This window comes from Staphylococcus sp. 11511212, assembly GCF_011394755.1.
GTDB lineage: Bacteria > Bacillota > Bacilli > Staphylococcales > Staphylococcaceae > Staphylococcus > Staphylococcus chromogenes.
In genome coordinates, this window is the sequence record NZ_JAANBQ010000003.1 from 576712 (window position 1) to 634382 (window position 57671).

55 protein-coding genes (2 of these 55 only partly in view) are annotated in these 57671 nt (G+C 37.7%); 2 read left to right on the forward strand and 53 right to left on the reverse strand.

The genetic code is table 11. From position 1 onward, the window contains the following. The 19 genes from trmD to G8Y84_RS04290 all read right to left on the reverse strand — a co-directional run. Positions 1-474 carry the 5' portion of a tRNA (guanosine(37)-N1)-methyltransferase TrmD gene (trmD, locus tag G8Y84_RS04200; RefSeq protein WP_119512737.1) on the reverse strand. Its footprint begins 264 nt before the window's first position, so the window shows 474 of its 738 coding nt (coding positions 1-474); it begins with the start codon at positions 472-474; its stop codon lies beyond the left edge, outside the window. Beyond that, entirely contained in the window at positions 471-974 is a 504-nt protein-coding gene (rimM, locus tag G8Y84_RS04205; protein ID WP_103159280.1) for a ribosome maturation factor RimM, read from the reverse strand. Before rimM ends, trmD begins: the two co-directional genes overlap by 4 nt. A gap of 103 nt (positions 975-1077) precedes the next feature. Then, positions 1078-1353, reverse strand: a complete 276-nt coding sequence (gene rpsP / locus G8Y84_RS04210) for a 30S ribosomal protein S16 (RefSeq protein WP_037573289.1) — start codon at positions 1351-1353, stop codon at positions 1078-1080. A gap of 244 nt (positions 1354-1597) precedes the next feature. Next, positions 1598-2965 carry a signal recognition particle protein gene (gene ffh / locus G8Y84_RS04215; protein WP_107363468.1) on the reverse strand — a complete coding sequence of 456 codons (1368 nt, stop codon included), beginning with the start codon at positions 2963-2965 and terminating at the stop codon, positions 1598-1600. 13 nt (positions 2966-2978) lie between these two features. After that, positions 2979-3311 (reverse strand): putative DNA-binding protein, encoded by a 333-nt coding sequence (locus G8Y84_RS04220; protein ID WP_107363467.1) that lies wholly within the window; start codon positions 3309-3311, stop codon positions 2979-2981. Further along, complete coding sequence (gene ftsY / locus G8Y84_RS04225) at positions 3298-4653, reverse strand: signal recognition particle-docking protein FtsY (protein WP_037573280.1); 1356 nt, start codon at positions 4651-4653, stop codon at positions 3298-3300. Before ftsY ends, G8Y84_RS04220 begins: the two co-directional genes overlap by 14 nt. Continuing rightward, complete coding sequence (gene smc / locus G8Y84_RS04230; RefSeq protein WP_037573277.1) at positions 4654-8220, reverse strand: chromosome segregation protein SMC; 3567 nt, start codon at positions 8218-8220, stop codon at positions 4654-4656. A gap of 3 nt (positions 8221-8223) precedes the next feature. Further along, on the reverse strand, positions 8224-8895 hold the full coding sequence (rnc, locus tag G8Y84_RS04235; protein ID WP_371874978.1) for a ribonuclease III: 672 nt from the start codon (positions 8893-8895) through the stop codon (positions 8224-8226). Positions 8896-9063: 168 nt separating this feature from the next. Beyond that, complete coding sequence (locus G8Y84_RS04240) at positions 9064-9297, reverse strand: acyl carrier protein (protein WP_019165520.1); 234 nt, start codon at positions 9295-9297, stop codon at positions 9064-9066. A gap of 175 nt (positions 9298-9472) precedes the next feature. Continuing rightward, entirely contained in the window at positions 9473-10210 is a 738-nt protein-coding gene (fabG, locus tag G8Y84_RS04245) for a 3-oxoacyl-[acyl-carrier-protein] reductase (RefSeq protein ID WP_105965242.1), read from the reverse strand. Then, a complete protein-coding gene (fabD, locus tag G8Y84_RS04250) occupies positions 10203-11129 on the reverse strand; it encodes an ACP S-malonyltransferase (protein WP_037573267.1) in 927 nt (308 codons plus the stop codon). Before fabD ends, fabG begins: the two co-directional genes overlap by 8 nt. Further along, the gene (gene plsX / locus G8Y84_RS04255; RefSeq protein WP_037573261.1) at positions 11122-12108 is read right to left on the reverse strand and encodes a phosphate acyltransferase PlsX; all 987 of its coding nucleotides are present in this window, start codon (positions 12106-12108) and stop codon (positions 11122-11124) included. Before plsX ends, fabD begins: the two co-directional genes overlap by 8 nt. Further along, positions 12101-12670 (reverse strand): transcription factor FapR, encoded by a 570-nt coding sequence (gene fapR / locus G8Y84_RS04260; protein WP_037573258.1) that lies wholly within the window; start codon positions 12668-12670, stop codon positions 12101-12103. Before fapR ends, plsX begins: the two co-directional genes overlap by 8 nt. 87 nt (positions 12671-12757) lie before the next feature. Next, positions 12758-13207: an ASCH domain-containing protein gene (locus G8Y84_RS04265; protein WP_037573255.1), complete on the reverse strand. Its 450-nt coding sequence runs from the start codon at positions 13205-13207 to the stop codon at positions 12758-12760. A 150-nt stretch (positions 13208-13357) separates the two neighbouring features. After that, complete coding sequence (recG, locus tag G8Y84_RS04270; protein WP_037573252.1) at positions 13358-15403, reverse strand: ATP-dependent DNA helicase RecG; 2046 nt, start codon at positions 15401-15403, stop codon at positions 13358-13360. Between the two features lies 1 nt (position 15404). Continuing rightward, entirely contained in the window at positions 15405-16274 is an 870-nt protein-coding gene (sdaAA, locus tag G8Y84_RS04275) for an L-serine ammonia-lyase, iron-sulfur-dependent, subunit alpha (protein WP_037573250.1), read from the reverse strand. A gap of 18 nt (positions 16275-16292) precedes the next feature. Continuing rightward, the gene (gene sdaAB, locus G8Y84_RS04280) at positions 16293-16958 is read right to left on the reverse strand and encodes an L-serine ammonia-lyase, iron-sulfur-dependent subunit beta (protein ID WP_037573246.1); all 666 of its coding nucleotides are present in this window, start codon (positions 16956-16958) and stop codon (positions 16293-16295) included. Between the two features lie 157 nt (positions 16959-17115). Continuing rightward, positions 17116-18774: a fatty acid kinase catalytic subunit FakA gene (fakA, locus tag G8Y84_RS04285; RefSeq protein ID WP_165806132.1), complete on the reverse strand. Its 1659-nt coding sequence runs from the start codon at positions 18772-18774 to the stop codon at positions 17116-17118. A gap of 12 nt (positions 18775-18786) precedes the next feature. Beyond that, complete coding sequence (locus G8Y84_RS04290; RefSeq protein ID WP_037573243.1) at positions 18787-19161, reverse strand: Asp23/Gls24 family envelope stress response protein; 375 nt, start codon at positions 19159-19161, stop codon at positions 18787-18789. Between the two features lie 406 nt (positions 19162-19567). Between G8Y84_RS04290 and rpmB the strand changes: the two genes are divergently transcribed. After that, positions 19568-19756, forward strand: a complete 189-nt coding sequence (gene rpmB, locus G8Y84_RS04295; RefSeq protein ID WP_037564748.1) for a 50S ribosomal protein L28 — start codon at positions 19568-19570, stop codon at positions 19754-19756. Positions 19757-19904: 148 nt separating this feature from the next. On the opposite strand, the gene G8Y84_RS04300 is transcribed toward rpmB, so the two are convergent. The 14 genes from G8Y84_RS04300 to gmk all read right to left on the reverse strand — a co-directional run bounded on the left by G8Y84_RS04300 (position 19905) and on the right by gmk (position 35361). Then, on the reverse strand, positions 19905-20540 hold the full coding sequence (locus G8Y84_RS04300) for a thiamine diphosphokinase (protein WP_103159274.1): 636 nt from the start codon (positions 20538-20540) through the stop codon (positions 19905-19907). 3 nt (positions 20541-20543) lie between these two features. Next, positions 20544-21194 (reverse strand): ribulose-phosphate 3-epimerase, encoded by a 651-nt coding sequence (gene rpe, locus G8Y84_RS04305; RefSeq protein ID WP_037573241.1) that lies wholly within the window; start codon positions 21192-21194, stop codon positions 20544-20546. Continuing rightward, positions 21194-22069 (reverse strand): ribosome small subunit-dependent GTPase A, encoded by an 876-nt coding sequence (gene rsgA, locus G8Y84_RS04310; protein ID WP_037573240.1) that lies wholly within the window; start codon positions 22067-22069, stop codon positions 21194-21196. Before rsgA ends, rpe begins: the two co-directional genes overlap by 1 nt. 261 nt (positions 22070-22330) lie before the next feature. Next, positions 22331-23608, reverse strand: coding sequence for a cytochrome P450 (locus G8Y84_RS04315; RefSeq protein ID WP_037573237.1), 1278 nt, complete (start codon positions 23606-23608; stop codon positions 22331-22333). 180 nt (positions 23609-23788) lie between these two features. Further along, complete coding sequence (gene pknB, locus G8Y84_RS04320) at positions 23789-25792, reverse strand: Stk1 family PASTA domain-containing Ser/Thr kinase (RefSeq protein WP_165806133.1); 2004 nt, start codon at positions 25790-25792, stop codon at positions 23789-23791. Beyond that, entirely contained in the window at positions 25789-26532 is a 744-nt protein-coding gene (locus G8Y84_RS04325; RefSeq protein ID WP_037573232.1) for a Stp1/IreP family PP2C-type Ser/Thr phosphatase, read from the reverse strand. Before G8Y84_RS04325 ends, pknB begins: the two co-directional genes overlap by 4 nt. Before the next feature lie 5 nt (positions 26533-26537). Beyond that, positions 26538-27632 (reverse strand): dual-specificity RNA methyltransferase RlmN, encoded by a 1095-nt coding sequence (gene rlmN / locus G8Y84_RS04330; protein ID WP_037573228.1) that lies wholly within the window; start codon positions 27630-27632, stop codon positions 26538-26540. Continuing rightward, positions 27629-28939, reverse strand: coding sequence for a 16S rRNA (cytosine(967)-C(5))-methyltransferase RsmB (rsmB, locus tag G8Y84_RS04335; RefSeq protein ID WP_107363455.1), 1311 nt, complete (start codon positions 28937-28939; stop codon positions 27629-27631). Before rsmB ends, rlmN begins: the two co-directional genes overlap by 4 nt. Next, complete coding sequence (fmt, locus tag G8Y84_RS04340; protein WP_107366990.1) at positions 28940-29878, reverse strand: methionyl-tRNA formyltransferase; 939 nt, start codon at positions 29876-29878, stop codon at positions 28940-28942. Then, the gene (def, locus tag G8Y84_RS04345; protein ID WP_037573221.1) at positions 29865-30353 is read right to left on the reverse strand and encodes a peptide deformylase; all 489 of its coding nucleotides are present in this window, start codon (positions 30351-30353) and stop codon (positions 29865-29867) included. Before def ends, fmt begins: the two co-directional genes overlap by 14 nt. Positions 30354-30721: 368 nt before the next feature. Next, positions 30722-33139 carry a primosomal protein N' gene (gene priA, locus G8Y84_RS04350; RefSeq protein WP_069191678.1) on the reverse strand — a complete coding sequence of 806 codons (2418 nt, stop codon included), beginning with the start codon at positions 33137-33139 and terminating at the stop codon, positions 30722-30724. Further along, the gene (gene coaBC, locus G8Y84_RS04355) at positions 33130-34350 is read right to left on the reverse strand and encodes a bifunctional phosphopantothenoylcysteine decarboxylase/phosphopantothenate--cysteine ligase CoaBC (protein ID WP_165806134.1); all 1221 of its coding nucleotides are present in this window, start codon (positions 34348-34350) and stop codon (positions 33130-33132) included. The genes priA and coaBC overlap by 10 nt, the downstream gene beginning before the upstream one ends. Before the next feature lie 178 nt (positions 34351-34528). Then, the gene (gene rpoZ, locus G8Y84_RS04360; RefSeq protein ID WP_037573213.1) at positions 34529-34738 is read right to left on the reverse strand and encodes a DNA-directed RNA polymerase subunit omega; all 210 of its coding nucleotides are present in this window, start codon (positions 34736-34738) and stop codon (positions 34529-34531) included. Continuing rightward, a complete protein-coding gene (gene gmk / locus G8Y84_RS04365) occupies positions 34738-35361 on the reverse strand; it encodes a guanylate kinase (protein ID WP_037573210.1) in 624 nt (207 codons plus the stop codon). The genes rpoZ and gmk overlap by 1 nt, the downstream gene beginning before the upstream one ends. Positions 35362-35522: 161 nt before the next feature. Between gmk and G8Y84_RS04370 the strand changes: the two genes are divergently transcribed. Beyond that, the gene (locus G8Y84_RS04370; protein WP_165806135.1) at positions 35523-37223 is read left to right on the forward strand and encodes an Rqc2 family fibronectin-binding protein; all 1701 of its coding nucleotides are present in this window, start codon (positions 35523-35525) and stop codon (positions 37221-37223) included. A 15-nt stretch (positions 37224-37238) separates the two neighbouring features. Here G8Y84_RS04370 and G8Y84_RS04375 read toward each other — a convergent pair whose 3' ends face one another. From G8Y84_RS04375 to G8Y84_RS04470, 20 genes are all read right to left on the reverse strand, one after another. Then, positions 37239-37652, reverse strand: a complete 414-nt coding sequence (locus G8Y84_RS04375; protein WP_037573204.1) for a VOC family protein — start codon at positions 37650-37652, stop codon at positions 37239-37241. A gap of 343 nt (positions 37653-37995) precedes the next feature. After that, positions 37996-38604 carry an orotate phosphoribosyltransferase gene (gene pyrE / locus G8Y84_RS04380; RefSeq protein ID WP_165806136.1) on the reverse strand — a complete coding sequence of 203 codons (609 nt, stop codon included), beginning with the start codon at positions 38602-38604 and terminating at the stop codon, positions 37996-37998. Continuing rightward, the gene (gene pyrF / locus G8Y84_RS04385) at positions 38604-39296 is read right to left on the reverse strand and encodes an orotidine-5'-phosphate decarboxylase (RefSeq protein WP_037573200.1); all 693 of its coding nucleotides are present in this window, start codon (positions 39294-39296) and stop codon (positions 38604-38606) included. Before pyrF ends, pyrE begins: the two co-directional genes overlap by 1 nt. A 3-nt stretch (positions 39297-39299) precedes the next feature. Then, complete coding sequence (locus G8Y84_RS04390; RefSeq protein WP_165806137.1) at positions 39300-40217, reverse strand: dihydroorotate dehydrogenase; 918 nt, start codon at positions 40215-40217, stop codon at positions 39300-39302. Beyond that, positions 40214-40978, reverse strand: a complete 765-nt coding sequence (locus G8Y84_RS04395) for a dihydroorotate dehydrogenase electron transfer subunit (protein WP_165806138.1) — start codon at positions 40976-40978, stop codon at positions 40214-40216. Before G8Y84_RS04395 ends, G8Y84_RS04390 begins: the two co-directional genes overlap by 4 nt. A 12-nt stretch (positions 40979-40990) precedes the next feature. Then, positions 40991-44164, reverse strand: a complete 3174-nt coding sequence (carB, locus tag G8Y84_RS04400; protein ID WP_103159270.1) for a carbamoyl-phosphate synthase large subunit — start codon at positions 44162-44164, stop codon at positions 40991-40993. After that, positions 44157-45257 carry a carbamoyl phosphate synthase small subunit gene (locus G8Y84_RS04405; protein ID WP_037573195.1) on the reverse strand — a complete coding sequence of 367 codons (1101 nt, stop codon included), beginning with the start codon at positions 45255-45257 and terminating at the stop codon, positions 44157-44159. The genes carB and G8Y84_RS04405 overlap by 8 nt, the downstream gene beginning before the upstream one ends. After that, complete coding sequence (locus G8Y84_RS04410; RefSeq protein ID WP_105962751.1) at positions 45257-46531, reverse strand: dihydroorotase; 1275 nt, start codon at positions 46529-46531, stop codon at positions 45257-45259. Before G8Y84_RS04410 ends, G8Y84_RS04405 begins: the two co-directional genes overlap by 1 nt. 13 nt (positions 46532-46544) lie before the next feature. After that, positions 46545-47420 carry an aspartate carbamoyltransferase catalytic subunit gene (locus tag G8Y84_RS04415; RefSeq protein ID WP_037573193.1) on the reverse strand — a complete coding sequence of 292 codons (876 nt, stop codon included), beginning with the start codon at positions 47418-47420 and terminating at the stop codon, positions 46545-46547. A gap of 19 nt (positions 47421-47439) precedes the next feature. Beyond that, positions 47440-48732 carry a uracil-xanthine permease family protein gene (locus G8Y84_RS04420; protein WP_103159266.1) on the reverse strand — a complete coding sequence of 431 codons (1293 nt, stop codon included), beginning with the start codon at positions 48730-48732 and terminating at the stop codon, positions 47440-47442. Positions 48733-48893: 161 nt separating this feature from the next. Continuing rightward, positions 48894-49418: a bifunctional pyr operon transcriptional regulator/uracil phosphoribosyltransferase PyrR gene (gene pyrR / locus G8Y84_RS04425; RefSeq protein WP_037573946.1), complete on the reverse strand. Its 525-nt coding sequence runs from the start codon at positions 49416-49418 to the stop codon at positions 48894-48896. Between the two features lie 294 nt (positions 49419-49712). Beyond that, positions 49713-50630, reverse strand: a complete 918-nt coding sequence (locus G8Y84_RS04430; RefSeq protein ID WP_165806139.1) for an RluA family pseudouridine synthase — start codon at positions 50628-50630, stop codon at positions 49713-49715. 9 nt (positions 50631-50639) lie between these two features. Then, positions 50640-51119 (reverse strand): signal peptidase II, encoded by a 480-nt coding sequence (lspA, locus tag G8Y84_RS04435; RefSeq protein WP_037573187.1) that lies wholly within the window; start codon positions 51117-51119, stop codon positions 50640-50642. A 119-nt stretch (positions 51120-51238) separates the two neighbouring features. After that, the gene (locus G8Y84_RS04440; RefSeq protein WP_037573185.1) at positions 51239-51445 is read right to left on the reverse strand and encodes a hypothetical protein; all 207 of its coding nucleotides are present in this window, start codon (positions 51443-51445) and stop codon (positions 51239-51241) included. Between the two features lie 291 nt (positions 51446-51736). Further along, the gene (gene ileS / locus G8Y84_RS04445; RefSeq protein ID WP_037573183.1) at positions 51737-54484 is read right to left on the reverse strand and encodes an isoleucine--tRNA ligase; all 2748 of its coding nucleotides are present in this window, start codon (positions 54482-54484) and stop codon (positions 51737-51739) included. Between the two features lie 190 nt (positions 54485-54674). After that, entirely contained in the window at positions 54675-55310 is a 636-nt protein-coding gene (locus G8Y84_RS04450; RefSeq protein ID WP_107371823.1) for a DivIVA domain-containing protein, read from the reverse strand. 23 nt (positions 55311-55333) lie between these two features. Beyond that, positions 55334-56104, reverse strand: coding sequence for a YlmH family RNA-binding protein (locus G8Y84_RS04455; RefSeq protein ID WP_165806140.1), 771 nt, complete (start codon positions 56102-56104; stop codon positions 55334-55336). Between the two features lie 170 nt (positions 56105-56274). Then, a complete protein-coding gene (locus tag G8Y84_RS04460; RefSeq protein WP_107360420.1) occupies positions 56275-56568 on the reverse strand; it encodes a YggT family protein in 294 nt (97 codons plus the stop codon). 11 nt (positions 56569-56579) lie between these two features. Then, on the reverse strand, positions 56580-57188 hold the full coding sequence (locus tag G8Y84_RS11330) for a cell division protein SepF (RefSeq protein WP_105965232.1): 609 nt from the start codon (positions 57186-57188) through the stop codon (positions 56580-56582). Positions 57189-57193: 5 nt separating this feature from the next. Then, positions 57194-57671, reverse strand: the 3' portion of a protein-coding gene (locus tag G8Y84_RS04470; RefSeq protein ID WP_105965231.1) for a YggS family pyridoxal phosphate-dependent enzyme. Its footprint extends 197 nt past the window's final position; 478 of the gene's 675 nt are visible here — the last part of the coding sequence; the start codon falls outside the window, past its right edge; it ends in the stop codon at positions 57194-57196.

Below are 57671 nucleotides of genomic sequence, written 5' to 3' on the forward strand. Positions count from 1 at the left end.
TAAAACATCAGGAATGAGTCGCACAATAGCATCAGTCATGACCATCGCCGGTAATTCTCCCCCTGTTAAAACGAAATCGCCCACGGAAAATTCATCCGTCACTAGATTTTCTCGAATCCGCTCATCATAACCTTCATAATGACCGCAAACAAAGACGAGATGATCTGCTTTTGCGAGTGACTCTGCGTGTTTTTGATTAAATGGTTTTCCTTGAGGCGTCATTAAAATCACGCGCGTCGCATCAGATGTTTCAAGATCACGCATGGCATTAAAGATGGGTTCTGGTTTTAGTACCATGCCTTGCCCACCCCCAAAAGGATAATCATCCACCTGATGATGTTTATTATTTGCATAATCTCTAAAGTTAATCGTCTTTGTCGTTAGAACGCCCTTATCTTGTGCACGCTTCAAAATGGAAGTATTTAATACACCCTCAAACATTTCTGGAAAAAGTGTTAAATAATCGATTCTCATTCGTTTAACAGTCCTTCCATCGGTGTAATGACAATTCGACGTGCATCGATATCGACTTCTTTTACAACATCTTCAATATAAGGAATAAGGTGCTCTTTTTCACCTTTAACGACCCAAACATCATTGGCGCCTGTTTCGAAAATTTCAGTGACGCGACCGATTGGACGGTCACCATCAACAACAGTGCAACCGATAATATCAGAATAATAGAATTCATGTTCTTCTAATTGTATATCCGCGTGATCACGCTCTTGATATATTTTTTGCCCTTTTAAATGTTCAATATCATTGATATTTTGATAACCTTCAAATGTGAGCATATGTAACCCTTTATGCATCCGATGTGTTCGTACTGTTAACGTTAGCGTTTGGCCTTTATCCTCGACTTGAAGGACCTCACCGGGTTGAAAGCGAATATCAGTAAAATCTGAATGAGACTGTATTTTGACTTCGCCTTTTATTCCATGGGTGTTAATAATTTTACCTACTTCTACAATCATAGCTTGCGCCTCCTCACTTACTGAAAATATAAAAAAAGTGAGACGTAAAATCAAATAGTTCCATTTGATTTCGTCGTCTCACCTACTTTCATGAACTCAAGAATTATTTTGCTTTCTTTTGTTCGTCAAAAGTTTTTAAGATACCTTCACGAGAAAGAATGTTGTGAACTGTATCTGTTGGTTTAGCACCCTCTTTTAACCATTTAAGTGCTAATTCTTCGTTAATTTTAACCTCAGGTGCATTGACTGCTGCTGGGTTGTAAGTACCGATTTGCTCGATGATGCGACCATCACGTGGTGCACGTGCATCTGCAACTACGATACGGTAGAATGGATTTCTTTTTGAACCTAAACGTGTTAAACGAATTTTAACTGCCATTTATAATACGCTCCTTTAAATTTTCAATAGTTTTGTTATCTACAAGAAATTATAATAACAGGTCTTTTCTATTTTGTAAAGAGAAAATACTTTACCAATTTAAAAAATCGAATGTTTTTTCAAGCACTCAAATAGCCATCAAAATTTACGAATAAATAAATTTTGATGGCTTTCTAGCTTAAGGTTGAAATTAATTTCAGATTCCATGTATCCGATGACGATGATATTCAATTAGATTTAGTGTTTAAAAAGGTAAGTTCATTCCTTTAAGCATATTTTGCATTTGGTTTTGTTTACCTTTTTTTCCTTTGCCGCCACCTGTAAACTGCTTCATCATTTTCTTCATATCATTAAATTGTTTAAGTAAACGATTCACTTCTTGTAATGAACGTCCAGAACCTGTAGCAATTCTACGTTTTCTAGATATATTCAATTTAGCTGGGTTTTCTCTTTCTTCAGGTGTCATGGATTGAATAATTGCTTTAATATGATCGATTTGTTTATCGCTCATTTTTAAGTTATTGATCCCTTTAACTTTGTTCATTCCAGGGATCATCTTCATAATATCATCCAAAGGCCCTAAATTTTTCACTTGATCCAGTTGTTCTAAAAAGTCTTCTAACGTAAAGGATGAATCGCGCATTTTCTTTTCTAAATCTTTAGCTTTAGACTCATCTACGTCTTGTTGCGCTTTTTCAATGAGACTTAAGACATCCCCCATACCGAGTATACGTGAAGCCATACGCTCTGGATGGAATAATTCTAAACCATCCATCTTCTCACTCATCCCTACAAACTTAATCGGTTTTTGTGTCACTGCACGAATAGATAAAGCAGCTCCACCTCGTGTATCCCCATCAAGTTTTGTGAGAGTCACTCCTGTAACATCAAGTTGTTTGTCAAATGAATCTGCCACGTTGACCGCATCTTGACCAGTCATGGCATCGACAACTAACATAATTTCATCAGGCTTTGAAATTTCTTTAACTTCTTGAAGCTCGTTCATTAATGCTTCATCAATATGCAGTCGACCGGCTGTATCGATAATGACAAAATCGAGATGTTCTTCCTTGGCGTATTTTAACGCATTGTCCACTATTTGTTGAGGCGGAACTTGGTCACCTTCGGAATAAACCGGAATATCAATTTGTTTCCCCACTGTTTGGAGTTGATTAATCGCTGCAGGACGATAAATATCACCTGCGACGAGTAATGGTTTTTTATTATATTTTTTGCGCATTAAAAGGGCAAGTTTACCCGCAGTTGTTGTTTTACCGGCACCCTGTAAACCGACCATCATAATGACAGTCGGCGGTTTTTTCGCCATATTAATACGTGTATTATCTCCACCCATGAGTTCGGTTAATTCTTCTTGAACAATTTTTATCACTTGTTGTCCTGGAGTTAATGATTTCATTACATCAGAACCTAATGCACGTTCTGATACAGTATTGACAAAGCTTTTTACGACTTTAAAGTTAACATCGGCTTCTAGTAAAGCGAGACGTACTTCTCGCATCATCATTTTAATGTCAGCTTCAGTCACTTTACCTTTACCTTTAATTTTCTGCATCGTTTCTTGCAGACGATCGGATAGACCTTCAAATGCCATAAAGTGACCCTCCTTATTCTAAGTCTTCTAATTCTTTTATATAGTGTTCTAATTTTTCAGGTTCATGTAGAGATTGATGCATTAACTGATACAATTCTTGACGACGTGTAAATCGTCGATATAATCCTAGTTTCTTTTCATAATCTTCCACTAAGTCGCCAGTTCTTCTTATATTATCATATACGGCTTGACGACTCACATCAAACGTTTCTGCAATTTCACTTAATGCGTAATCTTCTAAATAAAACAGTCGTAGATAATTTCTTTGTTTTTCAGTCAATAGTGATTGATAAAAATCAAACAAATAATTCATGCGAATTGTTTTAATTAAATCATTCTCTCTCATCCGTCACGTCACCATTTTCACTTTCATCTTTCGCTACGCTTTGTTCAATCATATCTGCAAACAAACCATATACATAACTTTCTGCATTAAACGGTTGTAAATCGTCTAGTTTTTCTCCTAAACCTACATATTTCACTGGAATATGTAGCTCATTTCGGATGGCGAGCACTATACCACCTTTTGCTGTGCCATCAAGTTTAGTTAAGACAATACCTGTCACATCAGTAACTTCTTTAAATGCTTTCGCTTGCGCCAGTGCATTTTGACCTGTAGTTGCGTCTAGACATAATAAAACTTCATGTGGTGCATCAGGTACAGAACGTCCAATGACACGTTTAACTTTTTGTAATTCGTTCATTAAGTTTTGTTTGTTTTGTAAGCGCCCCGCTGTATCGCAAATCAGGATATCTACACCTTTATTTTTAGCAGCATTAATCGCATCGTACATTACTGCAGCTGGATCAGATCCTTCTTTTTGTCGCACGACTTCCACACCTACGCGATCCCCCCAAACTTGCAATTGCTCAATAGCTCCAGCACGGAAAGTATCGCCAGCAGCTAACATGACTTTCTTACCTTGTGCTTGATAACGATGTGCGAGTTTACCAATGGTTGTTGTTTTACCCACACCGTTAACGCCTACCATTAATATCACATTTAAACGATCATCTTCTAAGTTCATAACTTCTGATTGGTCATCTTCTTGATGATAAATTTCAACCATTTTTTCGACTATCGTTTCACGTAGGTCTTCTGTTTCAGTCACATTTCGGCGTTTGGCTTCCATGCGTAGCTCATCTACTAATTCCATAACAGTATTGAATCCAACATCAGCTTGAATCAGCATTTCTTCTAAGGCTTCAAAGAAATCTTCATCAACCGTACGATAATGCGCGATTAAATTATTCAATTGTGTTTGGAAGTTCTCACGTGATTTTTCTAAACCATCTCGGAATTTAGCACCTATTTTTTGTGCTTCGATTTCTTCAAATTCCTCAATCGACATGAGGCCATCCTCTTCAAAATCATCATCCCAACTTTGATCGGTCCAGTCAATTTCGTTGGCTTTTAATTTTTTCTTCTTGCGTGGCTCTGTTTCAATTTCCTCTTGATTAGGTTTTGAATCCAATGGTGTCGATGGCATCTCTTGGTGGTAATCATCCATGGACTTTGATTGAACGCTATCTTGTTCTCGATGAGAGACCTCTTCTTTTTCCTCACGCCACTCTACTTCTTCATGTTGTTGTTTTCGACGTTCAGATTCAAAGTCATCAATTTTATCAAAGTCTTTATCGATATCTTGTCCACTAAATTTATCTTTTAGTCGTTTAAAAAAGCTCATTTAGCTTTGTTCCTCCTTCATAACATCATCTATTGTATTTAAATTCACACTAACGAGTCTAGAAACGCCCAACTCTTGCATCGTCACGCCGTAAAGACGATCACACATTTCCATTGTGCCCTTTCGGTGTGTAATCACAATAAATTGGGTTTCATGGGATAAGTCACGTAAAAATTGAGCGTAACGCACGACATTGGCTTCATCCAGTGCGGCTTCAACTTCATCGAGGATTACAAATGGCGCAGATCTTACTTTTAAAATCGCAAATAATAACGCTATCGCGCTTAGCGCACGCTCTCCTCCACTTAACAGCGATAGATGTTGTAATTTTTTGCCCGGAGGTTGCACTTTAATTTCAATACCTGCCGTTAAATAATCGTCATCTGTTAAATTTAATGCCGCTTCTCCACCTCCAAATAAAGCTCGGAAAACTTCTGAGAAATGTAGTTGTATCGCATGAAACGTCTTACTAAAGCGTGTTGTTACTTCCGCATCCATTTCAGTAATAATTTGTTCTAAAGTTGTTTTAGCTTCTCTCAAATCATTTCGTTGTGTCGATAAAAACGTATAGCGCTCATTGACCTCTTCAAATTGTTCGATCGCATTTAAATTTACTGGGCCGAGCTCATCTATAGTCATTTGCGTTAATTTCACTTTTTGACGTAATGAATCCACTTCTTCTTTAGTGACTTCGTAATGTGCTTTGGCATACTCAAAAGTCATACGATATTTTTCATCTAAATGTTTTAACGCATGATCAATTAAGACGTCTAATCTTGACTGTGCAGATTTTATTTCTTGATACTGGTTTTCAATATTTAATAAGTGCTGATGTATCTCTTCTAATGCAGATTCATTAGATTCTATAAGTTGTTCAGTATCTAAACGTTGTTGACGCAACTCATTTTGTCTTTCTAAGAGCTGGTCTTTTTCATTTTGTCGTGTTTTAATTTTAACATTTAATGCCGTTAATGTCCTCTCATCATTGACATCCTCTGAATTAAGGAGATCATATTGTTCTTGCAATTTTGCCATTTGTGATTGTACTGTTTGCGCTTCATTTTCTAATCGATGACATTCGGATTGTTGTGCTTTTAATCTTTCTTTAATCACCGCTAAATCTGATTTCTTTTGATGGAGGTTTTGTTGTAGTGTTGTCTCTTCTTCTTTAGCGACTTTAGATTGTGCTGTTAGCGCTTGGATTTGTTGATTTAAAGTGTCTAATTGTGTGGCTAACTGGGTTTGTTCTGCTTTTTTTTGCTTTAAGGTCGCTTCACTTTGAGCACTTTCGTAACCATCGTTCATTTCAAATTCGAACTCTTCATGTTCTGCTTTAAGACGTTGTTCAATTTCATAATGTCTATCTTGCTCCAACGATAAATCATGAATCGCATGTTTGAGATGATTGTGTTGTTGCTGGATTTTTACATATTCTTCACTTAAATCATTGTACGCTTGCTTTTGTGATTGGCAGAGGGCTTCTAACTCTTTTGTCTGCGCTATATAAGTTTCTAATTGACCTTCAAGTCGTTGAATATCTTTTTTCTGAGTTAATATTGATTGTTTTTGTTGTGTGCCCCCACCTGTCATTGAGCCACCCGGATTCACTACATCTCCTTCTAAAGTCACAATTCGAACTTTATATTGAAGTGCACGCGCAATCGTATTCGCATTTTTAATATGATCCACAATCATTGTACGGCCTAACAAATTATCAATAATTCCTTGATATGTAGGTTTTGTTTCTATCGCTTTATTCGCAATATTAATAAACCCATCAAATGAAGCTGCTTTTTCGATTAAAGTCTGATCTAGGTATTTAGGCTTAATGACTGATAAAGGTAGAAATGTTGCACGACCTCGCTTTTGTTGCTTTAAATATTGGATAGCTTGACGAGCTGAGACTTCATCGTCAACGATGATATGTTGCATTGAAGCCCCTAAAGCGACTTCAATGGCTGCTGTAAGGTCAGTAGGTACTTGAATACTTTGAGCCACTGCACCGTGAATGCCTGATAAATGTGTCGCATTCAATACACTCTTGACACCTTGATAAAAGTACGTCATTTCGTTTTCTTGCATGCGTAAACCTTCAAGACGAGATTTTAATTGATCTGTATAACGATAAGCTTGATATAATTTATCTTCTGATGTTTTTTGTGTGGCTTTCGCTTCTGTTAACTTTTGTTCAATTTGTTGATTTTGTTTGGCAACCGCATCGAGATGAGTTTCTTTTTCTTTTTTTTGAATTTCAATTTGAGAAATATGTTGTTGCGCTTCTTTAAGTTGTTGATAAGCTTCTGTCAGGCGGGAATCAAGACGCGATTGTTTCGTTTGATGTTCTTTAATCGTGCGTTCCAAAAATCGTATTTCATTATTGACTTCCGATTGTTGAGACATACAAGCATAATAGTCATCTTTTAATGTTTCTAAGTCTGTCTCACTCGTATTTTGAGTCCCATCTAAGCGCACTTCAAGTTCGTGAATTTCTGTCGCAAGTGTTTGTTTTTGATACTTGAGTTGCTCAATCTTTTTATGGACAGCTGACGTTTCTTCCTCTAAAACACGTTGTTGGTGAGTTAAGCTCTCTTGTTCTTCCTCTATACGAGCATTAGATTGTGATTGGTTTTTTTGGCGTTCTTCTATTAATTTATACTGTCCTGTTAACTTTTCAACATCTTCAGTGGATTGAATCAATTCATTATTTAACGTTTCTAATTGTTGATCTATTTGATAACGTTCACCTTTTGTCTTTTGAATTGTACGTGTGACATCAGCTTTTTTAGTTTGGATTTTTTCTTGTTCACTTTTTAAATCATTTAAAGCTTGATCATGGGTTGTAATTTGATTTTGATAGTCCTCGATATCATGTAACGTTACACGAATGTCGCTCTCTTTAAGTGTTTCTGATAATTGTAAATACTCTTTTGCAATCGCTGCTTCCTCTTTTAATGGTTCAACGCGCCCCTCTAAATCATATAAAATATCTTCAACACGATTTAAATTTTCTTCTGTTTGACTCAATTTATCTTCCGAAACTGCTTTACGTTTTTTATATTTAAGAACGCCTGCCGATTCTTCAATGATTTGTCTACGTTCATGAGGTTTTGCATTTAATACTTCATCCACGCGACCTTGGGAGATAATGCTAAAAGCTTCTTTACCTAATCCTGAGTCTAAAAATAATTCAACGACATCTTTTAACCGCGTACGTTCATTATTAATATAAAATGCACTTTCTCCACTTCTGTAAAGTCTTCGAGTGACGGTTACATTTTCAGCATCAATATTGAGGAACCCGAGTTGATTATCAAGTTGCAATCGTACTTCTGCAAAGTTTTGTGCGTTACGGTGTTTCGCTCCAGAAAATATAACATCTTCCATTTTGCTCCCACGCAATGATTTTGCTGATTGTTCACCCAGTACCCATTTAATCGCATCTGTGATATTACTTTTTCCGCTTCCGTTCGGTCCTACAATCGCAGTCACACCTTTATCAAATTGAACTTGCGTAGGTTCAGCAAATGATTTAAATCCTAAAACATCAATAGATTTTAAATAGACCATGACTTACTCCTTGTTCGACAGTTGCAATAATGCTTTTTCTGCTGCTTTTTGTTCAGATTCCTTTTTCGTGCGCCCCATGCCTGATGCCACCGCGACATTATCCAGTAACACTTCTGAAGTGAATTGACGATGATGTGCGGGTCCATCTTCTTTAATAAGGCGATAGGAGACTGTGCTTCGTAACGTTTGATGTGCCATTTCTTGTAATTGTGTTTTAAAATCTACCACTCCACTTAAAGCATTATCCTCAACATATGGAAAAATAATTGCGTTTGCAAACCGTTCGACGACTTCTATACCTTGATCTAAATAGAGTGCACCCACAAACGCTTCAAACGCATCCGCAACTAAAGAAGGTCTCGTACGTCCTCCCGTTTTTTCTTCACCTTTTCCTAATAAAATGAGTTGGTTCAGTTCTATTTTATTCGCAAATATTACAAGTGATGGTTCACACACAATCGTTGCACGCATTTTTGTCAGGTCACCCTCTGGAACATTAGGGTATTTCTCATATAAAAAGCGTGATACCGTCAATTCTAATACCGCGTCTCCTAAAAATTCTAAACGTTCATTATGACTTAAACGTTCCATATTGAAATCATTAATAAAGCTAGAATGGGAAAAGGCTTGTTGATAAATTTCTAAATTACGAAAAGGTAAATCGAGTGCCTTCATCTTTTGTTTAAAATTATGTTCAAATGATTTTATTAATGTCTGCTTTCGTAATTTTGCCATCGAGTCTCCTCCATTATCAGTTTTGTAGTCTCAGTGAATGTCTTGGCTTAACATTATGAATTGATTAGTAAAAAATCTGAGTCGAAAAAACGACTCAGATGAAAAGAATTATTTTTCAAGTGTATTAATGTAATTCACAGCATCTCCAACTGTGTTGATTTTTTCAGCTTCTTCATCAGGAATTTCTGTACCGAATTCGTCTTCTAATTCCATAACTAATTCCGCAATGTCAAGTGAATCTGCGCCTAAATCATCTTTGAATGAAGCATCTTCAGTTACCTTGTCAGCATCAACGCCTAAACGGTCAACGATGATGTCTTTTACTTTATCGAAGTTTTCCACAGTGTTTCACCTCCTTTAAAAAGTCAGTGTATCTCTCAATTTCAACCACGATTGAATAGAAATACTAGACTTTTTTATTTTGCCATTTTATCAGAACAAATACAACCATTCTCCAATAAAATTTCGTATATTTAAGATAGGTTTAGTCATCATTTCACTATTTTGCAAAATGATTTTATTCCATGTGCATACCGCCGTTCACATGAATCGTTTGACCCGTAATATATTTTGCCTTATCAGAAGCTAAAAATGCTACTGTATGCGCAATATCTGTATCTTCACCAAAATGACCTAATGGAATTTGGGCTTTCATGCCATTTTTTAAATCCTCATTTAAAGCATTCGTCATATCTGAAACGATGAATCCAGGTGCCACAGCATTCACTGTAATCTGGCGTGAAGCTAATTCACGAGCCGCTGTTTTCGTCATCCCTATAACACCCGCTTTAGAAGCGACGTAATTGATTTGACCTGGGTTACCGACAGCCCCCACAATACTCGTTAAGTTAATGATACGGCCACCTTTTTGTCGTAACATTTGAGGTGTAACTTTTTGAATACAATTGAAGACACCTTTTAAGTTTGTATCAATGACGTCATCCCATTCTTGTTCTTTCATACGCATTAACAAATTATCGCGTGTGATACCTGCATTATTGACTAATACATCAACAGAACCGAATTGGTTTACAACTTCTTTAATCATGGCTTTGACTTCATCAGGATTTGAAACATTTGCTTGAATCGCAAAAGCTTCTACGCCTTTTTCTTTAATTTGATTAACGACCTCTTCTGCTTTTTCTTTGTTGCCTGCATAGTTTATGGCTACGTTATAACCTTCTTCAGCCAATTGTAAGGCAATACTGCGTCCGATTCCTCGGGAAGCACCTGTTACTAATGCTACTTTAGTCATGATTTAACCATTCCTTTACATCTTCGAGCGTTTGAATCGAAGTTAATTTTACATCTCTATCTATTTTTTTAACTAAACCCGACAATACTTTTCCCGGCCCTATTTCAACAAAGTGATCCACGCCTTGATCAATTAACCATTGAATCGAATCAATAAATTGAACAGGTGAATACAATTGCTGAATCATATGCTCATGAATTGTTTGAGCGTCAGTTTCACCTTTAGCGTGTACGTTTTGCACGACAGGGATTTTAGCGTCTGACCATTGAAATTGCGATGTATAGGCCTCAAAATCTTTTTCAATCACTTGCATCATAGAAGAATGAAATGGGCCCGATACTTGTAATGGCATTACACGTTTTGCACCCAGCTCCTTACCTTTTGCTACAAGTTCATCTATTTTTGTTTGATGTCCTGACACCACGATTTGACCTGGACAATTGATATTTGCCGGCTCTACAATTTCAGTCTCAGTTGAAAGTTGTTCGCAAATTGAACGCACTTCATCAAAGCTCAATCCTAATACGGCGGCCATTCCACCAACACCACCTGGAAAAGCTTGTGTCATGAGTTCTCCACGGCGTCTCACAATTTTGACCGCATCGTCAAACGCTAACACCCCACTCATTACAAGACTCGAATACTCACCGAGACTATGACCGATTGTAAAATCAGCTTGAGGTTGTCCCATCGCTGCATAGAGCGCCATACTATGAGTCAGTAACGCAGGTTGTGTATTTTCAGTTTGATTTAAAATGCCTTGTTCATCTTTAAACATCGTATCTAACAAATTAAAATCAACCGTAGCTTGTGCTTCATCTAATACACGTGTGGCTACTTCATCCGTTTGATATAAATCTTGAGCCATTCCGACTTTTTGAGCCCCTTGACCGGGAAACATAAATGCGACTTTACCCATTATTTTCGCCTACCTTTTCACGCATAGTTTCAACAATTTTCGTTTCAGAAGCGATCTTAGCTTGGCGGATCGCTGAATAGAAGGCTTTGGCATTCGAACTTCCATGTGCTTTCACAACAACACCGTCAAGTCCTAATAACACTGAACCGCCATATTCAGAATAATCCAATTGCTTAGCAAGTCCTTTAATATCATTTTTCATGACCAGTAAGGCTAATTTATTTTTTAATTTAGACATTAATGTCCCTTTGATAATTTTACCTACAGACTTGGCCATACCTTCTAAATTTTTCAATATCATATTACCTGTATAACCATCTGTTACGATGACATCAGCTTCATCTTCTAAAATTGTTTTTGCTTCAATGTTTCCTACAAAATGAAGACTGTCGGAGGCTTGCAATAATGCGTATGCTTGCTTTGTCAGTGCATTCCCTTTTTGTGCCTCTGTCCCGATGTTAAGTAACGCCACACGAGGTTGGCTGATTTCACGCACATTTTGTGCATAAATATGGCCTAATAGCGCATTTTGATACAAGTGTTCAGCTTTAGCATCTGCATTGGCCCCAACATCTAAAAATACAACACCTTTTCCTTGAACAGTAGGAAGTGTTACGACAAGAGCGGGTCGTTGAACGCCAGGTAAACGTCCAACAATAAATAAACCTGCTGACATTAAAGCGCCAGTATTCCCAGCAGATACACATGCGCGTGCTTCTCCATTTTTGACTGCTTCTGCCATTTTTACCATTGAACTATCTTTTTTACGTTTAATGGCTCTTACCGGCTCATCTTCCATTGAAATTTGTTCTGTCGTATGATGCACATGTACACGTGGATGATTAATGTGACATTGTGTTTCATCACCAAATAATAAAATTTCTAAATCTTCAAAATCATGAACTGCTTTTTCTACTGCTTCAAGGACAATATTTGGTGCGTGATCTCCACCCATCATGTCAACAGCAATTTTAACCATATGATTCATCCTCACTTATGTAATACATTTTAAATATGCCTTCAAAAACCTTGTTCTTATTTACAAAGGAACGAACGGTCATTTCGTAGTATTTATTATCGTGATGTTCGACGCGTGCTTCAGCAATCACGACGTCACCTAAATAAACCGGTTTGACGAAATGAATGTGACTTTCTTTTGTGAGCACTGATTCATGTTGGACAAGCGCTACACACAACGAATTGGCTTGCGCAAACACCACATGCCCCCTAGCCACGTTATTGCGAGAAAAAACATCCTGGCGCGTAATCGTATATACAGATTTAGCATAATGATTAGACTGTAAATCAACTACATCACCGATAATATCTTTATCTTCCAATGAGCTAATATTTTGATATTGGTCTTTTGCAACACGTTTTACGCGTTCTCTCAATTCAGGGATACTCAGTTGATTTCTATCAAGTCTTATCGTTTGAATACTCACATCATACATTTCACTTAATGCTTGATCTGTAATAAAGGGATTTTGTTGGATGGTATTCTCAATCATTTCGCGTCGTTCATTTTTGGTTCGTTTCATGTTTTAGCCACCCTTATTTAGTACCAAGTCTTAATGGACTTGTTCTTATTTTAACACGCTTTACTGGAAGTTCAAAATAATTTAATGTTACGCATTCATAGGATAGATACATTTGAAAGTTTCTAAAACGACGTCGTCATTCATAGAAAATTCTAAGCCATAATATTGACATGCCTCATTAAAAAAAGAAATATGGTCCTGTCGCCACGCTTCAACCGTGCGATAACCTTCACCTTCGTTTTGAATATGTCTAATATCTACGTCTTTAAACGAGACCACTTGTACATTTGTAGTAATCGTCATACACATTGGATATCTATTTTCGTCTAAAATCATATTCAATTGTCCGACGAAAGGGAGAGGTTCTTGTTCTACGGTATATAAAACACGCGCACTCGTCGTCGCTCTTTTTTCACCGTCTATTACGCGTTGTCCTAATCCATTAGGGTTACTCCCAAAAGACCACGCAGTATAGCTTTCATGATTGAATTCTGGATATAATTCTATAAATCGATACCAAAAATTTCGTTGTCCCATAAAAATCCCCCACTTTTTTCGTCTTATCACCCAAAATTATAACGATGAAATGTTAACGCAATGTTAAAGCATCGGATTTATAAATAAAAAATGAGTGAAGCAAATAGGTAGCCTCACTCACTAAAATTCAACATATAATAGATAGATTTATTAGTCAAAACTTTGATGAAGCATGTTTTCTTCAATAAAATGTCGCAAGTGATCATAATCTTTAGTAAAAAAAGCCCCTGATTGAATGAGTTCTGCTGCTTCGTCACGTGCTACTTCAAGCATACGATAATCCTCTACAATATTGCCGACTAAGAAATCAGGAAGTCCGCTCTGTTTAACACCAAAGAAATCTCCAGGACCACGCATTTCTAAATCACGTTCACTTAACTCAAATCCATCTGTGGTTTGCGTCATAATTTGCATCCGTTCGATACCTGTCTCTGTTTTAGGAGATGCAATCAAAACACAATAACTTTGATGTTCACTACGCCCGACACGTCCGCGCAATTGATGTAATGTCGAAAGGCCAAATCGATCCGCATCATAAATGACCATAAACGTCGCATTCGGCACATTTACCCCTACCTCAACGACCGTCGTTGACACAAGAACATCAATTTCATGTGCACTAAATTGATGCATGACGAAATCTTTTTCTTCAGAAGACAATTTTCCATGTAAAATTCCAACACGTGCTTTTGGCAACTGCGTTTTTAGATCTTCATAAAGCGCCAATACATTTTGTACATCTTCTAAATGCTCTGAACTTTCGATAAGGGGTGAAATAACGTAAGCTTGCCGTCCCTTTTGAAGTTCGTTTGCCATTTGGTGCAACACTTGATGATAGGCTTCATGTTTTGCCCAAGCTGTTTGAATGGGCTTTCTTCCTTTAGGTAAATGTTTAATAGAAGAGACATCCATTTCACCAAAAACTGAAATAGCTAAAGTTCTAGGGATAGGCGTAGCGGTCATAAATAATACGTTACTAAGTGCGCCTTTTTCACGCAATTTTTGACGTTGCTCGACACCAAAGCGATGTTGTTCGTCTGTAATCACTAAACCGACATTATGGAACATGACATCATCTTGAATTAATGCATGTGTTCCGATGAGACAGTCAATTTCTCCTGTTTTAAGTTGTTCAAGTAACAACTTACGTTTTTTCCCCTTTACAGACCCCGTCAACAATGCCACATTCATCCGTTCTCCAAATAAACCGACTAAACTTTCGGCATGTTGTTCTGCTAATATTTCAGTGGGCACCATAAGCGCGGATTGATACCCTGCCGTTTTTAAGGCATACATACAAATTGCAGCCACTACCGTTTTCCCCGATCCCACATCCCCTTGGAGTAATCGATGCATACGAATAGGTGCTTTTAAATCTCGAAATATTTCATTGACACTCAATTTTTGTCCGTCTGTTAATTCAAAAGGAAGTGACTCAATAAAGTCTTTCACTAATTCTAAATCGTAATTGACTTCAACGGCTTGATCTGATGTTTTTTCTAATCGATTTAACCACTGCATTCTTAACTCAAACATGAAAAACTCCGTAAAAGCAAACGTCCTTCTTGCTTTTATTAGTGCTTGTTTATCACGGGCATGATGGAGCGCATGAAGCGTGTCACTTAAAGACTCCAATTTATATTTTTGTCTTAACGCTAAGGGCAACCACTCATGTATGGTTACATCGTTTAATGTATTTTGAATCATTTCTTTTAAGGGTTTTTGTTTTAACCCTTCTTTAACGCGATAAACGGGAGTGAATTGTGATTCTTCACGTTGGGCAAGGTCAAAAATCATTTTTGTCCCATTAATTTCTTGTTTATGTTTAATCCATTTCCCTTTGATAATAACCGTTTGATGTAACTGCATATTTTTTTTGAGATAAGGTTGATTAAAATAGACGACTTTGACTGCGATGCCGTCAATCATGACATGCACAGTCAATTTCGATTTGTTGCGTCCAAAAAAAGCGACAGTAGGTGTAGAATATATCTCACCTTGTACTGTCACTATAGCCTCATTTTCTGCATCAATGAGAGAAATAAGCGTATTATCCTCATATCTTATTGGTAAGTGCAAAATCAAATCTTGCACATTCCAAATATTCATTTCATTTAATATTTGAAGGCGTTTCGGCCCCAACCCTTTAATATCCTTTAATGCATACGGATTTTCTATAAGGTTTACTTTTGTCATGTTAATCACCAAAAATTTGTTGTTTTAAGCGTTGCCCCGTTGGTGTACCTGCAAGTCCTCCTCTACCCGTTTCACGAAGGGCAGATGGCATAGTTTGTCCGATGCGATACATTGCATCGATAACTTCATCAGTTGGAATGCGTGATTCAATTCCGGCAAGTGCCATATCTGCAGACACAATTGCATTGGAAGCCCCAGCTGCATTTCGTTTTACACAAGGGACTTCGACAAGCCCCGCCACAGGATCACACACAAGACCTAGCATATTTTTCATACAAATCGCAAAACCTTCAGCCGATTGTTGAGGTGTACCTCCTGCAGCTTCAACGACTGCCGCAGCAGCCATAGCCGCCGCCGAACCTACTTCCGCTTGACATCCACCTGCTGCACCAGAAATAGAGGCATTGTTGGCTACCACAAAGCCGAACGCTCCAGATGTCAATAAAAAGTTTAACATATCTGTGCGTGAAAGTTGTAATTTATCCTTAAGCGCGAATAATACCCCAGGTACAACACCAGCGGAACCCGCTGTTGGTGTCGCACAAATTTTCCCCATTGCCGCATTGACTTCATTCGTTGCGACCGCTTTACTGACTGCATCTAATAGCGTGTAGCCTGCAATGGACTTTCCGCTTTCTATATATTGTTTCATAAGGACAGCGTCTCCACCCGTTAAGCCCGTTTTCGAAGTGACACCTTGAATGCCTTCTTCTACCGCTTTCTCCATCGTTTCTAAATTGCGATTCATATGTGCGTATACTTCTTCTTTTGAAAGACCTGTCACTGACATTTCTTGTTCCATCATCACTTCATAAATTGCTTTATTTTCTGCTTCGCATTTTGCGATTAGCTCTTTCACATTTTTAAACATATTATCCCCTCCGTCATCTTACGCATCACCCATTAATGAAACAGCCACAACACCTGGTACTTGACGAATTTCATCAAGAATTTGCGCATTGATTTCATCATCAAGTTCACACGTCATTAATGCTTGATCGCCTTTTTCTTTGCGCGCCACTTGCATACTTCCGACATTGATGCTATGGTCACCAATAATATTTGCCACTTTACCTATCGTTCCGAACGTATCTTGATGAAAAACAAGCAGTGTAGGATAATTGCCACTAATCGCCAATTTAAAACCGTTAATCGCTACGATTTCAATTTTACCTCCACCAATCGACACCCCTTCTACTGAAATATGATGATCATCATCAATCATATCAATAATCGCCGTATTAGGGTGCGAGCGCTCCTCGGTCATCTCGATAAAATTCACGCGCATCCCCTCAGCTTTAGCCGTATCTAAACTTGACTCAATACGACTATCATCTGTATCATAGCCGAGCAAACCTCCAACAAGCGCAACATCTGTTCCATGCCCACGATACGTTTCCATAAATGAACCGTATAAGTATATATCCGCACGTTCAGGTTGTTTGCCAAATAAGTCTCTAGCGACCAGTCCAATACGTACGGCCCCTGCTGTATGTGAAGACGATGGACCTACCATTGTCGGTCCTATAATGTCGAAAACACTTTTATATTTCATTAAAATATTCCCCCTTGATTACATCTCTATTGAAGACAATCACATTATAACAAGCTCTTAGAAACTTTAAAATATTGTGATAATGATTACAAACCTTGATATAACGAAAAATCACAGGTTAATGGATTATACCCATTTCCTGTGATTTTACTGTCCTTTATTCAACTGAAAAGAAATAAGGATAAATTGGTTGTTGACCTTGTTGGATTTCAACTTCAACATCTTCATAGTTCGTTTCCATAAACGACTCAATCCATGATGTTTGTGCATCATCGGCTTCTTCTCCAACGATAATTGTTAAAATTTCACTGTCATCATCTAACATTTTTTCTAATGTATTTTGAAGCGTGATTTTAACATCTTTATCGGAAACAACAATCTTATCTTCAACTAGTCCCATAAATGCATCTTTTTCAATGTTAATACCATCTATTTTTGTATCACGTACTGCATAAGTAATAGACCCTGACTTAACATCTTCTAATGATGTCGTCATGACTTCTTGATTGTGCTCTAAATCAGCTGTACTATCATAGTTAAACATTGCAGCGATACCTTGAGGAATTGTTTTCGTTGGGATAACGACAGCATCAACATCAACTATTTTAGCCGCTTGTTGACTCGCCATTTGAATGTTCTTATTATTCGGTAGGATAATCGCACGTTTACAACCGCTTTGTTCGATAACTTTAACGATATCTTCAGTAGAAGGATTCATTGTTTGTCCTCCACTAATCACGTGTGTTGCCCCCATAGATTTGAATAATTTAGTAATGCCTTCTCCCATTGAAATGGTAATAATAGCTATCTCTACAGGTTCATTTGAACTTTTGTCTGATTCTGTTGATTTCGCCGCTTCTTTTCGTAAAACTTCGCGGTGTTGTTCACGCATATTTTCTGCTTTTACTTTGATGAGTTCACCATATTTTTGACCGAAAGTAAAAACTTCACCTGGTGTTTCAGTATGAACATGAACTTTTACAATTTCATCATCACTAATCACAAGTAAAGAGTCCCCAAATTGACTCATATCGTTTCTAAATTGTGTTTCGTTGAACTTGGCTTTACCTGGAAGAAAACGCACCATCATCTCTGTACAATATCCGTAAACAATATCTTCTGTATTGATGACACCATGAAAGTCGTGATCGTCATTGAAGAAATCCCCAGTATCTACACTTGAAGCTTTCTTTTCGATTTTTTCGCCTTTCATCGCCTTTAAAAAGCCTTCATAAACAAGTGTTAAACCTTTGCCACCACTGTCTACAACACCGACTTCCTTGAGAACTGGCAATAAATTAGGCGTGTTTTCAAGTGAAACTTGAGCCGCTTCATACACATGTTCCATGATCTCTAAACAATTCTTCGTTTCCATTAGCTTTTCAGTGGCCGCATGAGCTGCATCTTTCGCAACTGTTAAAATCGTCCCTTCCACAGGTTTCATCACTGCTTTATATGCAGTATTTACACCTGCTTCAAAACTTTTTACGAACCCTTCTCCATCGATTTCTTTTTCATTTTCCAGTGCTTTTGAAAATCCTCTGAAAATTTGAGATAAGATTACGCCAGAGTTTCCTCGCGCACCCATCAATAATCCTTTTGAGAAAGTTTTTCCTAAATCACCAATATGGCGTGTTGGGTTATTTTGAACTTCTTCACGACCTGATGTCATTGAAAGGTTCATATTCGTTCCTGTATCCCCATCTGGAACCGGATATACATTCAATGCATCTACCATATCTGCATTGTTTGATAAATTTTGCGCTCCCTGTATAATCATTTCGGCAAATAAATCACCGTTGATTTTCATTACCATCCGAATGTCCTCCTATTTGTCTTTCCCGTCATTATTAAACCGTACACCTTGTACAAAGATATTTACAGAATTCACTTTTAACTTTAATGTGTTTTCAAGCGTATATTTCACTGTAGCTTGGACATTTTGTGCAACTTCAGAAATTTTCACACCATAACTTACGATGATATACATATCTACATCTAAAATGCCATTGTCCTCTTTGACTACAATCCCTTTTGCGTAGTTTTCATGGCCTAATATTTCTGCCAATCCATCACGAACTTGTTGACGTGAAGCCATTCCAACGATACCATAGCACTCCACTGCTTTGCCACCGACTACCGATGCAATCACCTCGTTTGAAATATCTATGCTGCCGTAATCATTTGTTATTTCTAATGACATATAAAATCGCCTCCTTATTCAACATATATGGATTTCTTTCATTCAAATGCTCACTTATCGTTACATTTAAATCTCGGCGAACACCTTTATGACATAACGATAAGCTCAGAATTCACCTGTAAAATTACGTCTTAGGTGTGACTCCCAATACAATGATTCATAAATATTTATATCTATCTTACTAAAATTATAACAACCTTGCCATAACGAACTACATAATTTAAAATTTTTGTAAATATATGTAAAGGTTTAATCACAATTTAAGATTATATCAGAAACTAAGCAATGCACAAAGTATTTTCTAGTTATTCCAAGAAGTTTTTATTGCGTTCCAAATTTGAATATGGTATATTACCTTAGTATGTAGTAGCAAAGTGTATTTGTATTTCTTAAAGGAGGTACGATGATGGGTAAACAATGTTTCGTAACAGGCCGTAAAGCGTCTACGGGTAACCACCGTTCACACGCATTAAACTCAACTAAACGTCGTTGGAATGCTAACTTACAAAAAGTTAGAATTTTAGTTGATGGTAAACCTAAAAAAGTTTGGGTTTCAGCTCGTGCTTTAAAATCTGGTAAAGTTACTCGCGTGTAATTATCAGAGGCACCACGCTTGCCATTAAGAGATTAAGTACAATTTAAAACGAACCCCGCGTCTTTATGTGGAAGACGCGGGGTTTTTTGTATATAATCATAGACTTGAGTGATACCTCTTAGCATACACACTCCTCCTAATCATAATTTTAATCTCGACTTCTAATTTGATAAATTAAACCTTCATGTACGGTTACAATTGCATTTTTATCTTTAAATTCATTTGAGATGGTAAGTGTCGATCCTTGTTCAAGGAGAGCTTCATTTAATTCATATTTAAAACCTTTCAATGATAACGACGCCTGATCTGTTGCAGGAATAAAAGAGATGTAGTTGTATTGTTTTTTATGACGTTTTGAATAGGTGCCTGTTGTTAATAACTCTATAATATTATGTTGATCAATAAGTTGAATTTTATGCGCTTTAAACGTTTCATGCTTTAACATTTGCATTGCACCCATAAAATGATCCAAGCGTCCTCCAGTAGCACCGTAAATTTTAATTTTTTTATACCCTAAATCAAGCGCCTTCTTTACAGCATAGGCAAGGTCAGTGACATCTTTTTCCCTCGGCATCACTTCTACATCCATTTGTGCTTGAATCCATCGTCGTTCATCATCAGAAACTGAATCAAAATCCCCTACTGCAAAAACAGGCTGAATCTTTGCCTGTAAAAGGTCATAAGTGCCTCTGTCTACACCTATCCAATCTTCGCCACCCTTTTTTTCAAGTAATCGATTCGGTATCTCCCGAGTACTACACAACAAATGAACTCTTTTTTTCATGAATTATCCCTCACTTTTTAAGTGTCGTAGTGCTTCTTGATATGAATCAAATTTAAAGAAATATGAACCGGCGACAAGCCAATCTGCACCCGCTTCAATCACCTTTGCTGCCGTTTGATGATTGATGCCACCATCAACTTCTATTTTATAGTTAAGTTGGTGCTTCTGTCGATAAGTATGCAAAGCCTGGATTTTTTCTATAGATTGAGGGATAAAAGTTTGTCCTCCGAAACCAGGGTTTACAGACATCACAAGCACGAAATCCACTTCTGATAATATCGCTTCAATCTGATGCCACGAAGTACCTGGATTAAGTACGACACCTGCTTCTTTGCCATGTGTTTTAATCTTTTGAATCGCTCGATGAATATGCGGTGTTGCCTCAATGTGAACGGACACTTTATCTGCGCCTTTTTCACAAAATGCGTCGATATATTGCTCAGGGTTTTCAATCATCAGATGCACATCAATGGGCAACTTTGTTTTTTGACGTAATGCTTCTAACACTGGAAATCCAATCGATATATTCGGGACAAATTGCCCATCCATGACGTCAAAGTGTAAGCCATCTACGCCAGCATTTGTGAGATGTTGTACTTCTTGTTCTAAGTTCATAAAGTCTGCTGATAATAAAGAAGGAAAAATCTTTGTCATTAATATTTCACCTTTCGATTTGAAATTTCATTAAGTAATTGAACATAATGTTGATATCGGAATTCTGAAATTTCTCCGGCCTCTACCGACGCTTTCACGTAACATTTAGGTTCATTGACATGATAGCAGTCCCGAAATTTACATTGTTCTCCATAGCGACTGATTTCTATGAAGTTGTCTCGCAAAGTTTCTTTATCGATGTGGTCAAAATCTAGCGCACTAAACCCCGGGGTATCTGCAATAAACCCCTGCGCTCTAGGATATAATTCGACATGTCGCGTCGTATGTTTTCCTCGATTGAGCGAAGTAGAAATTTCATTCGTCTCAATGTTAAACGTAGGTTGAAATCTATTTAATAAGCTAGACTTACCAACTCCAGATTGACCACTCAACACAGCCAAACCCGGTTCCCATTCTGTAAAAATTTCGGATGCTGCATCATCTTTGCCCACAAATTGGGTCGCATAACCGATATCTTCATAAATGCTCAATATGTTTTCAATTTCGTTTATTTCTTCTTTTGTTGCTAAATCTTTTTTCGTAATGACGATGCGTGGCTTTAATCCATATGAATGACCGATAACGAGGAAGCGGTCAAGTAATTGTGTTGAAAAGTTAGGAGATACCGCACTCATCACAATCACTAATAAATCTATATTACTGACAGGGGGACGCTTCAATTCATTTTTACGTGGATGAATATGATGAATATAACCTGAGGCATGTGTTTCATCATCAATATCCACAATATCCCCCACTATGGGAGAGATTTGCTTTTTCCTAAATAGCCCTCTCGGCTTAGCGTCATATAACGTTCCATCAACATCAACGCGATAGACACCACTGAGTGATCTAATGATTCGACCTGTTTTCACAATTGCACCTCGTTTATAAGATAGTTTTCTATTATATTATAGCAAAGGTGACGTTGAAATCACATTCACAATATAGGCGTGTGGCATGACCGGAAGTTTGTAAAATCACCACTATCCTTGGCTTAACATCATAAATTTAGGAATCAAACCGTTTTCTACACTTACTTATACACGCACACTAAAAATCCTACTCACAAAACATTTCATTTGCGAGTAGGATGTGTATAAAAACAAATGTACGATGTGTCTTTTATTTAAAATTTAACGTTGCACACGTGGGCGAACACGATGAATCACTGGACCGCTTGTCACTTTACCAGGGAATTGATCTAATTTTACACTTAAATCTTGTACGGGTGCATCAAAATCAATTTTAGTTGCAAAATACTTAATCGTTTCTTCCATAATAATGATGGTCATCCATTCTCCAGCACAACGATGATTTGTATAGAAGTCACCGCCACCTTGAGGGATTAAATCAAATGGACTGCCATCCCAGTTTTCAAATCGATCAGGATTGAATTGATATGGATTTTCAAACAATTCAGGATCATGTGTTGTACCAAAAATATCTAGTAATGTAAACGTTCCTTTTTTAATTTTAAAGCCATCAAATTCCACATCTTTTTTGAGTTTACCTGGTAAAAATGGAACAAATGGGAAAATACGACGGACTTCTTGCGCAAATTTGTAGGCATAATTTGGGTCATCCGCGACTTGCAATTTAATACGCTCTTGATCAAATTCAAGCATTGCTTTTACTGCATAGCTCACAAATCGATTGATTGCTGCAAGAGGACGTACCACATTCATTAATTCAACTGCGCATAAATGTGGATCCATTTGATGTCCTTTATAATCTTTCCAATGCGCAAACTCATAGAGTGCTGTTCCTGGTTGGGCTTTCATTTTGCCTTCACGTACCGCGACAATTTGATTTTCTAAAAACTTTTCAACGCGAGCACGCGCTTTTTTCGCTTTACGATAACCGCCACCAAATGTTTGACCCAAGCCTTGGAATGAATCAATCATGATGTCCATATCACGTGCATTGCGCTTAGCTTCTTCAGATGTTTGTTGGAGACCTGCCCATCTAAATCCTATTTTTGTCAAAATATAAATTGACGTTTTATATATATTTACTTCGTCTTGACGTTGCATCTCTTCTGTGTGCATAAACCAGTAGTTACGTGTAAGGTCACGCAAATATTTAAGATTTTCTTCCGTCATGAGTGACATGAAGAGCGCCTTACGATCCACATGAACTTTACCTTTAGTCGTGTGTATCGCACCTTTACCAAAAAGGGTGTTCACAACACGTTTTGGTAAAGTTTTTTCGCGTTGCATAAGCTCATTATCATAAAATAATTCAGCTGCTTCTTTTCCGCTTATCACTGTCATGGGTTTCATACCAATTGCAGCTGTTTCAAAGGCTTTAGTACCAAATTTTTCTAAACGACACGGTACGTATGTATATGCCTCATTCAAAATTTTAAACGTGTTATCTAAGCCAGAATCTTTAGGTAGTTTTTTCGCCACTTTTACGTTCCCCCCGAAATTCATTTTCTTTCATTTTACCCTATTATAACGTGTTTTAATCCCAATAATCTAATAAAAAAAGCCATTCATTCACCTTTTCTATGTCGCTTCCGATTGCATAAAAAAAGGTAGGACTCAGTGACAAAAATGCCTTTTATCACAAAGCTCCTACCTTAGTTTTTATACATCATCATAGGCTATTGTTTTATCATTAACCGTTTTTCCATCTACCTTCACGGTGTAACTCGCTTCACTGTCTTTTTCTATCACAAAGCTTAAATTTTGCGTAATCGAGCGAGTTATTGTGAATGATTCTATAGGTGCCTCACCATTGCTATTTTTATCTTTTTTGAAAATCTCAACTTTTTGAGGTTTTTCTGCTTTACCTGTATACGGTATCGTAAAACTTTCTTGATACGTTTTGTCTTTAGCTGTATTATCCTCTTGACTATCATCATCAGCTGTAGACTCATCTGACTTTTCACCTTTAGAAACGATGAAACGCACTGTACTTCCTTCATCAACTTCTGCTTTCTGAGGTGAGTGCTTGATAATATCGCCTTCTTTTATCTTATCGTCAGCACGTTCAGCATCAACTTGCACGGTTAATCCTTTTTGTTCAAGTTCTTTTTTGACTGTCTCAAAATTTTTGCCTGTATAGTCGTCTACATAAACTTGTCTTTTCCCTAGTGATTCAGTTATATCTACACGGTCTTTTGTCACTGCCACTTTTTGACCTGGACTAATACTTTGACCTTCAATATTACCTTTCGCGATATCGTGTTGCGTGTAGGCAGTGGTGAAGTGAACATTTTTAAAGCCCAAATCTTGTAGCATTTTCTCCGCTGTTGCTTTCGTTTGACCAATTAAATTTGGCATTTCTTCAATGTGTTCACCTTTAGAAATAACAATATCTACTTTCGATCCTTGTTCCACTTTTTCGCCAGCTTCAGGTTGAATTTTCATAACGCGATTTTTAGCATATTCATCACTATAATCTTGCGTAATACGGCCAACTTTCAGTTTATTGTCTTTTAACATTTTTTCTGCCTGATTTTCAGTTTTACCTAGTACATTAGGCACTTGACTATATTTATTACCCATCATTGCAGCGGCCGCAAAAATAAATAGGCTGATGAATAGCAATATAAATATAAACACAAAGGCTATCTTTTTCCCTCTCGACCGCTTCGGATGTGCAGGCGTCACTGACGGTGATTGTTGGGAGGACGAAGTGACAACTGGAATTTGAGTTGTTTGTTGAACAGTTTTCGCTGATTTTGGCTCATTTTTTAATGTATCTTTGTTGATCGCAATCGTTTTCGTTGCACTTTCGTCAGTTTGATAGCGTGCTTCATCTTTTCTTGCTTCTGAAAGTGATGATTTAAGATCGTGATGCATCTCTGCAACAGAGCGATAGCGATACGATTGATCTTTTTCAGTCGCTTTTAGGATGACGTTACTCAATGATTGAGGGACGTCATGTCGTTGCTCTGTAACGTTGGGGACCGCATCTTGAATTTGTTTAATCGCAATACTTACTGGCGTTTCACCAGTAAATGGTGGGTGGCCAATCAGCATTTCATAGAGCACAATACCTAGCGAATATATATCTGATTGTTCACCGGTTTTTTCACCTTTTGCTTGCTCTGGTGATAAGTATTGTACTGTTCCTACGACATGATTCGTTTGTGTCATTGCCGTTTCACTTAGTGCTTTCGCAATACCAAAGTCAACAATTTTAAGGGTTTGATTGCGATCGATGATAATATTTTGAGGCTTTATATCTCGATGTACAATGCCTTTTTCATGCGCATGTTGTATCCCATTAAAAATTTGTTCTGCAAATTGAATCGCTTTTTGCGGCGACAATTGTCCATGCGATTTAATGTAATCTGAAAGTGTTGGTCCTTCAATGTACTCCATCACAAGAAAGAAACAGTCATCTTCTTCCCCTACATCTAGCACACTGACAATATTTTCATGAGATAAAATGGTCGTATTCTGAACTTCTCGTTCAAAACGGGCAATGGTTTCATGCTTTTCATTTGGTGAGACATGTATCATTTTTACTGCGACTTGGCGATTCAGTATTTGGTCCCAAGCCACATAAACATTACTCATGCCTCCGCCACCTAATATATGCTTAAGTTCATAACGCTCGTCTATAATACGGCCAATCATACAGGCTCACCTGCAATTTCTGCAAGTATAAATGAAGTATTATCTTTTGCCTCGTAAGATTTTGCGAGCTCTAAAATCGCCTCTCCAACTTCAGCCAACGTCGCATTCGATTTCAATACATTATGAATCTCTTTTAAAGGTACGTAATCAGTTAAACCATCAGAATTAAGTAGCAAGTATTGGTAAAAGTGGATACGCTTTGTAAACACATCAGGCGACACACGTCGATCTGTCCCCATCACTTTTGTAATGATATTACGGCGTGGATGGTGTAGTGCTTCTTCTTCAGTAATTTGACCTAGCATCACAAGTTGATTCACAAACGTATGATCAATCGTCACCTGATTAAAATGGCGCCCATTGACGAGATACGCTCTTGAATCACCAATATTCGCAACCACAATGTGGTGATCATAAACTAAAGCACACACACATGTTGTCCCCATCCCTTTATATGAAGACTGACTTTCAGAAAGCTGAAATAATTCACGGTTAATGGTTTGAAGTGTATGTTTCAGCCAAGTCTCAGCACGCTCTTGTTCAATATAGTTTTCTTCTTCAAATCGTGATTGCAGGGCCTCTACAACAAATTGGGAAGCTACTTCACCAGCTTGGTGCCCTCCCATCCCATCACAGACAACGATTAATTGCTGTTCTGTTTGATTGAAAAATATACCACCAGCGTCTTCATTTTGTTCCCGATAAAAACCAACATCTGTAAATAATTCTGCGTTTAACATCGTTTCTACCTCGTTTCTGCTTCACGTTCTTTTGCACGTAGTTGTCCACACGCTGCATCTATATCTGAACCTTGTTCACGTCTAATTGTAGCATTGATTCCTAAACGTTTTAATTCTTTTTCAAATTTAAAAATATCATCTTTAGGTGTTTTAACATAATTACGCTCTGGTACATGGTTCACTGGGATAAGATTCACATGACAATTCAATGGCTTAATTAAGGCAGCGAGCTCTCGTGCATGCTCAAGTTGATCATTGACGCCACCGAACAACCCATATTCAAACGTAATGCGACGATTCGTTTTTTCTTGATAATATTGTATGGCTTCCATCAATTTATTCACATCGTAGGCTCTATTAATCGGCATTAATTTTGAACGAATTTCATTATTTGCCGCATGTAAACTTACAGCAAAGTTAATTTGTAATGATTCGTCTGCAAAATCATAGATGCGCGGAATAATGCCTGATGTGGACACCGTAATGTGACGTGCACCAATATTTAAGCCTTCATCGTGATTTACAATTTTCAAAAAGTCCATCATTTCATCATAGTTTTCAAAAGGTTCCCCAATCCCCATAATTACAATAGAGGATACCCGTTCATCTGTCTCATCTAAAGCTTTTTGTACCGTTAATACTTGAGAAACGATTTCGCCAGCTTCAAGGTTACGTTTCAGTCCCCCCAAAGTTGAAGCACAAAAAGTGCAACCAATACGACAGCCCACTTGTGTTGTTACGCAAACTGAATTCCCATAGTCATGACGCATTAATACAGTTTCGATTGTGTAGCCGTCTTGTAATTGGAATAAAAATTTAATAGTGCCATCTCGACTTTCTTGCTTAACCACGGTTTCTAATGTAGTAATGACAAAATTGTCAGCTAAAAGTTGACGTAAATCTTTCGATAAATTCGTCATCTCTTCAAAAGCATCCACACGTTTGTCATAAAGCCATTCATAAATTTGTTTCGCTCGGAAACTTTGTTGACCATGCTCACTTAGCCACTGTTTCATCTCATCATAACGTAAAGAATAAATCGATTGTTTCTCGAAATCAGGTAAAAATTTATTTTTCTTCTTCTTTTCTGCAGTGATCATTTCGCACGTTCCTTTCTTTTAATTTTCGTAATGAAGAAGCCATCTGTATTCAAATCTTGAGGTAACAGTTGTAGGGTGCGCGTCTTTAGTCCATTCACTGGATTGATAAAGGGTTCAAACTCAAACTCAGGATGCGCTTTTAAAAATGTATAAATCACATTTTCATTCTCCATCTGCTCAATGGTACATGTGGAATAAACAAGTGTTCCTCCTTCTTTTAAGGCATGTACAACGTTTTCTAATATTTTCAACTGTACTTCGACGAGAGAAGCAACTTGCGCCTCAGTCATCGTATATTTAATTTCCGGTTTATGTCGTAGGACACCTAAACCACTACATGGGGCGTCGACAATAATTTTGTCATATTTTTTTGTGTATGGCGTCGTAGCATCATGAACGGATGCTGAAATGTTCTTCAATTTTAATTTATTTATATTCTCTTCGATTAACGTAATTTTATGTTCGTGAATATCTGTCGCATCAACGTGACCGGTATTTTTCATTAATTCCGCTGTTTGGCAAGCTTTTCCACCTGGTGCACTACAGCAGTCTAATATCTCTTCACCGGGTTGCGGATTTAATATTTCAGCGACAAACATCGAACTTTTATCTTGAATACTCAATTTGCCTTCTTTAAACAAGGTTGCGTCCATCACGGTTCCATGAGAGATATGCAAACAGACATCTATATGTGTATCTTTTTCTACGGTATAACCTTCACTTTGAAGTTGTTCAACTGCGGCATCCACAGATAATTGCGTTTTATTTACGCGGACGGTTTGTGGAACCGGGTGTTGCATCGCTTTTAAGATAGCTTCAGTTGTTTCTATCCCGTAATGCGTTTTCCAATGCTTCACAATCCACTGTGGCATACTATATTGAATAGATAAGCGTTTAACCTCATCTTTGATAGCCGTTAAATCAGGCAAATCTTCTGTGGTGACACGTCTTAAAATAGCATTAACGGTATTCCCTGTTTGTTGACCTCCACGCTTTTTCGCAAGTGTTACGGCTTCGTTAATAATGGCATGCGTTGGTATTTTATCCATATAAATGAATTGGTAGAGGCTCATCCACAATAACCGACGTACCCATCCTTTAATTTTTGTTTTGATAAAAGGCTTTAAATAATAATCTAGCGTCAATTTGTGCTGAATCGTGCCGTAAACTAATGCGGTCAACAATCCTCGATCTGCAGCACTTAAAGATTCGCGCGTTAACACTTCATTAATCTTCAAGTTACTATAGGCGCCCTCTTTAAATACCGCTTCTATCGTTTCAAGACTTAATGCGCGCACTGTAGTCATTTATCCTAAGTCCTTTCCAACAAGCTCTTCTTGATATCCACTTAAAAAATTGGCTGTTGGCATGCGTTTTTTACCCGCCAATTGAATTTCTTTTAACGCAATACTTTCACTTGAACCTGTTCCGACAATGATTTGTTTTTTTGTCGTTCGAATAATTTTCCCCGCTTCACCTGTTATATCCTTCACAATATCAGCAGCATAAATTTTCATGACTTTATCATCAAAGCGCGTCGATGCCACGGGCCATGGTGAAAGGCCACGAATATGATTGAAAATCGTACGTGCATCTTGTGACCAATCAATCCACTCATCTTCACGTTGAATATTTGAAGCAAATGAAGCTTTCGTATCGTCTTGTGCGGTACGTGGATTTGTGCCATTTAAAATAGAGGGTAACGTGTCACTTAATAACTTCGTGCCTAACGCACTTAATTTATCATGCATCGTGCCCACGTTATCTTGATCTTCAATCGGTAAGGCTTGTTGCGCAATCATATCACCAGCATCAAGTCGTTCTACCATATACATAATCGTTACACCTGTTTCACTTTCTCCATCTATGATGGCTTGGTGAATAGGTGCACCTCCTCGATATTTTGGGAGTAATGAGGCATGTACATTCACTGCCCCATATTTAGGGTGGTCAAGTAACGCTTTTGGTAATAATTGTCCAAATGCTGCCGTTACAATCAAATCATACTCCATATTTAATAATGTGTTTAGTGTCTCAGAGTCACTGAGTTTTTCCGGTTGATATACAGGGACATCATGCGCCATAGCAACCTTTTTTACCGGGGGTGGTGTCAACGTCCGTTTTCGTCCAACAGGGCGATCTGGTTGTGTAACGACCGCAACAACCTCATAAGATTCTATTAACATTTCTAAAATCGAAGTCGAAAAATCTGGTGTCCCCATAAAAACAATTTTATTCTTCGTCATAATACGCCTCCAATTCTTGTTCTGTAATCTCTCTATCCATTATATCTGTAAATAATATGCCATTTAAATTGTCAATTTCATGTAAAATCATTCGTGCGATATCATCATAAGCGGTGAGCTCAACTTCGCGCCCATATATATCTTGGCTTTTTACGGTAATCATTTGACTTCGCGTCACTTCACCAAAACGATGAGGTACACTCAAACAACCTTCTATCTCCGTAACTTGTTTTTCTGACGCCTTTATAAGCGTTGGATTAATCAACTGTAAAAGTCCATCTTGTTCCATGTCTACAAGCGCGATTTGTTGAGAGATTCCAATTTGAGGGGCACTCAGTGCTTGGCCACCCGACTCATACATCGTATCTTCGAGATCTTGAAAAATTTCCGTCAAAGTCGAATCAAAAGTTTCTACACGGTTTGCTTTTTTATGAATGAGTGGATTGTCATCTGTTAAAATTTTCTTAATTGCCATCAGTCTTTCTCCTATTAAAATTCATCATTATATTATAGCTTAAATTGCCAAAAAATGCGATGTAGGTTCACACTTGTTTCCGCATTTGTTGTCATTTGAAATTTTACGCTTCCTTCAAGTCAGGCCACGCATTCTTTTAGCGATAGGACGCTACTATCATTACTTAAAGAAAGTGGAATTAAACGCCTTCGTTTATGGATACACCTCATTCAAAAATTTAATTATGGCCTTTAAATTTGTAATAGAAGAGCCATCAAAATTTTTCTGTGGGTAAATTTTGATGGCTCTCTCAGTTTTTGCGGGCGCTCTTGACACTCGCGCTCTCTTATTCATGTCGTCACGATGGTCTCATTTTAACATTTCATGTCTTACATCATATTGTAAGGATGAATGTCTATTTTTAACGCTAACTTATCTTTGACATATTGCTCATGATAGTAATCATCTAAATAGGTTAATGCATGAACCAATGAGGGTTCACTTTTGTATTTTACAAGCACTTGAAAACGATGTTCGTGGTTGATTTTAGGAATCGCCGCAGCTGAAGGACCTAAAATGAATGCCTTATCTGATAAATGCTGAATTAAAATTTGATGAACATGTGTGGCTGCTTGTAAAACTTTTTTCATATTTTCATGCGTGATTGTAAAATTAATCAAATAATAATAAGGGGGATATTGTCCGATTTGTCTAAAACGCATTTCCTTTTGATAGAAATTTAAATAGTCATTGGACTTCACATCTTGAATGGCATAATGGTCTGGATTATACGTTTGAATTATGACCTCTCCGGTCTTTTCATGACGTCCCGCGCGTCCAGCCACTTGTGTCAGTAATTGGAACGTACGCTCGCTTGCACGAAAATCTGGCAAATTTAATAAAGTATCCGCGTTTAACACACCCACTAATGTAATGTTTGGGAAATCTAGGCCTTTCGCAATCATTTGCGTGCCTAATAAAATATCTCCTTCTCCCTCGCCAAATTGACGTAACATTTTTTCATGACTGCCCTTTTGCGTCGTCGTATCGACATCCATTCGAATCACACGCGCCTCTGGAAACATCTCATTTAGTACTTCTTCTACTTTTTGCGTCCCTGTCCCCATTTGTCGAATATGCTCACTTTCGCAATTAGGACATTGAAATGGCGCCGCTTCTTGATAACCACAATAGTGGCATTTTAATTGATCCGTGGATTTATGATACGTTAATGAAATGTCACAATTAGGGCACTGTGGGACGTGTCCACAATCACGACAAAGCATAAATGAAGCATAACCTCGACGGTTCAGAAAAAGCACTGTTTGCTCTTGTCGGTCCAATCGTGCTTGAATCGCCGTTCTCAGTTGTTCTGAAAACATAGAACGATTCCCTTGCGCCAATTCCTCTCGCATATCACAAATCTCTATTTGAGGTAAAGGCTGTTGATTGACGCGAGAAGGCATAGATAATAAATGATACACCCCTTTTTCAGCACGCGCATAACTTTCTAAACTCGGTGTCGCACTTCCAAGTACTAAAGGGCATTGATGATAACGTGCACGCCAAAGAGCGATATCTCGTGCATGGTATCGTGGATAGTCTTCTTGTTTATAAGTCGCCTCATGCTCCTCATCAATAATGATAATTCCTAAATTTTTAAAAGGCGCAAAAACACTGGAACGCGCACCAACACTCACGCTTGCACGGCCATCTCTAATTTTTTGCCATTCGTCATAGCGTTCCCCTTTTGATAGCGCAGAATGTAACACTGCGACTTCATCGCCAAATCGTCGTTTAAAACGGTTCACCATTTGAGGTGTTAACGCGATTTCAGGGACTAACATCATGGCCGTTTTCTGTTGCGTCAGAACTTGATCAATAATCTGTAAATAGACTTCTGTTTTTCCAGAACCTGTCACACCATGAAGTAAAAATGTTTCTGATTGCTCTTCATACAGTGCTTGTTGGAGTTGATCAAATGCGTGTTGTTGTTCCTCAGTTAATGCTCGTTTGGCTTCCGCCTCAAATATCCGCCCTGCATAAGGGTCACGTTCAACAATCGCTTCATATTTTTCTAAAATCCCTTTTTGCGTTAACGTTTTAATAGAGGAATTTGAAAAACCCATATCTAAAAGTTCTTTCAAAAAAACGTCACGTCGTTGTTCATCTAGTAAAAATGCGACGAGTTCATGCTGTTTAGGATATTTTTCTAAATGCGCTAATAACGCATCCCCTTCTTCAAGTTGAGCCAATCGAACGGCTTTCTGGGTTTTTTTCGTCGTCGTTTGATTCAATAATGTCACTTCACGAAGACGCCCATCCGCTAAATAAGGTTGTAACGTTTGAATCATTTCATCTTTTTGCGCTTGTTGATAGCGATACTGGCCATTTGCATCGAAATATGATATCACGGATTGTGGCAATTCGGCTTCAGGCGTTATTTCAAAAACTTTCGTATATTTAGCTTTAATGGCACTCGGTAACATCGCTTCTAAAATCGAAATACGCTTAGAAACAAAATATTGACTAAACCACGCACTTAATTGGACCAATTCTTCTGTCAATTCAGGTTGAATATCTTTCACTTCAAGCAAGGATTTAATTTTGGATAAGTCATATTCCGCCTCTTCTTCAGATATCACTTGCATGACATAACCTTGAATTTTTCGAGGACCAAAAGGAACAATAACGCGAACACCGGGTTGCACCACTGACTGTAAATCTTTCGGTATGCGATAATCAAATGTTCTGTCGACGCTTTTTGAATCGATATCGACAATCACTTGAGCGATAGTCATGTCCATGCACCTGCTAATGCATCCAAAATATGGCGTGCGACCCCAATTTTCGCGCCTTTTGGAATGGCTACTTCTTGTCCCTCTTTAAAGTACATTGTGACTTCGTTTTCATCTGAGCTAAAACCAATGGATCTATCGCCTACATTATTGGCAATAATGACATCCGCATTTTTACGTTGAAGTTTGTCTTGTGCATAAGTCGCCACATGTTGTGTCTCAGCCGCAAAACCTACTAATTTTTGATGTGTTTTATGTTCCCCTAAGTACTTTAAAATATCTTGTGTTCGTTTAAATTCTACGGTGACATTGCCGTCTTTCTTTTTCATTTTATGCGTTAATGGTGCCACCGGTGTATAGTCTGAAACAGCAGCAGTTTTAAAAATAATATCTTGTGTTAGATAGTGTGTTTTAACTGCTTCAAACATTTCTTCTGCACTTTGAACGTGAATCATTTCTACGCCTTCAGGTGGTGTGATAAACGTAGGGCCTGAAACTAAAGTTACTTTAGCCCCTTCTGCTACAAGCGCTTCTGCAATCGCATACCCCATTTTGCCAGAAGCTCTATTGGAGACGAAACGGACGGGATCGATCACCTCGACGGTTGGCCCTGCCGTAATTAAAACTTTTTTATTTTTAAAATAAGACAACGCGTGAGACACTTTAGCAGAAGTTGGACTAGATGGTGTATTTTGACCTTGCTCTATCGCTAAAATAATATCCATGGGTTCTGCCATACGTCCTTTTGCGACATATCCACAAGCAAGAAATCCCTCACCCGGTTCAATCATATGATAACCATCTTCTTCTAACACACGCATATTATGCTGAATTCTAGGATTCTCATACATATGAACATTCATTGCTGGCGCTAAAAATTTAGGTTTAGCTGTAGCTAATAATGTGGACGTCACCATATCATCTGCAATACCATTGGCGAGTTTTGAAATAGTATTTGCAGTGGCAGGTGCCACAACGACAATATCTGCCCAATCTCCTAAGGCAATGTGTTGAATTTCTTCTGGATTTTCCTCTACGAACGTATTCGTATAGACCGCTTGCCGACTGATAGCTTGAAAAGACAAAGGGGTTAAAAATTCTTGCGCATGTGCGGTCATCATCACCCGAACATGATAACCTGCTTGTGTTAATTTACTAGTTAAATCGATGGCTTTGTATGCTGCAATACCACCAGTCACTGCGAGTAATATATTTTTCATTTATTCCACTCCTGTTAGCACTCTTGATTCGATTATAGTATAGCCTTGTCTTGTTTTCACATGATAGGTATTTAAATAAATGCTTCATGGTGTTAATAGATTTCATATAGCAAAAGGCCAAGACATCTATTTGTGTAGCTGTCCTAGCCTTTATGTTTACCAATATCGGTATGTGTTATTAGAAATTTTTAGGGTCAACGTAAGGATGTACTTTGTTCGCAGCGATTTCTTCTAAAGCACGTCCTACTGTTTTTTTACTTTGATAGTCATTCAATAATAAATGTTCAGGGTCCGCCTGAATTTCACGTGCGCGCTTTGCAGCGGTAGTCGCAATTAAATATTTAGAACTGATTTTATCTTGTAATTGATGAATAGGTGGATATAACATTATTTTTTAGCCTCCAATAACATTTTTCGATATTTTGCTTCAATACGTTCACGCTTTAAGTGTTCTGCTTCTACAATAGCTTGAATTCGGTCTTTCGCAAGGTCAACCTCATCATTAACTACGACATAATCGTAAAGATTCATCATCTCAACCTCTTTACGCGCTTCATTAACACGGCTTTGAATTTTTTCTTCAGATTCCGTCCCACGTCCGATTAATCGTTCTCTCAAATGATCTAGACTTGGAGGCGCTAAAAAGATAAATAGTGCATCAGGAAATTTTTTGCGAACTTGTTTTGCCCCTTCAACTTCGATTTCTAAGAAGACATCATGTCCAGCATTCATTGTCTCTCTTACATACTGAACAGGTGTGCCATAATAATTGCCCACATATTCAGCGTATTCAATAAACGCATCTTCTTCAATGAGCTTTTCAAATTCATCCCTTGTTTTGAAAAAATAATCCACGCCATCTGTTTCTCCAACACGCATCGAACGTGTCGTCATTGAGATTGAATATTTATAAGATGTCGTCGGATCATCAAAAATCCGCTTTCGAACTGTGCCCTTTCCTACACCAGAAGGGCCTGAGAGTACTATAAGTAAGCCTTTTTCAGTATCCATTCCTTACGACCTTTCCTTCGCTATTCTCTAGTTATTAACATATCTTACCATAATTTCAATTCTATTGTATAGAGTTGATATATAGAAAAGTTTCAATCTGCACATTAGAATTTTGCGTGTTATAATGAAACAATGAATTTTAATAAAGGTGGCCCGAAAACATGGCATTTGATGGACTTTTCACTCGAAAAATGGTTGAATCCCTTCAACCCCTCGTCTCTGGACGTATTCACAAAATAAATCAACCGGAAAACGACACCATTTTAATGGTTGTGCGACAAAATCGTAAAAATCATCAATTGTTGTTGTCCATTCATCCAAATTTCGCCCGAATACATCTCACAGAGAAGAAATACGACAATCCTTTTGAACCTCCAATGTTCGCACGTGTTTTCCGCAAACATTTAGAAGGCGGGATTATTCAAGCAATACGGCAAATTGGTAATGACCGACGTGTTGAAATTGATGTAATCAGTAAAGATGAAATTGGTGATACGATTCATCGCACTATTATTTTAGAAATTATGGGTAAGCATAGTAACCTTATACTCGTTAACGATAACCGCAAAATCATTGAAGGTTTCAAACATCTCACTCCCAATACCAATCAGTATCGTACTGTGATGCCGGGATTCGAGTACGAAGCGCCGCCCACACAAGATAAGCACAACCCGTTTGACTATGAAGGGACAGATGTTTTAAAATTCATCGATTTTAATGCTGGGCGCATTGATCGTCAACTCTTACAAACCTTCGAAGGCTTTTCGCCATTGATTACAAAAGAAATCACCGCACGCCGTCAATTCATGACAACAACGACTTTGCCTGAGGCTTACGATGAAGTTTTAGCAGAAATCGATGAACCTGCAAAACCTGTTTTCCATAAGAACAACGACACCGGTAAAGAAGATTTTTATTTTATGGATTTAGAACAATTTTACGATGACAAAATTGAATATGCGTCGCTTCATCAATTGCTAGATCGATTTTATGAAGCACGAGGAGAACGAGAACGTGTCAAACAACGCGCGAATGATTTAGTCAAACTTGTTCACCAATTACTTCAAAAAAATCAAAATAAATTGTCAAAATTAATAGATGAACAAGAGGGCACTCAAAACAAAGAACAACAACAATTGTTTGGAGAATTGATTACCGCAAATATTTATCAACTTAAAACTGGAGATGCCTCATTAACTACATTAAATTATTATACAGGTGAAGAAGTGACGATTTCGCTTGACCCGACCAAGTCACCTGCAGATAACGCACAATATTACTACAAACAATATAACCGTTTAAAAACACGTGAGCGTGAATTAAAACATCAAATTGCCCTGACGCAAGCCAATATTGATTATTTCGAAAATATTGAACAACAATTGTCACATATTACCGTGCATGAAATTGACGACATTCGTGATGAACTCGCAGAACAAGGATTTATTAAACAACGTAAAAACGTCAAGAAAAAGAAAAATGCACAAATGCAACTTCAAACTTATATTTCTACTGATGGAGATACTATCCACATCGGTAAAAACAATAAGCAAAATGACTATTTAACTAATAAACTCGCTAAAAAATCACAACTTTGGTTTCATACTAAAGACATCCCTGGGAGCCACGTCGTAATTATGGCTGAATCTCCAAGTCAAAACACCATTGAGGAAGCGGCAATGATAGCCGCTTACTTCTCAAAGGCTGGACAATCTGGACAAATACCTGTTGACTATACAGAAATTAAACATGTGCACAAACCAAGCGGTGCGAAGCCTGGATTTGTCACGTATGATAATCAAAAAACACTATATGCTACCCCTGACTATGATAAAATCAAAGCCTTACAAAAAAATGATTAGGTCCGTGTGACCTAATCATTTTTTAGTTTCAGGAAGTGCGAGTTGGAAGTTAACTCCAAATTTATCTTGTACCCATGCAAATTCTCGATATTGTGGTTGCATTTCCGTTTTCGGCATTAAAATAGCACCACCGTCTTTTAAGCCATTGTATAAAATATCCATTTCATATTGGTCTTTCGCAGTGACAAATAAGGACATCGCAGGATTCATTTCAATCTCTGTCCCATTCATATTATCAATTGCCATGAACACTTGACCGTTTAATTTGAAAATCGTATGTTGAACTTTACCTTCATATTGTGGTGTCGTATTGTCGTATTTTACCATCGTAATAATTTCACTATCTTCAAAGAGAGATGTATATAACTGAACGGCTTCTTCCGCATCCCCATTGAACATTAAAAATGTTGTAATTTTAGGTATTTTCATTTAAGTTCTCCTCCTCAATGTTAAAGGTCGCGTGCTGCCTTTAACATGATTATCTTTTTAACTTTCACTTATTAATATAACCCGTTACAATAGAAATAAATCATAAATTGGAGGCAAAATCACAATGATAAGCATGAATTTAATTATACCTATTCTTGTCCTTTTACTTATAATGCTCATCGGCTATGCATTCGCACGCTGGTTTTTAAGATAAAATGTTATCCAAATTTACAACAAGGCGACTAGGCATAGCGCTAGCCTAATAGAAGAGAGGCAACAAAATTTACCTCAGAGTAAAATTTGTTGCCTCTCTTCTTTTGAACGATGAACAACCTAACCTCTATTAAAGTGTATCTCTCCATTGAACGAGTGAGTCTATATCTTCTTTAGCAATTTGACCTTGTTCTGCAGCCACTTCAACAAGCTCATCAAAAGAGCTTAAAGTATAAAACGGCACATCCGCTTCCTTGAACATGTCATCTGCTTTTGATAAACCATAAGTAAAAATGGCAACGACACCTAACACTTCCGCCCCTGCTTCACGTAAGGCGTCTACTGCAGTGATAGATGATCCTCCAGTTGAAATTAAATCTTCAATGACAATCACTTTTTTCCCAAGACTTGCTGCACCTTCAATTTGATTTTGTTTGCCATGACTTTTACTTTTAGAGCGTACATAATTCATCGGTAATTTCATTTTTTCTGAAATAAAAGCGGCATGAGGAATACCAGCCGTCGCTGTGCCCGAAATCACTTCAACATTTTCAAAATGTGTTTCGATTAATTCAATCAATCCATCACGAATAGCTTCTCGTACTTCAGGATAGCCAAGAGTCACACGGTTATCACAATAGATCGGCGATTGAATGCCAGAACTCCACGTAAATCTATCGTTTGGAGACAACGAAACTGCCTCAATATCTAATAAAGATTGCGCAATTGCTTTAACCATTATTTTAACCAACTTTCTTTAATTTGATGATAACTTTCCACCGGTTGTGCGCTTTGAGTAATAGGACGACCCACAACAATATGTGTCGAACCTAATTGTTTTGCGTCTTCAGGAGTAGTCACACGTTTTTGATCGTTACGCGCACTATTCGCTGGTCGAATACCCGGTGTTACTTTTAAAAAGGAAGACCCACAATGTTCAGTAATTAACTGTGTTTCTAGTGGTGAACAAACAACGCCATCTAATCCAGACTGTTGTGCGAGTTTAGCATAATTCAGCACAGCTTCTTCGATAGAAGTTTGAATATTTTGCTCTTCATGCAACATTGTTTCAGTGGTAGACGTTAATTGTGTTACTGCAATGATTTTGGTTTTTTCATTTTGTGTTCTAAAACCTTCTACTGCACGGCGCATCATTTCAGAGCCACCTGCAGCATGCACATTGACTAAATCCACCTCTAGTTTAGCTAATCCTTCCATTGCTTTACCTACTGTGTTTGGAATATCATGAAGTTTTAAATCTAGAAAGATATCATGTCCCAAAGCTTTAATATCTTTTATTAAGGTTGGCCCTGTTTGATAAAACAATTCCATACCGACTTTGACAAAAAGAGGCTCATCAAAAGGTTTTAAAAACGTCATAACGTCTTCTTTGGAAGCAAAGTCTAGCGCAATGATGGGCGTGTTTTTCATACATTACAGTCCTTTCTGAGTACGTTCTTTTAATTCATGAATATGCGACACACCTAACTCATCTAACAGTGTAGGCAATGTATCAATAATTTCTTTACAAACAAGTGGATTTTGAAAATTAGCCGTTCCAACTGCTACAGCGTCAGCACCTACCGAAATGTAATCAATGACGTCTTGAGCTTTTTGAACGCCCCCCATAGCGATAATCGGAATCGTTGGGAGTGCCTTTCGCACCTCATAAACCATACGCAATGCGACTGGCTTAATGGCTGGGCCACTTAATCCACCAATGACATTACTAATGATTGGTCGTCCTGTTTTTGCATCAATACGAAGTCCCACAAGCGTATTAATCATCGTTAAACCGTCTGCATATTCCGCAATCGCTTGTGCCATTTCTACAATATTAGTGACATTCGGTGACAATTTGACATAAACCGGGACTGCAGATACGTCCTTCACTTTTCTGGTGAGTTCCGCAGCAACTTGTGGATCTACACCAAACTGCATGCCCCCTTCTTTCACATTTGGACAAGAGATATTAAGTTCAAGGGCTTTAACATTAGACGCCTTAGAGATGTATTCTGCGACATAGACATAGTCTTCTTCTGTAGACCCTGCAACATTCGCAATGATGGGCACATCATAGGCTTCAAGCGCTTTTAACTCATGGTCTAAAATGTGATGAACCCCTGGATTTTGAAGTCCTATCGCATTAATCATGCCACTATCTGTTTCAGCCACACGTGGCGTTTCATTACCGAAACGCGCTTCTTTTGTGGCCGCCTTAATCATGATAGCGCCAAGTTCAGAAAGGTTATAAAACTGGCTATACTCCGCACCAAAAGCAAAACATCCACTCGCAGGCATGACTGGATTTTTGAGTGATAATCCTGGAAGTTCAATGTTTAATCGACTCATAATACGACTGCTCCTTTTTCAAATACGGGACCGTCCGTACATACTTTGACATAATCAGTATTACTGTGGGGCACATGACAGACACATGCAAAACAAGCGCCAACGCCACAACCCATACGTTCTTCTAGTGAAATATAACCTGGCACATCTTTTAAAGTGTAGAGTTCCGTTAAAGCTTTAAGCATTGGTTTGGGTCCACACGTATAGTAAATATCATAGTCTACAGGTAATTGATTTATCACAGTTGTCACAAAACCTTTTTCCCCTAAAGAGCCATCTTCCGTGACAATATAGGTCTCACCTAACGCTTCAAATTGATTTTTATAGAATACATCTTGTTTTGAACGAAAACCTAAAACATGTACTGTTTCAATACCACGGGCATTTAACTGTTTTGAAAGTTCATAGAGCGGTGGAACACCAATGCCACCCCCAACAAGTAAAGCCTTCTTTTTAGCTTTATCTACAGGAAAACCATTTCCTAAAGGGGCAATGATATCTAGTTCATCTCCGGATTTTAGCGCTGCAATCTTTCGAGTCCCTTCACCTTCAGCTCGAAATAGCATCGTAAAACTTTGATGGTCTCTATCAATTTCACAAATAGATATCGGACGTCTTAACATGTGCAATGACCCTTCTCCTGTTTTAATATGCACGAATTGGCCAGGTTGTTTTAATTTTGAAACTGTCGGACCACTTACTTTTAATTCGTATATCCGATCTGCAATCATTTGATTTGAAAGCACTGTTAATTTTTCCACCGCTAATACCTCCTACATATTTCGCATTGAAAATGACATACTTTCAATGACATTCGTTAATGCATTTGCTGTATCAAGTGACGTAAGACAAGGGATACCATTTTCTACTGAAGTGCGTCGTATTTGGAAACCATCACGTTCAATCGTTTTACCTTTCGTCATCGTGTTAATCACGATTTGAACGTCACCTTCTTGAATTTTATGCAGTAAATCGTCTTCTCCACCAATTTTACCCACTGTCTCAACTTTAATATCATGCTCTGCTAAAACTTTTGCAGTCCCTGCTGTAGCAATAATTTTATAGCCAATTTGGTTTAAACGTTGTGCGATTTTTACCATTTCTTGTTTATCTTTATCACTCACGGTAATGAGTGCTGTTCCATAATCTTTAACTTCCATCCCTGAAGCTGTCAATCCTTTGTATAGCGCCTTTTCTAATGTAAGATCTCGTCCCATGACTTCCCCTGTAGATTTCATTTCAGGTCCAAGTGTAATATCTACATTTTTCAATTTATTAAAACTAAATACAGGCGCTTTGACAAACACACCTTCTTTATACGGTTGAACCCCTTGCGTATAACCTAGATCTTGAAGTTTTTCTCCCATAATCGCACGCATCGCTAGTTGTGCCATTTGAATTTCTGTAATTTTACTTAAAAATGGTACTGTTCGGCTTGAGCGCGGATTAACTTCTAGCACATAAACCCCATCATGTGCGAGTACAAATTGGATATTGATTAATCCAATCACATTCAAACCTTTTGCCAGTTTAATGGTATAGGCTTCTAAAGTCTCAATATCTTCTTGAGATAACGTTTGAGGTGGGTAAACAGCGATAGAGTCCCCAGAATGAACTCCCGCACGTTCGATATGTTCCATAATTCCTGGAATCATCACTGTTTCTCCATCACAAATTGCATCAACTTCTATTTCTTTTCCTGTTAAATAACGATCGACTAAAACGGGATGTTCAGGACTTGCTTTAACCGCTTCATTCATATAGTTTTCAAGTTCCACATCACTATACACGATTTCCATCGCACGACCACCTAAGACATATGAAGGTCTTACAACAACTGGGTAACCAATTTCACGCGCATTGTCCAGTGCTTCTTTTGCAGATGTGGCCGTTTTCCCTTTAGGCTGTGGCACTTGAATACGATTTAATAAGGCTTCAAACTCTTTTCGGTCTTCTGCACGGTTTAAATCTTCTAACGTTGTTCCTAAAATTTGGACCCCATGTTTAGCCAACTTGTCTGCTAAATTAATCGCAGTTTGTCCTCCAAACTGAACAACGACGCCTTTTGGTTGTTCAAGTTGAATAATATTCATCACATCTTCTTCTGTAAGAGGTTCAAAGTAAAGTTTGTCTGAAATTGAAAAGTCTGTCGATACCGTTTCAGGGTTGTTATTCACAATAATCGCTTCATATCCTGCATTTTGAATCGCCCACACTGCATGGACTGTTGCATAGTCAAACTCCACACCTTGACCGATACGAATAGGACCAGAACCAAGCACGATAATTTTTTCTTTATCTGTAACGATGGATTCGTTTTCCTCTTCATACGTTCCATAAAAATAAGGTGTCGTCGATTCAAATTCAGCCGCACATGTATCGACCATTTTATAAACAGGTTGAATCTGATGTTGTTGTCTCAGTTTAAAAACTTCCTCTTCCGTCATCTCGAAACGATGTGCGATTGTACGGTCACTAAATCCGAAACGTTTCGCAAATTTAAGGTAGTCAATATCCCCTTTATTTGCTTTTAAAGCGTGTTCCATATCGATGATATTTTTGAATTTATTTAAGAAGAAGTAATCAATTTTTGTCATTTCATGTATTTCTTCCAACGTCGTTCCACGTCTAATTGCTTCACCGATAAAGAAGAGGCGTTCATCATCTTGTGCTTTGATACGTTCTTTAATATAAGATAAATCAAACGATTCTCCATTTGGTAACCCTAAATGATGCACACCATACTCCAAAGAGCGGATGGCTTTTAACAACGATTCTTCGTAAGTACGGCCTATAGACATGACCTCGCCTGTTGCTTTCATCTGTGTTCCTAATTCACGCTCACCTTTTTCAAACTTATCAAATGGAAAGCGTGGAATTTTAGAAACGATATAATCTAAGCTCGGTTCGAATGCCGCATAAGACGTGCCTGTCACAGGGTTTTTCATTTCATCTAATGTCAAACCGACCGCAATTTTTGCGGCTAACTTGGCAATCGGATACCCTGTCGCTTTTGATGCGAGTGCAGATGAACGTGATACACGTGGATTGACTTCGATGATATAGTAGTTCATTGAATGTGGATCCAATGCTAATTGAACGTTACATCCACCCTCAATACCTAGAGCACGGATGACTTTGAGCGAAACATCACGTAACATTTGGTATTCCACATCTGATAATGTTTGACTCGGAGCTACGACGACGGAGTCTCCTGTATGAATACCTACGGGGTCGATATTTTCCATATTACATACAACGATGGCATTATCGTTTTTATCGCGCATCACTTCATATTCAATTTCTTTATATCCTGCGATGGATTTTTCGATTAAACATTGTGTCGCTGGACTATATTTCAAACCATTTGATACGACTTCTTTTAATTCATCATCGTTATAACAAATACCGCCACCTGTGCCACCCATCGTAAATGCTGGGCGAACAATAAGAGGATAACCCACCTCTTCTTTAAATTGAAATGCTTGTTCAAGCGTGTTAACGATATCACTTTCAGGAACAGGGACATTGAGTTCATTCATGAGTGTACGGAAACGTTCACGGTCTTCCGCGCGTTCGATTGAATCTAACTCAGTGCCGAGTAATTTCACGTTGTTAGAAGCTAAAACTCCACTGTTATGAAGTTCAATCGCCATGTTCAAACCCGTTTGTCCCCCTAAAGTTGGTAGTAAAGCATCGGGTTGTTCTTTTCGAATAATGCGCGCTATAAAATCGTGCGTCAACGGTTCAATATAGACTTTATCCGCAATTTCTTTATCTGTCATAATTGTCGCAGGGTTAGAATTGACCAAAATGACACGGTAGCCTTCTTCTCTTAAAGCTAAACATGCTTGAGTTCCTGCATAGTCAAACTCTGCAGCTTGACCGATAATAATCGGTCCTGATCCAATGACGAGAATAGATTGAATATCGTTTCTTTTAGGCATGATGAACGCGCTCCTTCTTTTTTTGTTCTAGCATTAATTCGATAAATTGATCAAATAAGTAATTTGAATCTGTCGGTCCAGGACAAGCTTCAGGATGGTATTGCACAGAAAAGGCAGGTTCAAACTTATGTCGTAAGCCTTCTATTGTGCCATCGTTCAGTGCGATATGTGTAACTTCTAAATCGGTTTCTTTTAATGAGTCTGCATCAATCGCATACCCGTGATTTTGGCTTGTTAATGCAATTTTACCTGTGCTTAAGTCTTTCACAGGGTGGTTGGCACCGCGATGACCAAATTTCATTTTAAAAGAAGTGGCTCCTTGTGAGAGTGCAAACAATTGATGTCCGAGACAAATGCCGAAAAATGGAATTTTGCCGATGATACCTTTAATCATATCCACAGCAACTTGAACATCTGCTGGATCTCCAGGGCCGTTAGACAACATCACACCATCTGGAGACATTTTAATAATTTCTTCAGCTGTTGTGTCGTAAGGAACAACTGTGACCTCACAACCTCTTGCATTCAATTCGCGTACAATATTTTGCTTTTTCCCAAAGTCAACTAACACAACACGCAAATCAAATCCTGTAGAGACATATGGGGTTTTCGTAGACACTGTCGGAACTTCATTTCGTGGAAATTCGATTGTTTTCAAGTTTTGAATAGTCGTCTCAATCTCAGTTTCATTATCAACGAATGCGGCTTTTAAGACACCGTGTTCACGAATTTTTTTAGTAATACTTCGTGTATCTACACCACTAATACCTGGAATATCAAATTCTTTTAGCACGTCATTCAAAGTTTTTTGTGCTCGAAAATTACTCGGCGCTTGACATGCTTCTTTCACCACAACCCCTTTTAATGTGGGGATTAATGATTCAAAATCGTCACGATTAATTCCGTAGTTTCCAATTAAAGGGTAAGTGAATGTAATTATTTGGCCTGTATATGAAGGATCAGAAAGTGTCTCTTGATAACCTGTCATAGCCGTGTTAAAAACAATTTCACCTTGCGTTAGTGTGTCAGCTCCCAATTTAAAACCTGTATAGTACGTTCCATCCTCAAGTACGAGATATCGTTTTTCAAACATTATTTCCCCTCCTCATAGCGTATCTCGCCATCTACCATCGTAAATAGCGTTTTACCGTAAACCTTTTCTCCTAAAAATGGTGTGTTAGAAGATTTAGATAAAAAGTCTTGTGCTTTTATCTCGTATGCCTCATCTAAATTGATTAACGTTAAATCAGCCACAGCCCCTTCTTTCAAAGTGCCATAAGGCAAATCAAATACTTGTGCCGGCTTGATTGTAATATAGTCCACTAATTGTTGTAATGTCCATTCGCCTGTTTTTACAAAATGTGTATAGAGTAACGGAAATGCTGTTTCACTTCCGACGATTCCAAACGGTGCACGTGTCATAGGTTGATTTTTTTCATCTTCAGCATGAGGTGCATGGTCAGTTGCGATGATATCAATCGTTCCATCTAATAATCCTTCAATTAATGCTTGTCGATCTTCAACGCTTCTTAAAGGTGGATTCATTTTGTAAATCGCATTGTCACCAGGAATATCTTCTTCTGTTAATAATAAGTGATGGGGTGTCACTTCTGCGGTCACTGGAATGCCTGCTTTTTTCGCGTCACGAATTACACGAACACTTTCTTTTGTAGACACATGACATACATGATAATGACAACCTGTCGCTTCACTTAATAACACATCACGTGCAATTTGAACCGATTCACAAATGTTCGGAATGCCCGGAATCCCAAGTTCCTCACTTCTTTTACCTTCGTGCATGGCACCTCCGTAGATTAAACTATTGTCTTCACAATGAGCAACAACAGCTTTGTTGACTGCTTTGGCTTGTTGCATCGCTTCATACATTTTGGCTGCTTCTTGTACACCCACACCGTCATCTGTGAAAGCAAATGCGCCTTCACTTGCTAATGCTTCAAAATCAACATGTTTCTTTCCTGCTTGACGTTCTGTAATGGCAGCATAAGGTAATACTCGAACTTGGGCATTTTCATCAATCAATTGTTGTAAATGACGCATATTCTCAACTGAATCTGGCACAGGTTTTGTATTTGGCATTGGGCACACTGTTGTAAAACCACCACGTGCTGCTGCCTTTGTCCCTGTTTCAATTGTTTCTTTATGTTCGCCACCGGGTTCTCTTAAGTGTACGTGGACATCAATAAAACCAGGAGATAAGAAATGTCCTTTAGCATCTATGATTTGCATTTCAGATTGAGGTTCAATTTGTGTGGCAATTGATTTTATTTTCCCTTCTTGAATTAAAACATCAACTTGCTTTAACGTCCCTGCTTCTAACATTTTTGCATTTTGAATTAAAACCATCATAATCTCTCCCTTATTGTATTGTTTCAGTTAATACAGCCATTCTTAAATAAACGCCATTTTCCATTTGCTTAAAAATTCTTGATTTAGGAGCTTCAACTAAAGCATCCGCAATTTCTACATTGCGATTCACAGGTGCAGGATGCATAACAATCGCATGATCTTTCAATTTTTGGTAACGCGCTTGATTTAAACCAAATTTTTCATGGTAATCCTGCGCATCAAATCCCGCCGTCCCTTCATCATGTCGCTCATGTTGAACGCGAAGCAACATCACAATATCTACGTTTTCAATCACTTCGTCTAAATCTATGTACTCCCCTGGCATCGTTTCGTCTTTCCAAATATCTGGACTTGAAAATACAACATTTGCCCCTAAAGCTGTTAAACTGTGATAATTACTTCTTGCAACACGTGAATTTTTTATATCTCCACAGATCACCACGTTTAATCCTTCAAAACGTCCAAATTCTTCATAAATGGTCATCAAATCTAATAAACTTTGTGTCGGATGTTGGCCACTTCCATCTCCGGCATTAATGATTGAAATGCCCATCTCTAACAGTTCATCATAATAATTATTTTCTGGGTGGCGAATGACTAATGCATCACATCCAATAGTTTGTAATGTACGACACGTGTCATATAATGATTCCCCTTTTTGAACAGAGGAAGTTGCAATCTCAAAATTAATTTGTTTCATTTCTAAACGATGCTCTGCCATTTCAAAACTACATTTTGTACGCGTTGAATTTTCAAAAAATAAGTTTGCAATATATTTTCCTTTTAAACTAGGTCGTACTTCTCCATGTTTATATTGAGAAGCAATTTCGATGAGATGCTTGATTTCTTTTGGCGATAATTTTTCCATAGACACTAAATGTTGCATAGTATTGCCTCCTTATAAATTAGCGTTTAGGTAGTAAGAGATTTAAAATAATGCCCGCTGTTGCGGATAAAGCCATACCTTCAATTGTCAATTTCACACCTAAATCTGATAAATTTAACATCATATTCCCGATCCCAATGACTAAAATAACTGATGCAATCACAAGATTTCTATTTTGAGCAAAATCAACTTGACTTTCAACAATCATACGTAGACCACTTGCAGCAATCGTCCCAAATAAAAGGATGGAAACCCCACCCATGACTGGTGTTGGAATGGATGAAATCAGTGCCGTAAATTTACCGACAAATCCAAGAATAATCGCGATGACTGCAGCACCTGAAATCACATAGATGCTATAAATTTTTGTGATGGCGAGCACCCCAATATTTTCTCCATATGTTGTACTAGGAGGCCCTCCAATAATACTTGAAAACATGGTAGACACCCCATCACCAATTATTGAGCGGTGTAAACCTGGATCCTCAAAAAAGTTTCGCCCTACAATTTTGTTAATGACCATTTGATGGCCGATATGTTCACTCACTGTAACAAACACGATAGGTAACATCACTGCAATTAAACCTAGGTGAATAGATGGATGATAATCCGCAAATGGGATGTAGATATCTGGAAATTGTAACCAAGCCGCTTCTTTCACTTTGCTAAAATCAACGATGCCAAATATAATTGCTGTGATATAACCAACAATAATACCGATTAATACGGGAATAAGTGAGAAAAATCCTTTGGCGAAACCTTGTACGAGCAATGTGACAATTAAGGTAATACATGCCACAGCGACATATGTGAGGTTATATCCTTTCATGTCGCCAGAGTTTTCAAACATCGCCATATTGACTGCAGTAGGTGCAAGACTTAATCCTATGACCATAATGACCGGGCCTACTACGACAGGTGGGAGGATTTGCATCAACCAGTTTGTCCCGCTGAGTTTAATGGCAATACCAATAATGACGTACATCACACCACTCATGAATAAAGCAACAAGCATGTCTCCTAAACTATTGGTACTTAGTCCAGTAATAATAGGTGTGATAAAAGCAAAACTCGAGCCCAGATAGGCTGGAATTTTCCCTTTTGTAATGAATATGTATAATAATGTACCAATTCCTGAGGCAAGTAGCGCTGAGGATACAGGCAAACCTGTTAAAAACGGGACTAACACAGTGGCTCCAAACATTGCGAATAAATGTTGGATACTTAAAAATGCCCATTGACCCGCTTTTGGTTTTTCATGTACGTCTAATACAGGTTGCACTGTACGTTTAAACATTTCTTCATTTTGCATCTTTTTTTCTCCTTTAATAAAAAAATCTCTTAACTGAATTCAGTTAAGAGACACAAGGGTATCATCGATAAAGTGATAGATTGAAATCCAATCGTTTCAATGCTAAACACTTTTTCGTAACAAGTACCTTTGTCAGTCTCTCGTACTGAATTAAAAGGTGTTTATTCAATTACAACGGCATTGCGATGATCAGTTTCAGAAAGATAAACTTCCACTGATTCTTCATGTGACGTTGGAATATTTTTTCCGACAAAATCAGCGCGAATCGGTAACTCTCGGTGACCACGATCCACTAATGTCGCTAGTCCAATTTTTTTAGGACGACGATGTAATAATATAGCGTCTAATGAGGCACGAACAGTTCGTCCTGTATATAACACATCATCGACAATGATTACAATTCGGTCGTTCAAATCAATATCAATATCGAACGATTGAGATAATTGTGCATCTCGCATTTCAACATCATCTCGAAATTGTGTAATATCTATTGTTCCAGTAGGGACCTCCACATTTTCGATTTGTTGAATTTTGGCTTGAATGCGCTTTGCAAGGAATTCTCCTCGCGTTTTGACACCTAGTAATGCTAAATTTTCAGAACCCTTATTATATTCCAGAATTTCATGTGCAATTCGAGTTAACGTACGGTTAATCGCGGACTCATCTAAAACCATGCGTTCTGCCATTTTAGCCATTCCTTTCACCATAACTTTAAGCGTTGGGACACCAAAGCCTTTTGTTGATACAAAAAAACTCATGTCTTTATGAGACATGAGTAGCTATGTGAAATTGCATGTATTTCACTACACCCGTTTCACTGAACGTCGTAGCGCACATACAAGTTATCATTCATATACATTATCATGTCTTCCAAGCCTCACAGGACTTCTATTAAAGACGAGTTCGTTTGATTTACTGTTTTTAATGATAACGCTTTTCTATTAAAAAGTCAAAGTATGATTTGTAACTTTTAGAATACTTTAGTTTTCTGCTCTTCGTATATCTTCAATAAGTTTTTCAAATTCTTCAGGTAACGGCGCTGTATGTTCAATATATTCTCCCGTACGTGGATGTGTAAACCCAATCAGCCCTGCATGTAGGGCTTGGCCTCCAATATCCATCGTTTTTTTCGGACCATATTTAGGATCTCCGACAAGTGGATAGCCAATATACTTCATATGGACACGAATCTGGTGGGTACGTCCTGTTTCAAGTTGACATTCCACTAATGTATATTTATTGAAGTTTTCAATGACATTAAAATGTGTAATCGCTTCTTTACCATTATCGACAACATCCATCGCCTGACGATCTTTTGGATTTCGCCCTATTGGGGCATCAATCGTTCCAAATTCATGTGGAATATGGCCATGAACTAAGGCCGTATATTTACGTGTCACTGTTTTAGCCATGAGTTGTTCGACAAGATTTCGATGTGCAACATCATTTTTAGCCACCATTAAAAGGCCTGATGTGTCTTTATCGATACGATGGACAATCCCAGGACGAATTTCGCCGTTAATGCCTGATAAATCTTTAATTTGGTACATTAATCCGTTAACGAGTGTCCCTGAATAATGACCTGCAGAGGGGTGTACCACCATACCTTTAGGTTTATAAACAATCGCAACATCTTCATCTTCATAATAGATATCTAAATTAAGATTTTCTGGTTGAATGTCTGCTTCAACCGCTTCAGCTTCCGTAACTACAATAGCATCACTAAGCTTTACTTTATAATTTGATTTTACACGTTTCCCATTGACTTCAACTTGACCTCCTTTAATCCAATCTTGGATTTGACTACGAGACCAGTCTTGATTCAATAGAGGTAAAACTTTATCAATTCGCTGCATATCTAGTGCAGTATCTTCTATTTTGAATTCATGTGTGACCATGATTTTCACCTATCCTTTTTTGTGTTGAGGCGTAAAAATCAACACAATAATTAACATAATGACCCCAATGGTCAAACTTGAATCTGCAATATTGAATATGGGGAAATCATAACCGAAAATTGTCGTATCAATAAAATCAACAACTTCACCATTGAGCACACGGTCAATGAAATTCCCTAAAGCGCCAGCAATCAGTAAACTAATGGCGAATTGCATTAAAAATTGGCCTTTCGCTTCTTTAATGTAAAAATAGATGAGCGCAATGAGTATCACAATTGTAATGATGTAAAAGAATGGCATATGTCCGCTCAGTATTCCCCAAGCGGCGCCATCATTACGATGAGAAGTAATGGCTAAAAAATTGGGGATCACCGTAAAAGATTCTCCAAGCGTCATCTGAGCGACAATGAGCCATTTCGTCAGTTGGTCAGCGAGTAAGATGACGATGATTATGAAAATAGATATTCCCAAAAAGTACTTTTTGTTCATCTTGATTAAATCCTTTCTATTACATTTCTTTATTATAACATGAAATGTTCAAGGTTTTTATGTGATTTAAGCCTGACAGTGATAATCTTAAAAGCCATTCCATTTATTTCATAACTCTCTTAATCTTTTGAATGTGTTATTTTAAATACCATTGATACGATAATACCAATAAAATACCCCAATACTGTAGTAACTAAGACATCTAAAAAATTTGAAAAACCAAGCATATTACCATAATAAATTTGGTTAAACGTTAAATGTTTAACTGTTTCAGCTAGAAATACGACAAATGCGGAGATAAATCCCGATACAAAATGTTGTTTCACTATGTCACTCCTTTATCTAAAATCTATACCTACGATGTGTTGTTAGTTGACGAAGATTAACGATAAAAGCGTAACATATATTGATGAAAAAATTACTAAATCCTAGATTATCTTACATTAATATTACCTTAAATGTCCTTTTAACCCTATTGCTTGATGAAACAATGATATTTTTACTTTGCGTCTAAGGTTTACATCAAAAAACTGTCGACAAAGGAATTGCCTTGTCGACAGCTTGGCATCATGCATCATAAGCTTCTCTCATGTGGAGGAAAAAATGCTAATGATAGTTTATATTAATGTTTTTACGACTTGTTGGCAACGTGGACATAAATCAGTATATTCACCCACTGAACCTAATTCTGTAGAGTAATTCCAACAACGCGCACATTGTTCCCCATCAGCGTGAACGATGGCAATGTTTGCGTGTTGATAATCTTCTCCTTCTGGGTTATCCACAACTTCAACTTGTGAAACGATAAACAATTGATGAAGATGATCAAATTGTTTTAAGAAGTCGACCGTATCAAAAGAGGAACTATTACCAATTTTCACTTTAGCTTGTAAAGATTTTCCAATTACTTTTTCATTACGTGCTTTTTCTAACGCACGGTTGACATCGTCACGTAAAGTCATAAATGTTGTCCATTTTTCAATAAGCGTATGATCGACTTCGTGACGCTCTGGTAAATCAGACAAATGTACACTTTCTTCTTCTTGATGCTCAATATATGACCATACTTCATCGGCAGTATGTGGAATGATTGGTGCCAGTAATTTTGTTAAATCGATTAAAATTTCATAAAGCACCGTTTGCATACTGCGACGTTGATGCGCATCTTTTGCTTCAATATATAAAATATCTTTACCGTAATCTAAATAGAAGTTACTTAGTTCTACATTGATAAAGTTTTGAACTTCTTGATAGATATCCAAATAGTCAAATTGATCATAGTGATCGAGTGTACTATTTTTAAACTCTCTAAAGCGATTTAAAATGTATCGATCCACTTCAAATAGGTCAGTTTCAGAGATGCGGTCTGTATTTGGATTGTAATCGTTAACGTTACCGAGTAAGAATCGAAGTGTATTACGGATTTTACGGTAGACATCTGCGACTTGTTTTAAAATCTCTTCAGAAATACGTACATCTGCCAAGTAATCTACTGAACTCACCCATAATCGTGCAATGTCTGCGCCTTTTTGTTTCACGATTGTATCTGGGACAATGACGTTGCCTAAAGATTTACTCATTTTTTTACCTTCGCCATCCATGACAAAACCGTGAGATAAAAGCATCTTATATGGAGAAACACCACGCGTTGCAACAGCCGTTGTAATAGAAGAGTTGAACCATCCTCGATATTGGTCACTGCCTTCAAGATACATATCTGCTGGGAAGCTAAGCTCTTTACGCCCTTCAAGTACACCGCGATGTGAAGATCCTGAATCGAACCAAACATCCATAATATCTTCTTCTTTTGTAAAGAGACCATTCGGGCTACCTTCATGCGTAAATCCTTCTGGTAAAAGGTCTTTCGCTTCACGTTCAAACCATACATTAGAGCCGTGTTGTTCAAATAAATCAGCCACATGGTTGACAGTTTCTTTTGTCATAATGATGTCGCCATTTTCTGCATAGAAAACCGGTAGTGGGACCCCCCACACACGTTGACGTGAGATTACCCATTCACCACGATCACGAATCATATTGTAAATTCGTGTTTTACCCCAGTCGACTTTAAATTTAGTTTGGTCAATGGCTTCAAGAATATCTTCACGTACCTTTGAAATAGAAGCGAACCATTGTGGAGTCGCACGGAAAATAACAGGTTTTTTCGTACGCCAGTCGTGCGGATAACTATGGGTAATAAAGTTTAGTTTCAGCAAGGCTCCTTTTTCAGTCAATAATTCTGTAATCTCTTTATTGGCTTTATCATAAAACATGCCTGCAAATTGGCCTGCTTCTTCTGTGAAAACACCTTTATCGTCAACTGGACTAATTACTTCTAAGCCGTATTTTTGTCCGACAATATAGTCATCTTCACCGTGTCCAGGTGCTGTATGTACACAGCCTGTCCCCGCGTCTGTTGTAACGTGGTTTCCATTGATAACAAGAGAAATGCGGTCAATGAATGGATGTTGTGTTTCTACATATTCTAATTCAGAACCTTTAAATTCTTTTTCACGAACTACAGTTTCTTTATCCCAGTCTAAAGCTTCTGCAACTGCATCTACTAACGCTTCTGCAATCACATATTTTTCACCTTCTACATTCATTTGAACATAGGTTAAGTCTGGGTGAACTGTAATGGCAACATTTGCGGGTAATGTCCAAGGTGTTGTTGTCCAAATAATAAATTTAGCATCCTCATCGACAGTTCCTTTTGCGTCTTTCACAGCAAAAGCGACATAAATTGAAGCTGAACGTTTATCATGATATTCAATCTCAGCCTCAGCTAATGATGATTCACTAGACGGTGACCAATATACAGGTTTTTTCCCTTTATAAATTAAGCCTTTATCTGCCATTTCACCAAATAAACGAATTTGCGCTGCTTCATATTCCGGTTTCAATGTAATATAAGGATGATCAAAATCACCATTGACACCTAAACGTTTAAAGTCTTTTTTCTGTAATTCGATTTGTTCTAACGCAAAAGCTTCACATTTTTTACGAAAATCTGAGATAGACATTTCTTTACGTTTAACGCCTTTTTTTGTTAAGGCTTGTTCAATCGGTAAACCATGTGTATCCCAACCAGGTACGTAAGGTGCATAGTAACCTTGCATCGTTTTATGACGAATAATAAAATCCTTTAAAATTTTATTCAACGCATGCCCCATATGTAAATTACCATTGGCATATGGTGGACCGTCATGTAAAATGAATGGCGTTTGACCTTCATTTTTTTTCAACATTTTTTCATATAACTTTTGTTCTTCCCATTGTGCTTGAATTTGTGGCTCTTTATTCGGCAAGCCGCCACGCATTGGAAATTTTGTTTTCGGCATTAATAACGTGTCTTTATAATCCATAAATTTGTTACACTCCTTTATATACAAAAAGAACTCTAAGCTCAATTAAAGGGACGGCAAGGCCGCGGTACCACCCTTATTAACTCAGCTTAGAGTTCTCTCGTAAAAATTATTGATAATTACAATGTAGTGATACAAGAAAAGTGTTTACATTAGGCTCTCACCCTCCCTAACTCGCTGTCAGCATCACTTACTTTTCTTGCTTGTCTTCATCGTTTGATTTATTTGATTCTTCTTCTGAAGAGGCGTCTTTTTGATTCGCATCTTTATCATTTTTTTGTGCTTGTTGTTTTTCTTCAGGCGTCACATCTTGTTGATTTAAATGTTGAAAGTTTTCCTCAGTCACTTGTTGTGCATCTAAATCATAATTGAGCAGATATTCCCAGTCATCACTCTTTAATAAGTCAAGTTGTGCTTCGACTAACATTTTAAAGCGTGAACGGAAAATTTTAGACTGGCGTTTCATATCTTCCGTTTGGAATGAAAGTCGTCTTGATTTTTCAATGCCATCATTCACAATTCGATTCGCCTCAGCTTGTGCTTTTTGGATAATCGCATCGTGTTCTTTTTGAGCAGCTGCCTTTGTTTCATCTGCAGCACGTTGCGCACTTACGATTGCTTCACCTACTGATTTTTCAACATCTTTAAATGATTTGATATGAGCATCTCTTTCTTGCAATACATTTTCAAGTTGTTTTTTATCCTCTTTTAAACGTTCGATTTCTTGACTCAGTTGTTCTAAATACTGTTCAACTTCCGTAGGTTCAAAACCGTTTTTTGTACGTGTAAAAGATTTTTTTTTAATCTCACTGGGTGTAAAAGCCATATCGCTTCCTCCTTCATCATACACTATTTAAATAACGTTTGATAGGTTAATTTTAATTTATCTTTTTTCGTTCGTTCACCATTTTCTATCATTTTCGCTCTTCCATATCCTTGAATCGAAATTAAATCTCCTTCATCAAGTTGAAAATCTACAGCTTCCACTATCGTATGATTAACTTTCACGCGTTTGCGTTGAATTAAAGTTTGAGCAATTGTGCGTGATTTTCTTATCATTTCTTTTAGAACCACATCTAATCTCAATGCGCTTACTGTCGCATGATGTGTTTGCCATTGCTCTTTTGATTCTACCATATTTTCTATAGGTATCGCATTTAGTTTGACTGTTGCTCTTTTGATATGTGTTAATTCCATCATAATATAAGATTTAATTTGATTTGTCAAAACGAACTGGAGTTGCTCTCCCACAATAATGTCTCCAATTTGATCGCGTTCAATGCCAAATGACATAAGTGTACCTAACAAATGTTGATGTTGAATGGTCACGAACTTTTCAGGGTACTCAACTTGAATGAGACTTATTTCGAAATCGTCGGTCGTGGGTTCAAAATAATGTGGCGCTATAATCGCTCTTTTTCTCTCACTTTGTGGCCCTCCAAAAAAAGAACAATTCAAATCAGGAAAACTTCCGGTAACAACTTTTAGTATATATTGTTCTCTCGGGTCTAAAAAACTAGTTAATACAAGGCTATACTGACGCTCGGATTGACGCGCTTTGTCTATGAGATGATCAATCGTCGGTCGTTCTTCTGGCCTAAAATGTTGATAAAGTTCCATGGATTCTCTCCTTCATACAATCATAAATGGGCAAAATAAGGGGCTTAGACTCTAGCACGTCTTCGCCCCTTGATTAAGATATGGAAGTATTGCGACATATGGCAACACTTTATTGGTTAAGTGACACTTTTATAAAGATACATTATTACTTTGTATCCCAATCCAATGCTTTATAAATAAAAGTGTGTATAGATGAATTGGAAAATTGCATAAATTCCTCTTTGAAATAGGTTCAACACGATAAATGCCACAATTGGCGAGATATCTATCATCCCTAGTGGAGGAATAATTCTTCTAAATGGCTCTAAAAAGGGTTCGTAGAGTTTCGCCATAAATTGACCAACCGTACTCTCACGTGCACCAGGAAGCCATGACATAAATATATAAATAATCATTCCATAAGAATATATTCTAACGACAAAAATAATGAATTGGAATATCGTTTCAAGTATTTGAATTGACATAGATGTCTCCCTTATTCATATTGATTTTGGTTTTCCATAGCATCAATGTGCTCTGAAATACTACCTGCAACTTCAACATTATCAGGTGTGCATAAAAATATATCTGCACCTACACGTTGAATATCGCCGCCAATTGCATAAACAGTACCACTTAAAAAATCGATGATACGTTTTGCAGATACTGCATCTATTTGCTGTAAATTTACCAATGTCGCACGACGATTTTTAAGTTCATCTGCAATATCTTGTGTGTCAGAAAACACACGAGGCTCAAATAAACACATTTTCGAACTGCCATTGTTAAATGCATCTTGTGATTGTGTCATGCTCACCACGTTCCCTTGCTGTGTAGTTGGTTCTTTAGCAATTTGGTATTTTCGTTCGTTTTGCATATTTTTTATTCTTGAAGGTTGTTTTTTAGGGACCGATTGAAGCGCTCTTTGACGTTCTGTAGCTGTTGACGCTTGTTGATAGTCTTCGGCAGCAGTTGCTTTATTTTGTTCAATTTCTCTTTGTCTTTCTCTTTCACGCGCTCTTTCACGACGTTCTTCTTCTTCAATGAAGTCATCATCTTCATCTTCAATTGCGAAAAAGCCATTGAATAAATCTTTGATAGCCAATACCCTCACTCCTCATTTCCTACTAAACTTGTTCCTATACGCACATAAGTCGCACCCATTTCTGTTGCGATTGCGTAGTCATTACTCATCCCCATAGAGAGTTCTGTACAAGGGGCGTAATCTAAATTTAATGATTGCACCTCATCACGCTTGATTTTCAATTGTTCAAATATACTTTTTAAGCGCGCTTCATCATCAATATAAGGAGCCATAGTCATCAGTCCAACCACTTGGATATGGTTGTATTGTGCAAGTTCTTGAATGAAGGGAATAACTTCATCCGAAGATAAACCGTGCTTCGAAGTTTCTCCAGACACATTCACTTGCACAAAGCATTTTACAGTATGCGTTGCTCGCTTACTAATTTCTTTAGCCAAACTTTTACGATCCAATGCATGTAAATAATCAATTTCGTTGATAACCTCTTTCACTTTTCGTGATTGAAGTGAGCCGATAAAATGCATTGTCACATCATCCGGTAGC

Bases quoted from the DNA above. Each gene is read 5' to 3' on its own strand.
- rimM (WP_103159280.1), bottom strand. From the start codon at position 974: ATGATTGTAGAAGTAGGTAAAATTATTAACACCCATGGAATAAAAGGC.
- rpsP (WP_037573289.1), bottom strand. From the start codon at position 1,353: ATGGCAGTTAAAATTCGTTTAACACGTTTAGGTTCAAAAAGAAATCCA.
- ffh (WP_107363468.1), bottom strand. From the start codon at position 2,965: ATGGCATTTGAAGGTCTATCCGATCGTCTGCAAGAAACGATGCAGAAA.
- G8Y84_RS04220 (WP_107363467.1), bottom strand. From the start codon at position 3,311: ATGAGAGAGAATGATTTAATTAAAACAATTCGCATGAATTATTTGTTT.
- ftsY (WP_037573280.1), bottom strand. From the start codon at position 4,653: ATGAGCTTTTTTAAACGACTAAAAGATAAATTTAGTGGACAAGATATC.
- smc (WP_037573277.1), bottom strand. From the start codon at position 8,220: ATGGTCTATTTAAAATCTATTGATGTTTTAGGATTTAAATCATTTGCT.
- rnc (WP_371874978.1), bottom strand. From the start codon at position 8,895: ATGAAGGCACTCGATTTACCTTTTCGTAATTTAGAAATTTATCAACAA.
- fabG (WP_105965242.1), bottom strand. From the start codon at position 10,210: ATGACTAAAGTAGCATTAGTAACAGGTGCTTCCCGAGGAATCGGACGC.
- fabD (WP_037573267.1), bottom strand. From the start codon at position 11,129: ATGGGTAAAGTCGCATTTATGTTTCCCGGTCAAGGGGCTCAAAAAGTC.
- plsX (WP_037573261.1), bottom strand. From the start codon at position 12,108: ATGGTTAAAATTGCTGTTGACATGATGGGTGGAGATCACGCACCAAAT.
- fapR (WP_037573258.1), bottom strand. From the start codon at position 12,670: ATGAAACGAACCAAAAATGAACGACGCGAAATGATTGAGAATACCATC.
- G8Y84_RS04265 (WP_037573255.1), bottom strand. From the start codon at position 13,207: ATGGGACAACGAAATTTTTGGTATCGATTTATAGAATTATATCCAGAA.
- recG (WP_037573252.1), bottom strand. From the start codon at position 15,403: ATGACAAAAGTAAACCTTATAGAAAATCCGTATGCATTAAAGGATATT.
- sdaAA (WP_037573250.1), bottom strand. From the start codon at position 16,274: ATGTTTAAAAATGTGAAAGAGCTAATCGCAAAATGCGAAGCAGAAAAT.
- sdaAB (WP_037573246.1), bottom strand. From the start codon at position 16,958: ATGAAATATAAAAGTGTTTTCGACATTATAGGACCGACAATGGTAGGT.
- fakA (WP_165806132.1), bottom strand. From the start codon at position 18,774: ATGGTAATGAAAATCAACGGTGATTTATTTGCCGAAATGATTATACAG.
- G8Y84_RS04290 (WP_037573243.1), bottom strand. From the start codon at position 19,161: ATGTCATTAGAAATAACAAATGATTACGGCAGCATAGATATTTCAAAC.
- rpmB (WP_037564748.1), top strand. From the start codon at position 19,568: ATGGGTAAACAATGTTTCGTAACAGGCCGTAAAGCGTCTACGGGTAAC.
- G8Y84_RS04300 (WP_103159274.1), bottom strand. From the start codon at position 20,540: ATGAAAAAAAGAGTTCATTTGTTGTGTAGTACTCGGGAGATACCGAAT.
- rpe (WP_037573241.1), bottom strand. From the start codon at position 21,194: ATGACAAAGATTTTTCCTTCTTTATTATCAGCAGACTTTATGAACTTA.
- pknB (WP_165806133.1), bottom strand. From the start codon at position 25,792: ATGATTGGCCGTATTATAGACGAGCGTTATGAACTTAAGCATATATTA.
- G8Y84_RS04325 (WP_037573232.1), bottom strand. From the start codon at position 26,532: ATGTTAAACGCAGAATTATTTACAGATGTTGGTTTTTATCGGGAACAA.
- rlmN (WP_037573228.1), bottom strand. From the start codon at position 27,632: ATGATCACTGCAGAAAAGAAGAAGAAAAATAAATTTTTACCTGATTTC.
- rsmB (WP_107363455.1), bottom strand. From the start codon at position 28,939: ATGACTACAGTGCGCGCATTAAGTCTTGAAACGATAGAAGCGGTATTT.
- fmt (WP_107366990.1), bottom strand. From the start codon at position 29,878: ATGACGAAGAATAAAATTGTTTTTATGGGGACACCAGATTTTTCGACT.
- def (WP_037573221.1), bottom strand. From the start codon at position 30,353: ATGGCAATTAAGAAAATTTTAACAGATGACAATCCACTCATTCATAAA.
- priA (WP_069191678.1), bottom strand. From the start codon at position 33,139: ATGGACATGACTATCGCTCAAGTGATTGTCGATATCGATTCAAAAAGC.
- coaBC (WP_165806134.1), bottom strand. From the start codon at position 34,350: ATGAAAAATATATTACTCGCAGTGACTGGTGGTATTGCAGCATACAAA.
- rpoZ (WP_037573213.1), bottom strand. From the start codon at position 34,738: ATGTTATATCCACCTATTCATCAATTACAAGATAAAATCAGTTCTAAA.
- gmk (WP_037573210.1), bottom strand. From the start codon at position 35,361: ATGGATACTGAAAAAGGCTTACTTATAGTACTCTCAGGCCCTTCTGGT.
- G8Y84_RS04370 (WP_165806135.1), top strand. From the start codon at position 35,523: ATGGCATTTGATGGACTTTTCACTCGAAAAATGGTTGAATCCCTTCAA.
- G8Y84_RS04375 (WP_037573204.1), bottom strand. From the start codon at position 37,652: ATGAAAATACCTAAAATTACAACATTTTTAATGTTCAATGGGGATGCG.
- pyrE (WP_165806136.1), bottom strand. From the start codon at position 38,604: ATGGTTAAAGCAATTGCGCAATCTTTATTAGATATTGAGGCAGTTTCG.
- pyrF (WP_037573200.1), bottom strand. From the start codon at position 39,296: ATGAAAAACACGCCCATCATTGCGCTAGACTTTGCTTCCAAAGAAGAC.
- G8Y84_RS04390 (WP_165806137.1), bottom strand. From the start codon at position 40,217: ATGAGTCGATTAAACATTGAACTTCCAGGATTATCACTCAAAAATCCA.
- carB (WP_103159270.1), bottom strand. From the start codon at position 44,164: ATGCCTAAAAGAAACGATATTCAATCTATTCTCGTCATTGGATCAGGA.
- G8Y84_RS04405 (WP_037573195.1), bottom strand. From the start codon at position 45,257: ATGTTTGAAAAACGATATCTCGTACTTGAGGATGGAACGTACTATACA.
- G8Y84_RS04410 (WP_105962751.1), bottom strand. From the start codon at position 46,531: ATGGTTTTAATTCAAAATGCAAAAATGTTAGAAGCAGGGACGTTAAAG.
- G8Y84_RS04415 (WP_037573193.1), bottom strand. From the start codon at position 47,420: ATGCAACATTTAGTGTCTATGGAAAAATTATCGCCAAAAGAAATCAAG.
- G8Y84_RS04420 (WP_103159266.1), bottom strand. From the start codon at position 48,732: ATGCAAAATGAAGAAATGTTTAAACGTACAGTGCAACCTGTATTAGAC.
- pyrR (WP_037573946.1), bottom strand. From the start codon at position 49,418: ATGGCAGAACGCATGGTTTTAGATGAGTCCGCGATTAACCGTACGTTA.
- G8Y84_RS04430 (WP_165806139.1), bottom strand. From the start codon at position 50,630: ATGGTCACACATGAATTCAAAATAGAAGATACTGCACTAGATATGCAG.
- lspA (WP_037573187.1), bottom strand. From the start codon at position 51,119: ATGAACAAAAAGTACTTTTTGGGAATATCTATTTTCATAATCATCGTC.
- ileS (WP_037573183.1), bottom strand. From the start codon at position 54,484: ATGGATTATAAAGACACGTTATTAATGCCGAAAACAAAATTTCCAATG.
- G8Y84_RS04450 (WP_107371823.1), bottom strand. From the start codon at position 55,310: ATGGCTTTTACACCCAGTGAGATTAAAAAAAAATCTTTTACACGTACA.
- G8Y84_RS04455 (WP_165806140.1), bottom strand. From the start codon at position 56,104: ATGGAACTTTATCAACATTTTAGGCCAGAAGAACGACCGACGATTGAT.
- G8Y84_RS04460 (WP_107360420.1), bottom strand. From the start codon at position 56,568: ATGTCAATTCAAATACTTGAAACGATATTCCAATTCATTATTTTTGTC.